This window comes from bacterium, from assembly GCA_035419245.1.
Lineage (GTDB): Bacteria > Zhuqueibacterota > Zhuqueibacteria > Residuimicrobiales > Residuimicrobiaceae > JAKPUX01.
The window spans coordinates 115,344-173,014 of sequence record DAOLSP010000001.1 but is presented as its reverse complement, the minus strand read 5'-3'; the positions used below and the strand labels follow the sequence as shown (position 1 = coordinate 173,014).

The 57,671-nt window shown below is 59.8% G+C and carries 41 protein-coding genes (2 of these 41 cut by a window edge); 19 read left to right on the top strand and 22 right to left on the bottom strand.

Going from position 1 to position 57,671, the window contains the following annotated elements; translation table 11 throughout:
• The 3 genes from katG to PLH32_00685 all read right to left on the bottom strand — a co-directional run.
• On the bottom strand, positions 1-868 hold the 5' portion of the coding sequence (gene katG / locus PLH32_00695) for a catalase/peroxidase HPI (GenBank protein ID HQJ63105.1). 1,343 nt of this gene lie to the left of the window's left edge; the window shows 868 of its 2,211 coding nt (coding positions 1-868); the start codon lies at positions 866-868; the stop codon falls past the left edge of the window.
• A 97-nt stretch (positions 869-965) separates the two neighbouring features.
• Positions 966-1,385 (bottom strand): transcriptional repressor, encoded by a 420-nt coding sequence (locus PLH32_00690; GenBank protein ID HQJ63104.1) that lies wholly within the window; start codon positions 1,383-1,385, stop codon positions 966-968.
• A 147-nt stretch (positions 1,386-1,532) separates the two neighbouring features.
• Entirely contained in the window at positions 1,533-5,168 is a 3,636-nt protein-coding gene (locus PLH32_00685) for a CotH kinase family protein (GenBank protein HQJ63103.1), read from the bottom strand.
• A 117-nt stretch (positions 5,169-5,285) separates the two neighbouring features.
• Here PLH32_00685 and PLH32_00680 point away from each other — a divergent pair, with 117 nt between their 5' ends.
• On the top strand, positions 5,286-7,073 hold the full coding sequence (locus PLH32_00680) for a class A beta-lactamase-related serine hydrolase (protein ID HQJ63102.1): 1,788 nt from the start codon (positions 5,286-5,288) through the stop codon (positions 7,071-7,073).
• Positions 7,074-7,108: 35 nt separating this feature from the next.
• On the opposite strand, the gene PLH32_00675 is transcribed toward PLH32_00680, so the two are convergent.
• The gene (locus PLH32_00675) at positions 7,109-8,746 is read right to left on the bottom strand and encodes a C69 family dipeptidase (protein ID HQJ63101.1); all 1,638 of its coding nucleotides are present in this window, start codon (positions 8,744-8,746) and stop codon (positions 7,109-7,111) included.
• Entirely contained in the window at positions 8,743-9,975 is a 1,233-nt protein-coding gene (locus PLH32_00670) for a glycosyltransferase family 4 protein (GenBank protein HQJ63100.1), read from the bottom strand. The genes PLH32_00675 and PLH32_00670 overlap by 4 nt, the downstream gene beginning before the upstream one ends.
• Positions 9,976-10,216: 241 nt before the next feature.
• On the opposite strand from PLH32_00670, the gene PLH32_00665 reads away from it, so the two are divergent.
• The 3 genes from PLH32_00665 to PLH32_00655 are packed head-to-tail and all read left to right on the top strand — an operon-like array spanning position 10,217 to position 14,107.
• Positions 10,217-11,254, top strand: coding sequence for a glycosyl hydrolase (locus tag PLH32_00665; GenBank protein HQJ63099.1), 1,038 nt, complete (start codon positions 10,217-10,219; stop codon positions 11,252-11,254).
• A 38-nt stretch (positions 11,255-11,292) separates the two neighbouring features.
• Positions 11,293-12,429: an o-succinylbenzoate synthase gene (gene menC / locus PLH32_00660; protein ID HQJ63098.1), complete on the top strand. Its 1,137-nt coding sequence runs from the start codon at positions 11,293-11,295 to the stop codon at positions 12,427-12,429.
• A gap of 7 nt (positions 12,430-12,436) precedes the next feature.
• On the top strand, positions 12,437-14,107 hold the full coding sequence (locus PLH32_00655; GenBank protein ID HQJ63097.1) for a DUF2817 domain-containing protein: 1,671 nt from the start codon (positions 12,437-12,439) through the stop codon (positions 14,105-14,107).
• Between the two features lie 60 nt (positions 14,108-14,167).
• Here PLH32_00655 and PLH32_00650 read toward each other — a convergent pair whose 3' ends face one another.
• From PLH32_00650 to PLH32_00600, 11 genes are all read right to left on the bottom strand, one after another.
• On the bottom strand, positions 14,168-15,166 hold the full coding sequence (locus tag PLH32_00650; GenBank protein ID HQJ63096.1) for a PorV/PorQ family protein: 999 nt from the start codon (positions 15,164-15,166) through the stop codon (positions 14,168-14,170).
• A 10-nt stretch (positions 15,167-15,176) separates the two neighbouring features.
• A complete protein-coding gene (locus tag PLH32_00645) occupies positions 15,177-17,975 on the bottom strand; it encodes a hypothetical protein (GenBank protein ID HQJ63095.1) in 2,799 nt (932 codons plus the stop codon).
• Positions 17,976-18,020: 45 nt separating this feature from the next.
• Positions 18,021-20,486, bottom strand: coding sequence for a TonB-dependent receptor (locus PLH32_00640; protein ID HQJ63094.1), 2,466 nt, complete (start codon positions 20,484-20,486; stop codon positions 18,021-18,023).
• A 96-nt stretch (positions 20,487-20,582) separates the two neighbouring features.
• Complete coding sequence (locus PLH32_00635; GenBank protein ID HQJ63093.1) at positions 20,583-22,565, bottom strand: FlgD immunoglobulin-like domain containing protein; 1,983 nt, start codon at positions 22,563-22,565, stop codon at positions 20,583-20,585.
• Between the two features lie 85 nt (positions 22,566-22,650).
• Positions 22,651-24,045, bottom strand: coding sequence for a TIGR00366 family protein (locus PLH32_00630; protein ID HQJ63092.1), 1,395 nt, complete (start codon positions 24,043-24,045; stop codon positions 22,651-22,653).
• Between the two features lie 9 nt (positions 24,046-24,054).
• Entirely contained in the window at positions 24,055-24,897 is an 843-nt protein-coding gene (locus tag PLH32_00625; protein HQJ63091.1) for a cyanophycinase, read from the bottom strand.
• Positions 24,898-24,904: 7 nt separating this feature from the next.
• Entirely contained in the window at positions 24,905-26,014 is a 1,110-nt protein-coding gene (locus PLH32_00620; protein ID HQJ63090.1) for a M20/M25/M40 family metallo-hydrolase, read from the bottom strand.
• Between the two features lie 47 nt (positions 26,015-26,061).
• Positions 26,062-26,919, bottom strand: a complete 858-nt coding sequence (locus tag PLH32_00615; protein ID HQJ63089.1) for a MurR/RpiR family transcriptional regulator — start codon at positions 26,917-26,919, stop codon at positions 26,062-26,064.
• Positions 26,920-27,066: 147 nt separating this feature from the next.
• Entirely contained in the window at positions 27,067-28,497 is a 1,431-nt protein-coding gene (locus PLH32_00610; protein ID HQJ63088.1) for a FlgD immunoglobulin-like domain containing protein, read from the bottom strand.
• 140 nt (positions 28,498-28,637) lie between these two features.
• Positions 28,638-28,946 carry a hypothetical protein gene (locus PLH32_00605; GenBank protein ID HQJ63087.1) on the bottom strand — a complete coding sequence of 103 codons (309 nt, stop codon included), beginning with the start codon at positions 28,944-28,946 and terminating at the stop codon, positions 28,638-28,640.
• Between the two features lie 15 nt (positions 28,947-28,961).
• Positions 28,962-30,071, bottom strand: coding sequence for a glycoside hydrolase family 88 protein (locus tag PLH32_00600; GenBank protein HQJ63086.1), 1,110 nt, complete (start codon positions 30,069-30,071; stop codon positions 28,962-28,964).
• A 262-nt stretch (positions 30,072-30,333) separates the two neighbouring features.
• On the opposite strand from PLH32_00600, the gene PLH32_00595 reads away from it, so the two are divergent.
• On the top strand, positions 30,334-31,776 hold the full coding sequence (locus tag PLH32_00595; protein HQJ63085.1) for a tetratricopeptide repeat protein: 1,443 nt from the start codon (positions 30,334-30,336) through the stop codon (positions 31,774-31,776).
• Positions 31,777-31,965: 189 nt separating this feature from the next.
• Here PLH32_00595 and PLH32_00590 read toward each other — a convergent pair whose 3' ends face one another.
• Positions 31,966-32,838, bottom strand: coding sequence for a thymidylate synthase (locus PLH32_00590; GenBank protein ID HQJ63084.1), 873 nt, complete (start codon positions 32,836-32,838; stop codon positions 31,966-31,968).
• 148 nt (positions 32,839-32,986) lie between these two features.
• Here PLH32_00590 and PLH32_00585 point away from each other — a divergent pair, with 148 nt between their 5' ends.
• Positions 32,987-33,754, top strand: coding sequence for an alpha/beta fold hydrolase (locus PLH32_00585; protein ID HQJ63083.1), 768 nt, complete (start codon positions 32,987-32,989; stop codon positions 33,752-33,754).
• A gap of 51 nt (positions 33,755-33,805) precedes the next feature.
• Positions 33,806-35,251, top strand: a complete 1,446-nt coding sequence (locus PLH32_00580) for a transglutaminase domain-containing protein (GenBank protein ID HQJ63082.1) — start codon at positions 33,806-33,808, stop codon at positions 35,249-35,251.
• A gap of 30 nt (positions 35,252-35,281) precedes the next feature.
• Here PLH32_00580 and PLH32_00575 read toward each other — a convergent pair whose 3' ends face one another.
• The gene (locus PLH32_00575) at positions 35,282-35,770 is read right to left on the bottom strand and encodes a PaaI family thioesterase (protein ID HQJ63081.1); all 489 of its coding nucleotides are present in this window, start codon (positions 35,768-35,770) and stop codon (positions 35,282-35,284) included.
• Positions 35,771-35,844: 74 nt separating this feature from the next.
• Here PLH32_00575 and PLH32_00570 point away from each other — a divergent pair, with 74 nt between their 5' ends.
• A complete protein-coding gene (locus PLH32_00570) occupies positions 35,845-36,957 on the top strand; it encodes a DUF5009 domain-containing protein (protein ID HQJ63080.1) in 1,113 nt (370 codons plus the stop codon).
• 130 nt (positions 36,958-37,087) lie between these two features.
• Positions 37,088-37,516 (top strand): two-component regulator propeller domain-containing protein, encoded by a 429-nt coding sequence (locus PLH32_00565; GenBank protein HQJ63079.1) that lies wholly within the window; start codon positions 37,088-37,090, stop codon positions 37,514-37,516.
• On the opposite strand, the gene PLH32_00560 is transcribed toward PLH32_00565, so the two are convergent.
• Complete coding sequence (locus tag PLH32_00560; protein ID HQJ63078.1) at positions 37,458-37,826, bottom strand: alpha/beta fold hydrolase; 369 nt, start codon at positions 37,824-37,826, stop codon at positions 37,458-37,460. The genes PLH32_00565 and PLH32_00560 overlap by 59 nt on opposite strands.
• A gap of 436 nt (positions 37,827-38,262) precedes the next feature.
• Here PLH32_00560 and PLH32_00555 point away from each other — a divergent pair, with 436 nt between their 5' ends.
• The 10 genes from PLH32_00555 (at position 38,263) to PLH32_00510 (ending at position 53,044) form a co-directional block, all read left to right on the top strand.
• On the top strand, positions 38,263-40,242 hold the full coding sequence (locus tag PLH32_00555) for a SpoIIE family protein phosphatase (protein ID HQJ63077.1): 1,980 nt from the start codon (positions 38,263-38,265) through the stop codon (positions 40,240-40,242).
• Positions 40,243-40,281: 39 nt separating this feature from the next.
• Positions 40,282-42,843: a tetratricopeptide repeat protein gene (locus PLH32_00550; GenBank protein ID HQJ63076.1), complete on the top strand. Its 2,562-nt coding sequence runs from the start codon at positions 40,282-40,284 to the stop codon at positions 42,841-42,843.
• A 118-nt stretch (positions 42,844-42,961) separates the two neighbouring features.
• Positions 42,962-43,165 carry a dodecin family protein gene (locus PLH32_00545; protein HQJ63075.1) on the top strand — a complete coding sequence of 68 codons (204 nt, stop codon included), beginning with the start codon at positions 42,962-42,964 and terminating at the stop codon, positions 43,163-43,165.
• A gap of 40 nt (positions 43,166-43,205) precedes the next feature.
• Positions 43,206-44,438 carry a hypothetical protein gene (locus PLH32_00540; GenBank protein ID HQJ63074.1) on the top strand — a complete coding sequence of 411 codons (1,233 nt, stop codon included), beginning with the start codon at positions 43,206-43,208 and terminating at the stop codon, positions 44,436-44,438.
• 1 nt (position 44,439) lies between these two features.
• Complete coding sequence (locus PLH32_00535; protein ID HQJ63073.1) at positions 44,440-45,348, top strand: patatin-like phospholipase family protein; 909 nt, start codon at positions 44,440-44,442, stop codon at positions 45,346-45,348.
• A gap of 341 nt (positions 45,349-45,689) precedes the next feature.
• The gene (locus tag PLH32_00530; protein ID HQJ63072.1) at positions 45,690-46,742 is read left to right on the top strand and encodes a substrate-binding domain-containing protein; all 1,053 of its coding nucleotides are present in this window, start codon (positions 45,690-45,692) and stop codon (positions 46,740-46,742) included.
• A gap of 121 nt (positions 46,743-46,863) precedes the next feature.
• Positions 46,864-48,618, top strand: coding sequence for a sodium:solute symporter (locus PLH32_00525; GenBank protein HQJ63071.1), 1,755 nt, complete (start codon positions 46,864-46,866; stop codon positions 48,616-48,618).
• A gap of 15 nt (positions 48,619-48,633) precedes the next feature.
• Positions 48,634-50,316, top strand: coding sequence for a ribulokinase (locus tag PLH32_00520; protein ID HQJ63070.1), 1,683 nt, complete (start codon positions 48,634-48,636; stop codon positions 50,314-50,316).
• Positions 50,317-50,386: 70 nt separating this feature from the next.
• Positions 50,387-51,868 carry a fucose isomerase gene (locus PLH32_00515; GenBank protein HQJ63069.1) on the top strand — a complete coding sequence of 494 codons (1,482 nt, stop codon included), beginning with the start codon at positions 50,387-50,389 and terminating at the stop codon, positions 51,866-51,868.
• Positions 51,869-51,994: 126 nt separating this feature from the next.
• Positions 51,995-53,044 (top strand): aldose epimerase family protein, encoded by a 1,050-nt coding sequence (locus tag PLH32_00510; protein HQJ63068.1) that lies wholly within the window; start codon positions 51,995-51,997, stop codon positions 53,042-53,044.
• On the opposite strand, the gene PLH32_00505 is transcribed toward PLH32_00510, so the two are convergent.
• The 3 genes in view from PLH32_00505 to PLH32_00495 are tightly spaced (at most 2 nt apart) and all read right to left on the bottom strand, a layout consistent with a single transcriptional unit that may run on beyond the window.
• Complete coding sequence (locus tag PLH32_00505) at positions 53,033-56,140, bottom strand: CusA/CzcA family heavy metal efflux RND transporter (protein HQJ63067.1); 3,108 nt, start codon at positions 56,138-56,140, stop codon at positions 53,033-53,035. The genes PLH32_00510 and PLH32_00505 overlap by 12 nt on opposite strands.
• A gap of 2 nt (positions 56,141-56,142) precedes the next feature.
• Complete coding sequence (locus PLH32_00500; GenBank protein ID HQJ63066.1) at positions 56,143-57,345, bottom strand: efflux RND transporter periplasmic adaptor subunit; 1,203 nt, start codon at positions 57,343-57,345, stop codon at positions 56,143-56,145.
• Between the two features lies 1 nt (position 57,346).
• Positions 57,347-57,671, bottom strand: the end of a protein-coding gene (locus PLH32_00495) for a TolC family protein (protein HQJ63065.1). It continues 926 nt past the right edge of the window; the window shows 325 of its 1,251 coding nt (coding positions 927-1,251); the start codon falls outside the window, past its right edge; the stop codon is at positions 57,347-57,349.

Sequence of the window (57,671 nt, the reverse complement as noted above, 5' to 3'; positions counted from 1 at the left end):
TTTCCAGGGGGGCGGCTTCCGGTTCCGGCCCGACCAGTTTCGGATCGCCGGCGCCGTGGGCCTTGCCGAAGGTGTGGCCGCCGGCGACGAGAGCGACGGTCTCCTCATCATTCATGGCCATGCGCGCAAAGGTTTCACGAACATCCCGTCCCGAGGCGACGGGATCGGGATTGCCGTCCGGCCCCTCCGGGTTGACATAGATCAATCCCATCTGTACGGCCGCCAAAGGGTTTTCCAGTTCGCGATTGCCGCTGTAGCGGCTCCCGGGTTTGTCACTGGTGGCCAGCCATTCCCTTTCCGAACCCCAGTAGGTCTCTTCTTCAGGCTGCCAGATATCCTCGCGTCCGCCGCCAAAGCCGAAAGTCTTGAAGCCCATCGATTCCAGGGCGCAGTTTCCGGCCAGAATAAAGAGATCCGCCCAGGATATCCTGTTGCCGTATTTTTGCTTGATCGGCCAGAGCAGGCGCCGCGCCTTGTCGAGGTTGGCGTTATCGGGCCAGCTGTTGAGCGGAGCGAAGCGTTGGTTGCCGGTGCCACCACCGCCGCGGCCGTCCGAGATGCGGTAGGTGCCGGCGCTGTGCCAGGCCATGCGAATGAAGAGGCCACCGTAGTGGCCCCAGTCTGCCGGCCACCACTCCTGGGAGTCGGTCATCAGGGCGTAGAGGTCCTTCTTGAGCGCGGCCAGATCGAGTTTTTTGAACTCCTGGGCATAAAAAAAGTCCGAGCCGAGGGGATTGGCGGCCGGCGCACGCTGGTGGAGGATGCTCAGGTTGAGCTGATTGGGCCACCAGTCACGATTGGAGGTGCCTTTGCCGGCAGGGGGCATGGCCGAATGGCCCGTCACCGGGCACTTGGATTGTTCGCTCATTAGGGATCTCCTTATCGGTTTGGGTGCATACGAATGAATGATGCATCGATTTTATTTAGTAATAAGATCGATTATTATTATAAAAGGAAAAAATATATCAGCGCACGGGTTTCTGTCTCCGGCAGCTGCTGCAGAGGCCGTAGAAATCGATCTGGTGTTCCTGGATCTGAAAATTGGTTATCCGGCCGGCGCGCTCGTTGATCTCTTTGAGGATCGGCATCTCCAGATCCTGGATGGTGTCGCACCGCCTGCAGATGAGGTGGTAGTGCGGCATCACGCGCGCCTCAAAGCGGTCGAAGGTGCTGCCGGAGTGGATCTTTTTCACCAGCCCCTGTTCAGTGAGAATAGTCAGATTGCGGTAAACCGTCCCCAGGCTGAGGTGGGGGAATTCGGGCTTGAGCCGGGCGTAGAGCCAGTCGGCCGTGGGGTGGATCTCGGTTTCCTGCAGCAGGGCGAGCAGGCGTTCACGCTGCCGGCTGCTGCGGAGAGCAGGTTTCGGGTTGGTCTTCTTGTTCATATTCTCATTATAGTAATCGTTCCGAATATCAATTTAACAAAATCCCCGGCGATTGTCAAGTGAAAAGGCCAAAATAGTTGCGGCGGACCGAGGAATCCGGGTGGGAGCCAGATTCTTGGGGCGCCAAGCTCTGCGGCCGCGGACGACTCAGCGCAGAAGCAGCATGCGCCGCACCTGCCTGAAATCTCCGCTCTGCAAGCGGCAGAAATAGAGACCGCTCGCGGCCAATGAACCGGTGTCATCGCGGCCATCCCATACCAGTTGATGCCGCCCGACGTCAAATCGCCCGGTCGCCAGGTTACGAATGCAGCGCCCCTGGATCGAATAGATCTCCAGCCGGACCTCGGCGGGCGCAGGCAGGGTGAAGGCGATGGAAGTGCCGGCGTTGAAGGGATTCGGGTAGTTCTGCGCCAGCTCGATCTCCGTGGGCAGGGGGCCGTTGTGCGGCGTTTCGACTGCATTGTAGCCCGAGTTCTGCGCGCCGGGTGTGCCATGGCCGGTCGAGGCGACCCAGCTGGCAGCGAGGCTATTGTCCATGGCCGGACTGCGGAGTTCGAGAGTCGGCCCCTGTCCTGCGGGCGCCGCGGGCCAGGGGGCGGTGATACCGAAAGCCACCGAATCGACCAGAACGCCGTCGGCATCGAAAAGGCACACTTGGTCGCCGCCGCTGCTCAGGCCATAGGAGAGGTTGCCGAAAAGACGGATGGACGGCTGCGGATAAAAGCGGCGGAATTTGGTAGTGTCCCGACTGGCCACCAGGAAGCCGCCGCCCGGGATCCGGGTATCCGCTGGAAAGACGAAATCGTGATCGTCGGTATCGTCCTTGAGATGCCAGCCGCCGATCGCCGCTTCACGGAGTCCATAGTTGTAGAGTTCCACCCAGTCCTCGGTGTCGTAGGAGTCGGCCGACTTGAAGTTGATCTCGTTGATGACCACATGGGCGGTGCTGTCCTGGCGGGCGACGAAGCGGGCCTTCAGGGTCATCGATTGCGCCATGGCCACCTGAATCGTGGATTCGGCGGAGACCCTATCGCCCTCCCAGCCGGCGAAGCTGTAACCGAAACCCGGTCTGGCGGTCAGCTTGACCGGGATGCCGGAGAAATAGGTGCCGCTCCAGGGCGTGGCGCGAACCGGAAGGAACTCGTTGAGCACCACCTCGCCGACGCCGGCGGGCGCGCATTCGAGCTTCAAGGTGACGGTCTTCTGGATGCCGAACTTTTGCATGAGATGGGTGCGCATGTATCCCGGACGGTTGAGGGCGAAGCTGCGCAACACCCGGACATACTCGTGCCATTGATCGAAGGAATTCCACCACAGATAAGAGGAGATCCAGGGGACGGGCTGTCGCCACTTCTCGTAGTGGCGCTGCATGTCGGCAGCGAGCAGCTTTTCCAGGGAATCGATATGGGCGGCGGTCGGGGCCTCGCGATAGGCGCCGTTCATAAGGTCGGCGAAGCGGTTGATGAAGGCGGCCTTGAAGTCTGGATTCAGTAAAAGCCGGCGCAGCAGCAGGGTCGACCAGGGGGGATTGCCGTGCAGGCCGGGCGTCTGGGTCGGGCTGGTGGCGAAGGCGAGGGTGTTGTAGGCATAGGCATTGCCGGAAGCATAGGCATTGATGCCGAAGCCCCACTCGGTATCGTAAAGGATCCAGCGCCAGCGTCCCTCGTCCGTCTGGGGCCGCCAGTACTTGATGTTGTTGCCGGGCCAGTCGCGGTTGTCGACATAGATTTGCACCGCCTCGTAGGTAATGAAATTGTCGACCTCCATCTGGCTTTGCACCCAGGCGTAATTCTGGGGGTTGGCGAGATCCTTGCTGGCGATGAAATCTCGCAGAACGATATAATGGTCGTTGGTTCCCTCGATGACCGAACCATCCATTTCCAGTTCATCGATCTTTTCTGGATCGACGTTGTGATGTTGGGCCAGGTAGTCCTCATTGATTTTTTCGCGCATGTTGAGAATGCCCCAATAGTCGCCGTTGAGGTAGACGGTGCAGGGGCGGTAGGCCTGGCGCTCGAGGTCGATCCCCTTTAGCCGGGAATGAATGAGCGCGTCGGCGAAGAAGGTGCGGTCCCAGTCGTTGCCGGCATTGCGCAGGATGAAGGAGTGATAGTTCTCGAAGGGCAGATCAGGGAAGAGGCGGTAGTGGAATTCTTTATTGCCATAGCTCTGCCGGGCGAAAAGGGCCAGGGATTTTTGCGGCCGGGCGCGGCTCCAGGCGCCGAAAATTTTAACCCCGGCGTCCTGGCTGAAGCCGAGAGCGCCGCCCGGTTCGAAAAATTCGATATGGACCGGCCGTTCCCAATCCTCCCAGAAATTAGCGCCGAAATAGGGATCTTCGTTGGTATAGCTGGTGCCGAGGACGTAGATGCCATACTCCTGGTCCCAGAGATTATAAGGGTCGGTGGTGAGCGAGATCACCGGCAGCGGCGCCGGCGGCTGGCCGAGGATGTAAGTCGCCGTCGTGATCGGGCTGGGGTCAAGGCCGGGAGCGAAGGCGCGCGCCCGGATGACCGTGGTGCGGCCGATCCCGAGGCTGCCGCTGCAGATCAGTGATAGAGAATCGGGCTCGGAGCCGTCCCGTGAATAGCGGATCGTCGCACCCGGGGTGGCGCATGTCAGGGTTATCGTGAAGGGCTGCGGGTAAAAACCGGCCGGCTTGGAGAACATGACGGCGGCGGCTTTCTCGGCCACCACCGCAGCAGAATTTTGCCCCTCCGGCGTGGGCTGGCTGCAAAAGATCCAGCGTGCGCCGCCGTCGGGAATCCGGGCCCAGGAAATGTCCGGCGCCAGCGAGGGGATGGTAATGCTGTCGACCACGGCGCCGCTGGGATCGCTGAGCAGTACACTCTCACCCGAGGCGGAGATCGCGAAATTGGAGTGGAGGTGCGTCGGCGTCAGGACCAGCCTTGGATCGCTGCCGACGCTGCCGGCCGGCGCGGTAGCGTATCCCAGGGACAAAAAAGGGATCATCGAGAGATCGGTGGAGGAAGTTGATGAATTGTGCACCTCCACGGCCAGGATGTTACGGCCGGAGCGGAGCAGGCGGCTGAAGTTGGCGATCGGGAACCGCTCTGGCGGGAGATTACGATACATCCCTGCCTCATGGTCGGCGGCGACGAGATTCCAGGCGGGCTGGGTTCCGGCCGGGCCAAGGCCGGCGCGGGCGATCTCCACCCCATTGAGCCAGGCGACAAAACCGTCATCATAATCCATGTCGAGCACCATGGCGAGGACAGCCGCCGAGTCGGCGATCGAAAAGGCGATGCGCCCATACACCGAGTAGGCGCTGGCAGTGAGGGTCGTGGCGTCGTCGCCATCGCCAAAGCCGATGCCGCTGGCGCCCTGCGGCCAGCCGCTGTCGTCAAATCCCGGCTGAATCCAGGCGGCCGGCACGGAAGCAGCGCCGAGGTGGTAGCGCCAGATCTGCCCCTTGCGGACAACGGTTTCCCAATGCGGAACCGCCGCCTTGCGGTCCTTGCTGTCGGCGAAAATCAGCATCCAGCTTTTAGGTTGGATGGCGAGATCGGGAAAGCGCCATTTGCCGGGATTGCTGACCTTGTCGCTCAGGCCCCAATCGGCCAGCCGGACAGCGGTTTCGCCGGGGTTGTATAGTTCCAGCCAGTCCGAGAACTCGCCATCCTCGTCAGCGAGGAAGGCGCTGTTGGAGGACATGACCTCGTTGATGCGCAGAGATTGGGGAAGGGCGGCGCCGGAAAGCGATACCAGCAGCACGAGAAGGAAGCGCCGGGCGGCGGCGCAGCGACAATAATCGGGATTCATGAGAGAGATATCCTTTTAAATATCCGACCTTACAATATATGCTTTTCTTTTTTCGATTACTATAGTAATTTAGCGGGGAAGAAGGGGATGGAAGGCTCACTTGTGGAGAATACAGCCATGCGAAAGATTGTGATGATCGGGATGCTTTTTCTGCTCGCCTCCTTCGGCACTCTGCGCGCGCAAGAGGCTGTGGTGGCAGGCGCCCAAACGGAGGAAGTAACACAATCGCTGCGCGCTCTGGAGAAATCCTTTTCTGGGCGTTTCGGCTTTATGGCGAAGAACCTGCGCACCGGCGAGGTGATCGCCTGGAAGGCAGAGGACAAGTTTCCCACCGCCAGCGTGATCAAGCTGCCGGTAATGGTGGAGTATTTTTATCAGGTTGCGGCCGGACGCATCGACCCCCTGCAAAAGGTCATGCTGGCTCCGGAGGAGCGCCGGGGGGGATCGGGGTTGCTGCAATTTTTCGCCCCGGGCGCGGAGGTGCGCCTCTGCGATGCCATGCTGCTGATGATCGTAGTCTCGGACAACAGCGCCACCAATCTGGTGATCGATGCCCTGGGCCGGTCGCATGCGGAAAAACTGGCGACGGTCAACGACCGCATGGCCGCGCTTGGCCTCAAAAACACCCGCCTGATGAACCGGCTGATGGCTTATGCGACCAAGACCGACTCCTCCGAATCGATCCGTTACGGCGTCGGAGTCTCAACGCCGGCCGACATGGTACTCCTGCTGGAGAAACTCTACCATGGAGAGCTAGCCGATTCCCTCTCGAGCCGGCAGATGATCGGGATCCTGCAGGAGCAGTTCTACGATTCCGCCATCCCGCGCTTACTGCCCTTCGAAACAGCGCACAACCTGGTAGTGGCGCACAAGACCGGCGGGGTCACCGGCGTCTCCAATGATGTCGGCCTGGTGCTCTCGGACGAGGCCGATTTCGCTATCGCCGCCTTCACCGAACAGGCGCTCGACCGCCGCGACAGCGCCGACAACCAGGCTAACCTGGCCGTCGCCCGGGCGGCGCGGCTGGCCTGGAACCACTTCACCGGCGATCAGGGGATGGAGCGCCCCTTTGCCACCAGCGTCGACTGGAACGCCTTTCCCGGAGGCGAGTGGGCGCGGGTTTTTCTGCGCAACGCGCCCTATCCCCATCCCTCGCGCCAGGAAGGCTGGCATTACCAGGAGAACTTTTTCCCGCGCGATCCCCATTACGTCGACAGCAGTGCGGTGATCGTCATCCCCGAAGGCTTTGAGCCGCACCAGGGAGCCGTGGATCTGATTGTCCATTTTCATGGCTGGAACAACGATGACCTCGGCGTGCTCGAACAGTTCCGCTTGCCGCAGCAGCTGGCCGCCTCGCACAAGAACGCCATCCTGGTGCTCGCGCAGGGACCGTGGCATGCGCAGGACTCCGGCGGCGGCAAGATGGAGGACGAAGGAGGATTCAAGCGGATGGTGGAGGAGATCCTCTCGGTATTGCGCGCCGAGAGACGCATTCCGGGAGAGGCGCGGTTGGGGAGGGTGATCGTCAGCGCACACAGCGGTGGCTACCGGCCGGCCATCTATGCCGTCAGCCGTGGCGGGCTGCAAAAGGAGATCAGCGAGGTCTATCTCTTCGATGCCTTTTATGCCCTGACCGAAGAGCTGATCCCCTGGCTCAAGGCGGATAAGCATCACCTTCTGCGCTCGGTCTATACCGATCATCTCGCCGGAGAGCATGCGGCCTTCAAGGCGCTGCTTAAAGAGAATCACCTCGCGTGGCAGGAAGCGCCTAACGGCAGCATACGAGCACAGCCGGCGAAGGGCAAGCGGGTGATCCTAGAACCAGCGACGGAGTGCCACAGTTGCGTCATTTTTCACCGCTTTCAGCGCTGGCTCGAGTCGAGTTCGCTCGCCTCGCATCCATGAGCCTTTAGCCGCGTTGCAGTGGCCACGGATGAGTCCTATTCCCGGTCATTGGTGTATTGGCTGATCAGGGTGTTGCGCAAGTTGATATACATCGCCGGGATCTGCTCCTGCAGATCAACGCAGTAACGCGTCAAAAACTCGGCCGCTTTTTTCGGGCTTTTAGCGTACAGCTGAATCGCAGCGGTCTCGATCGAATCCTGCCGTGCAAAGTTCGCTGCCTCCCAGGGATCCCGCACGGCGCGTACATCCTCAATGGCTCGCTGAAAACAGAGACCCGCGAGATTGTCGACCATATCGATGGTCCAACGCGCCGAGGCGTCGCTGTACTTCTGCGGATCGTAGAGCTGGTAGCAGCCGGCCGTGGCCGTGACTCCGGCATAGATCGGCACATAAGGGCTGAAGTAGGGGTTGTCGAGATAGACCCAGTAGAGTCCGCCGACCGGATCCGGAAGCCAGCTGCGCAGTTGCAGGACCATGCCATAATGGCCGCGGTGGCGGGCCACCGGACGGCGGTTGGTCAGCCGGAGAAGGGCGCGCAGCTCTCGGCCTGGGAAAGGCGTGGCCAGTGGGCTCTTGTTATAACCGCCCTTGCCGTCGGGCACCAGCCAGTTGGGATCGTTGGTCATGTCGTAGATGGTCCCCTCGAAGACCGAGCGCTGGAAGGCGATGACGTTGCGGACGGAGATCTTGTGCTCAGGCTTGGCGGAGAAGGGATAAATAGAGAGTGGTTCGACGTATTGCATGTAGGGATTGATGTTCTTGAAGGGATCGCTTCCCATGGAACGGTCCGGCCAGGGGTAAAGGTGGGGCATGAAGGTGCTGTAGAAGAGCCAGAAGCGGCCGGTGGCGTACTCCTGGGGCAGCGGGGCGTAGGCCTCCTGCCAGATGAAGGGTCGTCCGGCGGCGGGGTCGTACCAGCCATGCTCGATCGCGGCGCTCAAGTAATTGCTGGACATCATAAAGCGCTGCGGATCGTCCGGATCGATCTCCTTGATGATGCTCCAGTTAGGGACCATGGTGGCCTGGTCATCGCCGAGGCGCTCGGCCGCCCAGATGGCGCCGGGCTTGCCGCTTGCTTTGGTCCATGCCGGCCCGACGCCGAAGACTTCGAAAATCCAGACTTCAGCGGTGTCGCCGATGGCAAGGGTCTCGCTGCCGTCGCCTGAGGAGCAGAGAAAGCCCCAGGTCGTCATCAGGTCGCCGATGAGACGGACCGCCTCGCGGGCGCTGCGGCAGCGTTCGAGGGCGAAGATCTGCGCCATTTCGATGGTCATGATCTGTTCGCATTTGCCCTTTTCGTTGGCCAGCTCCGGCCGTTGGCTGGTCGTGCTTTCGGCGATGCCGACCTGATGCGTATTGATGTGCGAATAGGCGGAGCGTACGTAGCCGAAGGTCTGGCGGACCTGGGGGATGTAGCCGAGGATCTCGGCGGGATGATCCAGCGGCTGTGCGGGATCCTGGATACCCCAATAGACGGGGGCGAGAGCGCCGGCCGGGTAGCTCATCGTGGGAACGACGCGGATCCGCGAATCGGGGCCGGCATCGGTGTGGCTGAGAAGGACCGAGCCGTCCGCCGTGGCCTTTCTGCCAGCAGCGATGATGGTGCAGGGACGGGAGGGAAGTGCGGTGCCGAGGAGCAGGGCGGCACAAAGCAGCCATGGGCTGATTTTCATGCGGATCTCCTTGATTCGTTCATCACCGCCTGGAGCACCTTTTCCAGCTCCAGGGCCGCCTGGCGGCGGGAGAAGTTATGTTCGACGAAACTCCGGCCGGCTGCCCCCATCCTCCTGCCCAGGGCGGGATCGGCCTTGAGGGTCAGGATGGCCTGGCGCAATGCGGCGTCATTTTCCGGCTCGACATACAAGCCGGCGCCGATCTTCTCCACCAGCGCGCGCGCCTCGCCGTCGACGCTGAGGAGGAGAGGACGGCTGCAGGCCATGATGTCGAACATTTTGGAAGGGAGCGCTCCGAGAAAGGTCTCGCGCTTCTTGAGAGGCACCAGACAGCAATCGGCGGCCGAAAGCCAGGCGGCGATCTCCTCGCGCGGCACCTCGCCCAGCAAGATCAGGTTGGTCAAGCCGCGGCGCTCCTGCAGGTTGTGGAGCCGGTGCTTCAGAGGGCCTTCGCCGACAAAGACAAAGAGAAGCCCGGGATCCCCCTTGAAATCCTCGATCACCCGGCAGATCTCCTCCAGTCCCTGCGCGATGCCGAGAACCCCGGCATACATCACCACGAACTTGTCCTCCCATCCCCGTTCCCGGCGTTTACCGTCGCCGCAGTCGTAGAGCTGTTCGCAATTGGTGCCGTTATAGATCAGGTGCAGTTTGGCGGCAAGGCCCCGGGCGGCCAGGTCGTCATAGATACCGCGGGTGACGGCGATGATGCGCCGCGCTTTGCGGTAGTAGAGCTGGTCGAGCCAACCTGCCATTTTCAGCACGCGTGGGTTGCTGACCTCGCCGAGTTCGGCAGCGGACTTGACCCAGAGATCGCGCACCTCGAAGACGAAGCGTGCCCGCTTCACCAGGCTGAGCCACAGTCCAGTGACGCCTACGAAATAGGGGGGTGAGGTGGCATAGACCAGATCATAGGGTCCGCGCACCAGGGTGCCGACCAGAGCAGCATTCATCATGAAAGTCAGATAAAAAGCCATGCGGGTGAAGAAGGTCTTGACCGGCCGGGCAAAGACCCAGACGCGGATCACCCGGATGCCCTCGAGCTCGTCCTTGACATACCAGCGGCGATGGTACTCGGGCGGAATGATGCCGCGAGGGTGGTTGGGGAATTCGGTCAGGATAGTGACCTGGTGGCCGAGGCGGACCAGGTTGGTGGCCATTTCAAAGGCGCGGTTCTGGGTGGCGCCGACCTCGGGCGGAAAATACTGGGTGATATAGAGAATATTCATGCGATCAGGACGTGGACTCCGCGTGATTAGTTTAGACAAGTTAGCGAAGCGAGGCCAATTTTTCAACTGAATTCTCCTTGATTTTAAGCCTCTCAAGATGCTATATTGGTGAAACAAGCAGAAAGGTCCCATCATGCGTTACAGTCGATTTCAATTTACCCTGGTGATACTCCTGGCTTTTACTCTCACCTCGGCCTGCGGCAGCAAGAAATCCCCGGCCGGGCCGGAGGAGAAACCGGTTGTGAAAAATACGATCCTGGTGGACTCTATGGCCACTGCCGAGACCGTCGCCCTCTTCAAGAATCTCAAGACGCTGGCCCAGACTAACCTGCTCTTCGGCCACCAGGATGATCTCGCCTACGGCGTCGGCTGGTGGGCGGAGTACGGCCGCTCCGATGTCAAGGAGGTCTGCGGCGATTATCCTGCCGTGTATGGCTGGGATCTTGGCGATATCCAGAACGTGAAAAACCTCGACGGCGTCTATTTTGATGCCATGAAGATCTGGATCAAGCAGGTCTATGACCGCGGTGGTATCAATACCCTCAGCATGCACCTCGACAATCCGGTGAGCGGCGGCAATGCCTGGGACAATTCACCGGCCGTGAAATTTATTCTGCCGGGCCAGTCTCATCATGCGGCCTACCTGAAAACCCTCGACCAGATCGCCGCCTTTCTCGGAGACCTCAAGGGGTCGGATGGCGCCTCCATCCCTTTGATCCTGCGCCCCTATCACGAGCATAATCACTCCTGGCCCTGGTGGGGCTCCTCCGCCTGCACACCTGCCGAGTATGGCGCCTTGTGGAAAATGACGGTGCAATACCTGCGCGATAGCAAGGGGCTGCATAACCTGCTCTACTGTATTTCGCCGCAGGAGATCGGCAGCGAATCCGATTATCTGGCGCGCTACCCCGGCGATGACTGGGTCGATATCTTCGGCATGGACTATTATCTGCTGACCGACAAATCCCATGTCAGCCATCTCGGCAAAGCTTTGGCCACGGTCGCATCGCTGGCGGAGGCGCGCGGCAAGATCGCCGCCCTCACCGAGGTTGGCATCCAGAATGTTCCGATCAGCGACTGGTGGACCCAGTATCTTCTTGCGGCGGTCCAGTATAACGACCAGGCGAAAAAGACCGCATGGGCCCTGGTCTGGCGCAATGCCGGCACCTCACAATATTGGGCGCCCTACAAGGGACAGGTCAGCGCGGCGGATTTCGTCCTCTTTTATCAGAATCCCTTCACCCTTTTTGAAAAGGATTTGCCGGCGATGTATCGATAACCGGCCGGCCCGCAGCGAACCTGACATCCGGGGCATTTATGAACTTTCTCCAGACCTCCATTGGGCCCATCGACCGCATCGACCTGCTGACGGTGCGGCTGCCCTTCATCCAGCCCTTCGCCATCAGCTCGTACGCCTGGTCCTGCAAGGAGGCGCTGGTGCTCAAAGTGGAGGCCGGCGATTTCACCGGCTGGGGGGAATGCGTCGCCGATCCCGATCCCTTTTACGCCCCGGAGACCACCGCCTCCTGCCGCTACATCATCCAGACCTTTCTGCTGCCCCTGCTCGAGCCGGGCATGACCCTTGGCGATCTTAGCGTAAAGCTGCACAAGATTCGCGGTAACGAGATGGCCAAAGCCACCCTCGAAAACGCGGTGATCGACCTGCTCGCCAAGCAGCAGGGTCTGCCGCTGCGCGCCTTCCTCGGGTTGCCGGCGCAAAAAATTCACTCAGGCATCAGTCTCGGGCTGCAGGAGAGCCATGCGCAGCTGCTGCAGGCGGTTGAGGAGGCGGTGGCCAAAAACTATCACCGCATCAAAATGAAAATACAAAAGGGCCAGGATATCGAATGGGTCGCGGCCGTGCGCAAGCGCTTTCCAGAGATCCAACTCATGGCCGACGCCAACGGGGATTACACCCTGGCGGACGCGGCGCGGCTGCGCGAGCTCGATGCCTTCGGACTGATGATGATCGAGCAGCCCCTCTCCTATTCGGATATCTATCAGCACGCCCTGCTGCAGCGGCAGCTCGAGACTCCCCTCTGCCTCGATGAATCGATCCACAGTGTCGCGGATGCGGAAACCGCCATCGAGCTCGGGGCCTGCCGGATCATCAATATCAAACAGGGGCGGGTTGGCGGCTTGATCGAGTCGTTGCGCATGGCGGAGCTGGCTGCCAGTCGCTCTATTCCGGTCTGGTCGGGGGGTATGGACGAGACCGGCATCGGCCGCGCGGTCAATATCCACCTCCAGACCGCCCCGGGTTTCGTCCTGCCGGGCGACACCTCGGAGACCAGCCGCTATTTTCATGAGGACATCGCCGATCCACCGGTGGTGCTCGACGCCGAGGGCTATATCGCGATTCCCCCAGGCGCCGGCATCGGTGTGGAGATCCCGGCCGGGCGACTCGCCCGTTATACCATCCATCAGGAAAGGCTTTACGAACGCAAGGGATGACGCCATGATGAAACGGATTTTACTCACCGCCGCCCTGCTCATCTCGACTGCAGCGGGATTTTCGCAGAAATTGCTCACTCCGGGGGAGGCGAACGGCTACTCCCGTTACTCCCAGCATGGTGACATCCTGGAATTTCTCAGCACCTTGACCGCCCGGACCAGGATGGTGCAGGTGCAGGAGATCGGCAAGACCCGGCCGGCGGAATCGTATCCGGCGCAAAGCCTGCTGCTGTGTGTCGTCACCGCCACGGGGGTCAGCCGGCCGGAGCAGCTCGACCGCTCCCGGATCACGATTCTGATCACCGCCTCGCAGCATGGCAGCGAGCAGTCGGGCAAGGAGGCGGTGCTGGCGCTTCTCCGCGATCTGACGCTGGGCAGCCTGCAGCCGCTGCTGCAAAAGGCCAACGTGCTCATCGTGCCGCAGGCCAATCCCTGGGGCAACCACCAGGACCGCCGCGTCAATGAGCTCGGCCTGGATCTGAACCGTGACCATATCAAGATGGAGAGCGAGAGCGTTCAGGCGATTCACCGCGTCTTCCGCGCCTGGATGCCCGAGGTGACCCTCGATGTGCACGAGCGCGGCGACGATTACTACCAGGTCACCATGGGCTGCGTCTCCAATGTCAACATCGATCCCGCCATCGAGTCCTATTCGCGCCAGGTCATCCTCGCGGGTGTAGAGGAGGCGCTGGTTCGTGAGAAAATTCCTTTCCATGAGTATCTGGTCACTTCGGAGAACATGCCGAGCGACGCCTCCGGGGCTGATTTCACCCGGGAGGAGCTGGCGCGCTGGCCGCAGATCACACGCCGCAGCACCTCGGATCTCAACGACGGCCGCAACAGCCTGGGGATCTATCAGACTTTCTCATTCATTCAGGAGGGGGCTTCGCGGCATGATCTAGCCACCCTAGCCGCACGCACCCGCTACCAGGGCCGCGCCATCGAGGCCTTCATCAAAACGATCGCGGACCATGGGCCTGAGATGGCTGCCAAGGTACGCACCCTGCGCCAGCAGCTGCTGGCGGGGGATGGCACCTTCGGCAAGGTTCATTTAAAGATGGCGTACCAGCGCGATCCGGCCCAGCCCGAGCTGCGGTTGCTCGAGTATCGCGAGGCGAAACGGAACGAGCGGGTGCTCAAGGTGGACAAAAAGGCAGGGGAGAGGGTGTCGGAGAGCGATTTGGAATCCGGGGAGAACACCGGCGTACAGCCGGTGGGGGAACGGGTCGAGAAGGAGTGGTATCCCCTGGTGGTGCCGACGCTGAGCGTCGCCGCGCCGCTCGGCTATGTGGTCCCGGCTGAATGCGAAGAGGTGATCGCCACGCTGTGCCTGCATGACATCGCGATACAAATTTTCACACACGACGCCGAGATGAATGTCGAAGCCTATCGGGTGCTCGAGGTGACCCCCTCCCGGTTTGATTATGTCGCGCCGGAAAGCCTCGAGGTGGAGGCTCGTTCCTTGCCGATTCTCTGCAAAAAAGGGGATTTTTACATCTCCTGCCGCCAGCCCGCGGCGCAGCTGCTGCCCTGTCTGCTCGAGCCGCAGTCGGATTACGGCCTGATCCGCTACTGGAAGTATCACCTGACCCCGGAAGCCGGCAGTTTTTACGCGATCTATCGCGTAGTCACCGGACAGGAGCTGCCGCTGGTGCCCTGGTGCAGCTGGCCGCGCTAGCATTCGGGCGGATGTTGGAAAGAAAAAGGGTGGGCTGAAGAGCCCACCCTTTTTTTATGGTTAAAAGGAGAGTCCGAATGAGAAGCGATGGACGTCGGGGAGGAGATCATAGGCGGAGTAGCTGTAGTCGAGGCTCAGCGGGATGCCGAGGGAGAAAGCGTTCACACCGAAACCGACGTTCCAGAGTTCCTCATTCATGTTGATCTTGTAGCCGCCGCGCAGGGCGAGGCGGTCAAAGAAGGTGATTTCGGCGCCGAGGTGGATGCGTTCCTTGTTGTCGTTGGGGTGGACGGCATCCAGGGCGACGATGCCCCTGGTGTAGCGGCTGTGGAAAAGGTCCATACTGATGCCGAAGGCGAAGTTGAGGGGCAGGGCGAAGGTTTCGGTCTCGAGTTGGGTGGGCACCAGCCGGTTGGGAAGATGATCATCCCCGTCCCATTTGACACCGAGGTCGGCCCCGCTGTACTTCATATCTCCGCCGAAATTGCTCATACACATGGCGAGGGTGAGGTTGCGGAAGGGCAGCTGGTACTGAGTGCCGACATCGAAGGCCAGTCCTTTTGCGCTTTCGTTCCAGATGCGCTGCTGAATGAACCGTCCGGTCAGGCCGATGCGGAAACGGTCGGTCAGCTCGCGGCCATAGCTCAAGGCCACGGCGACATCTTGGGCATCGAAGAATTCGCCTGTACCGTTGGGTTCGGCCTCATTGGTGATCTCCATCTGGTCGACGCCGAGCATGGTGACGCTGGCGGCCAGGGATCCGAAGGCGCCGCCGTGATATACATACGATGCAGCGTTGAAATCGAAGGTATCGAGCCAGCGGGTATGAGAAAAATGGGCGGCATGGGTTTTCACGCGGGTGATGCCCGCCGGATTCCAGAAAGTCGAGGTGGCGTCGTTGCAGATGGCAACGTAGGCGCTGCCCATCGCCGCAGCGCGGGCGCTAACTGGAATCTTGAGGAACTGCGCCCCGCTGGTGCCAAGGTTGGGATTCTGCCCCCAAGCCGACGTTTGCACCGCCAGGAGGGCCACCGGGATCCATCGTTTGATCGTCTTCATTCTGCCCTCCCTACTTGATCACGGCAAAGGTGTTCTTGTATTGCGCCCCGGCAGTCTTGACGATATAGAGATAGATACCGGGAGCGATTTCGCGTCCGCCCTCCGCGCGCAAATCCCAGACCTCGGTGCCATTCGGCGCCTGGTGCTCGATGGTCTTGACGCGGTCGCCCGCCACGCTGTAAATATAGATGCTGCACTGCCCGGGCAGGTTGATGAACTGGATCTGGCGCAGCGGCTCCTTGCGCAGCTCGCCGTATTCGGGTTCGTAAAGCGAAGCCACGAGATAGGGATTGGGCACGACGCGGATCCGCTCGAGATCGCTGCGGACCGGTGCGGTAGTGAGGCTCGCCCCCTTGATTCGGAAGGCATAGTTGTCCTTGAGTGAGGGCAGAAGGGGGACGACCGTTTCGAGGGCGAAGAGGTTGCCCGGGCCGGGAGGGTTCTTCGCTGGGAAAGAGACTTTGCCGGTGAGGCCGTCAAAATCGAAGGTATCACCATTCTGCAAAGAGTCCACGGTGACCTCTTTGCCGCTCCGGGTGATCAGCAGGGAGATGAATCCCGTTCCATCGGGATTCATACCCTTGACAGTGGTGGCAATCTGATAGCTTGCCGTCACTACGGCGGCGGCGTCATTCACTGAGAAGGTGATATCGAGCGGATCGGTGCCGCCGATTCGGGAGACGCTCTGGATATGCTCAGGGGGAGCGAGGCTGAAGATGACTCCATCCCTGGTGGCGTAAGCCTTTGCGTAGTAGAGCGGCTGCGGTGGGGTGACCACCTTGCCGTCGTTGCGAATGGCTTGAACGCAGAAGAAGAGGGAGAGATAATCACCCGCCTTGGGGAGATACTGGGCCGCTGCGGCCGGATCGGGATCCTCGATCTTGAGCTTCAAACCCTTGTTGATCGAATAGGTAATACCGGAGCGGTAACTGCGCGGATCAGAACCGATATAATCTCCGGTCGCGAGATCGATCAGATGCAGCGAATTGGGCGCGGCGAACTCGACACCGATGTGGGTTCCGCTGGCGTAGTTGGAGTCGCTGATGATCGGGGTGATTTTGGTCTTGAGGGTTCCGAAGGTGGTCTGCTGCTGGTAACTGAACTTGAGCTTGTAGGAGCGTTCTCCGAGCGAATCCGCATCCACCGGCATGACGTTGAGCCGATAGTTGGATTTGCCGCCGCTATGTTCGACGGGGTAGGCGGAGACCGGGGTGCGGTTCGAGGCCGCGGAGACGGGCGTGACCTCCACCGTATTGAGCGCATCCGGTGAATTTCCCTTGGGACTTTCCAGGCTCTCCACGGAGGCATCGCCGCGATCATAGGCGGTGATGGTATACCAGTAGGTGTAGCCGTTGGTCACCGTGGTGTCGGTAAAACTGTGCTGCAGCCCGAGATCCAGGCCGATGTTGTTGATCCGGTCATAGCTGGCGATGGGCACCGGATTGACGCCAACGCTGGGATCGACGTTGCGATTCAGTTGATCCCAATGGAGGCCCTTGTCGACGCTGCGGTAGATGCGATAGCCTTCAAAGTCGTATTCGCCGGAGTAATTATCGAGGGAGTGCTCGGCGGCGTCATCCCAATAGAGGGTCACATAGCCGTCGCCGGCGTGGGCGTTCAGGGTCGGCGTCGCCGGCGGTTTGGCAATATCGAAATTATAGGCAAGGATCTTTTGGGCCGACTTGAGGTAGGAGTAGAGCTCCTCCTTGTTGTTGCCTGCGATGATGGCCGTATAGAAGGTGAGGGTATCGCCGCGGCCGAGATGATAGGGACCGGAGGCCATATTACTGGTCAGATCGAGCCCTGAGGCCGGAATAGTGGCTGGATCGTCAAAATGCCGGGTCGGGTTGTTGCCTTGATGGAAATAGAAGGGCACGAGGGATTGGGGCCGGATGAGGCCAGGATTGCTCGAAAAGATGGCATACTGCAGGCTGTCGTCGTCGCGGTCATCGTTGTAGAGATTGTAATGCATGTCGGTGACACCCAACTCAACCCCGTTGACCTTCGGGGTGCGCAGGAAGGCCACCCCGAAATAGCCGGTGATGCCGCCGGGCCACTCGCCCGAAAAACCATCGTCGTAGAAGTAGATGAAATTGTTGGCCTTGTCGAAATCGAGTTTGTCGTCTTCATACTCCGGCAAGCCGCCGCTGACGTCGCCGATATCGATGTCGCAGTACATGTCGAAAAAGAGACTGTCGAGGTCCCGGGGTCCCTTGTTGAGTACTTCGAATTTGAAAAAAATCAGGTTCTGGGCGAACTTGACGCCGAAGGTGTAGCCGGTCTGGTGAACCTCGAGTCCCAGGGGGGCGACCGTGTTGTTCTTGTCATCATAGACGCAATAGCTGTCCTGGTCCGATTTGATAACAGGATTGCCGGCGGAGTCTTTAACCGGCCAGCCGAGAACCGGATTCCAGGAGAGCGGGTTGTCGCTGAAGGCGATCCTGGTGAATGCGGGGTTGTGGTAGCCGCCGACCGCCTCCCACTCCTCGTCGGTCGTATAGCGCCCCTGGACGATATTTCCGGGGATGCCGATCATCGGATTGATACGGTAGATATAGTTCTTTCCCGAGCCGATGGGAAACTCGCCCGAGGGGCCCTGAGTGAGGCGCCGGGGATAGAGCTTGCCGCGGTTTTCGAAGAAAAGGCCGATGTTGCTGGCGTTATGGGTGCCTCCCGCGCGGTCCACGACGCCCGCGGGTTTCTCCAGGCGGGTCTGTTCTTCCCGTTCTCTATCTTTGCCGGTATGCTGGCCCAGCGCCAGGCTGGAGAGGAATCCCAGCGCCAGGGCAAGGTAAACGATTCGTTTCATCATACTCCATCCGTTTTTGCCAGGCTGGTTCAACAGCCGTTCTTGTTAGCGCTTCAGGCCCAATCCCAGACGGATGCTTCGCGGCGGGCCATAATTGGAGGGATCGCGCATATACTCGGTCGAATGGCCGCCCACCAGGGTGAAATCGGGGCTGCCGGTATCGCCATAGACATAGAGGATGTTGCGATGGTTGGTGAGGTTCAGGCATTCAACGAACGCCCTCAGACCGAACCCGCGGCCGACCGTAAACTCCTTGCCCACCTCCAGATCGATGGTATAGGTGCCGGGCCGTCGCAGCGAATTCTTGTCGACAAAGCCGATATCACGGCCGCTCGGGGTGTAGGGAAATCCGGAGGCCGCGCGCAGGATCAGGCTGTAATCGGTCCTGGCGAACAAATGGCGGCTAAAAAATACCGGCCCCTCCTCGTTGGGAATCCGGAAATAGGCCTGCATGCTGAGATTATGTCGCTGATCCCAATCCAGATAATAGAGCTTGGTGCTTTCTTCGGTGCCGGGGTATTGCTCAGCCTCGGAGGAGGCACTGCCTTTGGCAATCGAATAGGTATAGCTCAGGCCGCCGCCAAAATATCGACCCTGGCGCATCTCGACATTGATCTCAAAGCCCTTGTCGTTGGCATAATCCTCGTTGACATAGACCGTGTAGCCGACAAAACGGCCGGTATTGCCGGCATAGGCCTCGTAGTACTTGGTGCCGATGTAATCGGTGATGTCCTTGTAATGGGCGGTGAGATGGGCCGCCAGGCGATCGGAAAACTGGTGCGAGATGCCGACCTCGTAGGCGACGGTCTTTTGGGCATCGAGGTTGGCCTGTCCGAAAAGGGGTTCGCGCACGTTCAAGTCATACTGGCGGTTCTCGAAGAGATACTGGTACTCCGGATTCTGGAAAAAGTGACCGTAGGCGAAATGGATCTTGGTGCGGTCGGAGACTGGATGGGCGATGCCAAGGCGGGGACTGATCTGGGTGCGCGCCTTGACCGTCACCAGCTTGTCCTGCGAGAGCGGGTTCTCCCGGAATGTGGCATTGGCGTTGAAGTAATCGTAGCGCAGCCCCAGGTTGATGATCAGGTAAGGAAATTCGATCTTGTCCTGGATATAGCCAGCCGCTTCGAAGGGCTTTATATTATAATCGTTGAGGTAAGGAAAATTGCGTTTGGGATCGTAGACGTAGAAGAGCTTGAGCCAGTGCTTGCGGTATTGTACCCCGAATTTGACCTCATTGATCTTGTTGGCCTGCCAGACCATATCGGTCTTGAAATCGGCCGTTTTGTTGTGGTTGTCGAACATTTCAGGATAATCAGACTTGGCGTAAAACTCGTAGCCATCTCCCGCCCAGGGAAGGTATTCGGCTTCGGTGGCGCTGAGATAGTTGGAGGTATCTTTATCGATGCCTGAATAATATTTTTCATTGAGGAAGGAGAGGCGCATGTCATAGAAGAGATTGGCCTTAAGGCTATGATTGACCATCAGCAGGGTCTGGTTGGTGCGGGTGCGGTAACGCAGATACTGCTCCGGGATATATTTATAGGAATGGCTGTAGCGCTGGTAACGCGAGCTGGTTGCGCGGTTGCTCAGAGTGAATTTCATTTTCGGCATCAGCTGGTAGGAGAGCTTGCCGAAAAGGGTTTTATCGAGATTGTACCCGAAGGGAAGGTAGCTGCCCTTGTGGCTCTGTTCGCCGGTAATAAAGTATTTGATTTTTTTGGAAAAAAGGGGGCCGCCGAGGCTGCCGTTAAAGCGGTTTTCCTCCAGTGCGTTGTAGCGGCCGATCCCGAACTGGCTGGAGCGGTATTCGAGGTTGCCCGAATAGTTATCCCCGCCGTCGCGGGTGACGATATTGACAATGCCGCTGAGGGCGTTGCCATATTCGGCGTTATAGGTGCCGCTGAGCAGGTTCAATTCCTGGATGGCGTCGTTGTTGATTTGGGTGATCATGCGGCCGAGCAGGGGGTCCTGCACATACATACCGTCGATCATAAAGCCCACCTCGTTGGAGCGGCCGCCGCGCAAGTGCAGCGAACCATCCAGGGAGGTGACGCCGGCCTGCAGGGAGAGGACGTCGGAGAACTGGTTGACCGGCAGGCTTTCGATCTCCTCGCGGCGCATCGTCGCTCCGGAGCTGGTGAGATCTTTCTGGATCATCGGTTTGTCGGCGACGATGACCACCTCCCTCATCTGCACGGCCGAGGGTTTCAGCTTGACGGAGAGGGCAGTGGTCAGATCAATCATAATGCGCACATTGGTGACGAGCTGGCTCTCATAACCGACATAACTGATCTTGACCGAGGCCACACCGGGGGGAACATTGAGGATGATGTATCGGCCCTGCATGTCCGAGACCGCGCCCAAGCTGGTGCCGGCGACCTGAATGTTGGCCCCGGGGAGGGGGTCACCGGTTTGCGCATCGGTGATAATCCCGGCCACCTTGCCGGTGACGCCGGCATAGAGCAGGGCGGGGACGAGCAGGAGAAGAGAGATCCAAATTTTGTTCATTGGGACAACCTCATCGGTTCGACTGAAGAAAAGGTTGCCGGGACTTCGCGATAGCCAAGTCCCGGTCTTTTCTGTGATTCTGTCCCCTGCCGAAGGTTACCGTACCAGGGTCATCTTTTTGGTCCAGGTCTGCTGGCCTGCTGTCAGCCGATAGAGATAGACGCCGGCCGCTGCGTTCGCTCCGGTGGCATCCCGTCCATCCCAGATCACCTGATGCGGACCGGCGGGATAGATCCCGGCGGCAACCGTGCGGACCACCTGGCCTTTGAGGTTATAGATCGCCAGGCGGACTTCGGCGCGCTCCAGCAGCTCGAAGCGGATCGCGGTGGCGGGATTGAATGGATTGGGCCAGTTCTGGCTCAGGGCGTAGCGCTCGGGGCGCTGTTCGCCGGGCTTGAGCTCTACTGCGGTGGTGAAAACGGCTTGATACTTGGCCTGCATCGCGTTGGACGCTGCTACCATATCCGCGAAAGAATTGCCATACACCACACCGTAGACGACCTTGACCGAGCCATGTGCGGGTATCGTAAAGGCACCGGCATTAAGACTGTAGATGGAGCCGTCGCCGCCGGCGAGAAGATCGGCGTCGAAACCGGGATCAGCGGTCTGATGGTAGCGGATCGAATCGGTGGAGGCGTCGGCATTGGGATCCTCCGGTGAGTAGACGCCCCAGTCCAGGGTCTTGTAGGAATAAGGGGTATGCGAGAGCAGACGGATGCCAGCGTATCCGGCTTCACCCTCACGATAACAATAGGCGGTCTGGCTGGCTGCGTCGTATTTGGTGCTCTCTCCGCCATAGTTGCCGTTGATACGCGGCACCACCACAGCACCGAGGTAGAAGGTTCCGGCCTCCGAGGAATCATTGGTAACCGTATACTCGACGATCATCCAGGGCTGGTCCATCCAGACATAGGAGTGGGCATCAAAGGACATGTTCGGCGGTAGCGGTTTGGCGACCGGATCGGATTCGTCGATATACCGGCTGTCAAAATGGACAAAGCCCTCCAGGTCCGATTTGGTAGGAACGGTCAAATGGACGGTGCCCGCGAGTGGATTGTGGTTTTCGTTATAATCGCACACCGCTTTTTCGTTGAGCGCGGCGATGATGTTGACCCGCTCTATCTGGCGCGTACCGGACATGTTTGGGACGATAAGCCGAATACTGCCGGCGTTGCTCAACCGGAAGCCGATTTTGCCCGTTTCAAAATTGGTTGTGGCCGTATTCGCGGCCAGTTTGATCGAATACTGGGCTTGCGCGGCATCGGCGGCTGCCAGCATCTCGCCATAGCTGGCACCGTAGAAAATGCCGTAATAGACCGTTACCGAATCGTGGGGTGCGAGGATGACCGGGCCGGCATTGAGGCTGAAGATCGAGCCATCCGCTCCAGCGGTTACATCGGGGCCAAAGCCGGGATCGGCGGTCTGATGGTAGCGGGTGGAATCAGTGGCGGCGTCGCTGTTGGGATCGGCTGGCGAGTAGACGTTCCAATCCAGGGCCTTGTACGAATAGGGCGTCTGGGAGAGCAGACGGAGGCCGGCGTAACCTGCTTCGGCGCCGCGAAAGCAGTAGGCGATATGATGATCGGCATCCCATTTGTCGGTCTCGCCGCCGTAGCTGCCATTGATGCGCGGCACCCCGACCACGCCCAGATAGAGCGAGGCCATCTCCGAGGAGTCATTGATCACGGTGTAGCGGGCGATCGCGTAGGGCTGATCTTTCCAGACATAGACATGCAGCCGAAAGTTGACGTTGGGCGGCAGATTGCTGGCGACATTGCCGTAAAAGGCGCCGCCCTCGAAATCCGCAATGGTGGCGGGGGAGACGGTATAGGCGGCGATCAGCTTGTCCTGATCCTCGTTGTAATCGCAGACCGCTTTTTCATTGAGAGCGGCGATGATGTTGATGCGATCGATCTGACGTGTGCCGGCAGTGCTCGGGACGACAAAACGGATGCTGCCGGCATCACTGATGCGGACGCCGACCTTGCCGCTTTCGAGATTGACCACGGCGTGGCTCGCTGCAGCAAAGCCCAGGAGCAGCACCGCGCACAGCAGGATTCGTAGCGAAGGGGATGACATGGCGACCTCCAATGTTGGATGAGTGAAAAGCGCGAATCCGTCGTCCAAATAGGCGGCGGAGAACGGGATCAGCCCGAGGCCGGGCTTACTGAAAATGTAAAAGGACGGGCGGTATCAGCAGCAGCAGCGCCAGAATGAAGAAGAAAATCTGGATAGGCAGCAGCCACCGGGCCCATTTTTCCCAGGGGATGCCAGCCAGCCCGAGCACGCCCATGGTCACCCCGGAGGTGGGCAGGATCGGATTGATCCAGCCCTCGCCGAAGACAAAGGCGAGCACCGAGGTCTGACGGGTGATGCCGATGACGTCCGCCAGGGGGGACATGATCGGCATCGTCAGGGCGGCTTGTCCCGAGCCGCTGTGAACGAAAAAGTTGATAAGGCCCTGGGTGACGAACATCATCTGGGCCGCCACCACGCGCGGCAGATGCGAGATAAGGCCGCCCAGCGCATAGAGCATGACATCGAGGATCTTGCCATCGTTGGCGACCACCAGGATAGCACGGGCGCAGGCGATGATCAGGGCGACGCCCATCATATCCCTGGCACCGGCCTTGAACCCCTCAGTAATCCCGCCGATGGAGAGCCGGCCGAGCACGCCGGCGACCAGGCCTAGACCGAAAAAGAGCCCGCTCATCTCGACGATGCCCCAACCGAAGCGGATCACCCCGAATACCAGCATCGCCAGCGCCAGGGCGAAGGCCAGCAGGACTAGGGTATGCCGGCGCTCCATCCGGATGTGCTGCGGTGCCGTCTCCGGGTGCAGCCCGCGCTGACGGTCGATCTCATATACCGGACTGATGGCGGGATCGGCCTTGACCTTCCGGGCATAGCGCATGACAAAGGCGATCATGAAGAAGGTGCTTAGGAACCAGATGAAGAGGCGGTATTCCCAACCGGAAAGGGGCGACAATTGCGCGATCTCCTGGGCGATGCCGAGGGTGAAGGGATTGATGACCGCCCCGGCGAATCCGGCCGCGGCGCCGAGAAAGGGAATCGCCGTCCCCACCAGGGAGTCATAGCCCAGCGAGATCGCCAGCATCATGAAGAGCGGAACAAAGAGCATCGTCTCCTCGCACATCCCGAAGGTGGTGCCCGCCACTGAAAAGAGGGTCATGGTGGCGGGGATAAAGAATTTCTGCATATGCGGCTTGTGGCTGAAATACCAGGCCATCCAGTTGACGCCGGCGGTGATCGCCCCGGTATTCTGGATGATGGTGAAGATGCCGCCGATGATGAAGCAAAAGCCGATGATCTTGGCGGCCTCGATGAAGCCCTTGAGCGGCGCGGTGAGCAGCGCCATCAGCCCTTGCGGGTGGCTCTCGACCCGGGTGAAGGTGTTGGCAATGACCAGGGTCTTGCCGCCCACCTCGTGGCGCTGGTACTCCCCGCCCGGGACGATCCAGGTCAGGGCTGCTACCGCCACAACCATGGCGAAAATCAGAAAGAGGGTATTGAAGGTGTATTTTGGTTGCGTTGCCATGGGCTCATCCTACCGGATCCGGTACACATCGCCCGGCAGGAGCAGGTCGACCTTGATATTCCGGCCCCCGAGCAAACCCTGGTCGCTGACCCGGATGTTTTTGGCCTTGCGGGCATCATAGACGATCACGGCATCCAGGCCGAAGACGCGGAAACGGCCATCGGGGTAAACCAGGATGGCACCCTCCTCATCGATACCGATCCCGGGCAGCTCGGGATGCTCGAGCACCACGCCGATGAGGCGGTTGTGACGTTTGCGCATCATAAAGTGCTGGTCGATGATCGCATTCTTAACAAAGCCGAAGCCGCGCTTGGTCTCGACATTTTTGGCTTGGATCGAGTGAAAGATGTTGGTCGAATCCTTGTTGACCAGCTCGTTGCCGGTGATCATCACCTCGCTCATTGCCGCCGCACCGGCGCTGGTGCCGCCGATGACCCCGCCGCGTTCGTAGTAGAGCCGGTCGAGGGCCTCCTCCGTGCGTGTATGACCGATGCGGTTCATCAGCCGGTCCTGGTCCCCGCCGGTGAAAAAGACCCCGCCGGCGGCACCGATGAGGGCGACGATCGAGTCCGAATTGGCGACCTCCGGCGCGACGATATGGCGGAGATCGACCCTCACCGCACCGCATTCCTTGAGCTGGCCGGCGGTGAACTGGCCATACTCGAGATCGCTGCTGGCCGAGGTGATGATCAGGATCGGCTTGCCATGACTGAGGTTGACGAATTCCTGCATGGCATCCATCGGTTTGTCACCCCCGCCAATGATCATCAAATACCCCTTGTGCTGCTTTTCTCCGCCAGGGGCTGTGCCGGCGAGCAGGACCAGGGCCAGCAGGGCTACGTGTCGTTTCATTGCGGTTTTACTCCGTTTCGATCAGGTGCATCAGGATTTCAAAGCCGGTCATCAGGTCCGCTAGACGGATATGCTCATCCCTGGAGTGGGGATTCTGGGCACCGATGCCGGCATTGATGATCTGGATTCCGTGCTGGTTGAAGACGTTGGCATCGCTGCCGCCGTAATAGATCATGGGCTCAGGGGCCACTCCGGCCTGACGGTAGGCGCGGTGAAGGCGCTGTACGAGCGGCATGCCGGTGCTGAACTGAAAGCCCTGGAAGCTGAAGAGAAATGAAGGTTCGCAGCGGCCGCCCCAGCGGATTTCGGCCTCCCGGCACAGGGCGGTCAGCCGCTCGCGCAAGGCGATGATTTCCTCATTGCGAAAGGAACGGAACTCACCGGTCAGTGCCACCTGGTCGGGCACGACGTTGTCCGCTGTGCCGCCATGAATGGTGCCAAAGTTAGCCACGGAGTGTTCATTCACCCGGCCCACCGGAAATCCGCTCATGATATGGGTCGCCATGGAAAGGGCGTTGATGCCAGTCTCCGGCGCGACGGCTGAATGGGCAGGTTTGCCGGTGATGGCAATTTTAAAATCATAGGCGGTGGGGGTGGAGGCGACATATCCCCCGGGCCGGGCGGTGCAGTCGAAGACAAAACCCTCGCGCGCCCTGAGCCGGGAAAAATCGAGGGCCATCGCCCCGAGCATTCCCAACTCCTCGGCAACCGTGAAAACGATCTCCAGACTGCGGTGGCGCGGCTTGTGCTCGAGTAGCTCCTCGATGAGGGCCAGGAGCAAGGTTAACCCGGCGCGGTTATCCACCCCGAGAATGGTCGTGCCATCCGACCAGAGGACCTCCTCTTTCAGGACCGGTTGGACCCCGGCGGTGGAATGGACCGTGTCCATATGGGCGAGCAGGAGCAAAGGCTCCGTGGCGGAGGGGGAGCCGGGCAGATGGATGATGAGGTTGCCGCAGGTGCCGTTGAGTTTTTGCGCCGCGTCATCCTCGAGCACCTCGACGCCCCGGGCGGCAAGCCGTTTCCGGAGGAATTCAGCGACCGGGCGCTCCTGGAGGGAGACGGCGTCGATCCGGACCAGTTCCAGAAAAAGATCCAGCAGATTTTGTTGGTTCATGGGCATCAGATTCCATGCAAAGGATTGAACCCGCACCGGGCCAATCGTCAGGGGTTTGTAACAAAGTAGCGATCGTCGCGGATGCTCTCCTCGATGATCCCGAGTGCCGTCAAGGTGCGCTCCTTGTCCCTGAAATTGAGTTCGGTGATGATGGCATTGATGACCGTCACCACCGCTCCCAGGGAATTGCTGAAGGTGATGTTGTCGGTCTGGATGGGGAGACAGTGGGTGGCCCAGCTCCGGGCGGGGGCGCTCTTTTTATCGGTGAAGAGGATGCTGGGAATCGCCCGCTGCCGGGCCTGGGCCAGCGCTTCAACCGTCTCCCGTGAATAGGGTGAGAAACTGAAGGCGATCAGCAGGTCGCCCGGGTCCATAAAGGCGACCTGTTCGATATAGCGAAAATAATCCAGAGAGAGGTGCTGGGCGTCGTAGCTGTACTGGCGCAGCAAATAGGTCATGAGCTGGGCCAGGTGGGCGGAGAGTTCGAGGCCGATGCAATAGATCCGCCGCGCGGCAATGATACGGTCGACGGTGCCTGCGAACGCCTGGGGATCGATCGACTTGATTGTCTCCTGGATGTTGGAGATCACATTTTGTGAGGCCAGTTTGAGCACATCCGGCGAGTCCCCCTTTTCGGCGATAGCCAGGCGATAGCGCGCGGTGGGGGAGAGGCGCTCTTTGAGATAGGCGGAGAGGGTTTCCTTGAGCTCCTTGTAGCCACGATAGCCGAGCAGCTGGGCGAAGCGGACGATGGTGGCCTCACTGACACCGGCGCGGCGGGCGACCTCCTGGATGGGAAGGAGGGCGACCAGATCCATGTGCTCGAGAAAGAAATCGGCCACTCTTTTCTGATGGGGCGCGAGATCGGGCAGGCTTTTACAGATCCGGTCTTCAATGTTTTTCATGTCCGGGGCTCTTGCTGTAAATTTTATTTCACAACAATGCGGCATGAAACTAAATTTTCATTTGAAGATAGGAGAATGCAGCTAAAAAGTCAAGAAGATTCTCGACTTTTTTGCAGGCCGGTACACCGGTACCTTCGCGGGCCGCGCTTATTTGATCAGGGCCAGGCGCTGGGTATGGTTTTGTCCTTGCGCCATCAGGCTGCAAAAAAAGATGCCCGATGGCAAGGCTCGGCCCGATTCGTCGGTGCCATCCCAGTGCAGTTGATGCCGGCCAGCGGAAAACTCGCCATAGCAAAGTACGCGCACCAGACGGCCCTGAATGTCCCAAATTCGTACGGTGAGCCGGCAGGAGCGCGGCAGTTCGAAGAGGATCCGGGTCTGCCCGTTAAAGGGGTTGGGATAAGCCGGTTGGAGGACGAAACGAGCGGGTGCGGCGAGATCCTTTGCTGAAGCGATTCCGGTCATCACACCATGCGGTCCGGCCCCCGCAGGCAGAACGCCATGGCAGACGCGGCAGTCGCGCAACACGCCCGGGTAACCCTGAAGGGCGGTGTTCTGCACGTTGTCATTGGGCTCAATGGTGGGGACGATGGCGTGCGGCGAACCGTGACAGGTTGAGCAGTACAGACCGCCGTGCCCGCGCGACTGGCGGAAAAGCTTGCCTCTTTCTTCAGCATGCTGGGCGCCGTGGCAGCTGGATGCCCCGCATTTCGGTTCGTCCAGCCAGGGCCGGCGGCCGGTTTTGATCGTGGAAGCGACGTTGCTGAGAGATCCGTGGCAACTCTGGCAGGTCATCCCCTTGCTGTACATGACATCGCGCAGACACCGCGTGGTCGCGCCGGGGTGGCATTTGTAGCAGTCATTGGTCAGATCTTTATGTTTGTCATGCAGGGCGAGGGAAAGGGAGGGCAGTCCGCTCCGGCCGGGCAGTCCCAGGGCATTCGAGGCGTGGCATTTGGCGCAGAGGATCGGCCGGGCGTTCGCGTCGTAGCCCCCCTCATTTTCATGCCTGCTGAGCAGGGCGGATTCAGTGGTGTGACAGCCGCGGCTGACACAGCCGATTTCGTTGCTGACCGGTATGACGCATTGTGTGGTAGCGATCAGGGTGTTGGCGGCGTCATACGCCTTGAGCAAGGCCAGTTGGTAGGGGGACTCGTTTTCGAGGTCGGCATCGGTATAGGGCGTGATCGGGATTCCGCTTGCTTCGTAATGGTCCCCCGTCACCGCCATACTCCCGGCGAGTCCATTGCCCGTCAGCCCGATGTTGTCCGCAAGAGAAATGCCGAAGAGTTTATCCTCGTAGCTCCAAAAGTTGGTCTTGCCCACCGAGTAGCTGTTGCCGGGGATGGCATAGGTCACGGTGAAGCCGGAGGTGACCAGTTGTGGCGCGTGGCTGGCATCGCCCTTGCGGATCAACGCGGCGGTGAGGTTGTTGTAGGGAGGCAGAATGGCAAAATTGGCAAAGTTAGTATTGGCGCAGTGCATGCCCAGGTCATTCCAGCCGATGAGAATGTGCTCCTGGCTGAGGAGCGAACCTGCCAGTCCACCTAGCAGGATAAAAACGGTGTTCATCTTCATGACATCCTCCACAGCATTCGTAAGGGAGCTTGATTACTGTAAAAACAGACGCTGCAATCTACATCTGTTTGCAGAGGAATTCAAGGTGAAAGCGGGGAGAAACCCGGAGCTGCCGTATTTTTTAACCGTCACCGGATATCTCAGAGCACCATCCGGATGGCGCTGCGTGCTTGTTCCGGCAGTGTGAATTTCCGGTTGGCGAGAAAGCGGTTGAGAGCGCTTTCGAGCCAGGGTCTGCTGCAGATGAATTTGGGGATGGTGATCGAATCCTGACCGAGGAGGTAGCCATGGGCTTCAATCCGGACCGGCTGGGACTCCCCAGTCAGGGTGATCAGGGCGAGGATCGATCGGGTCTCTTTGTTGAACTCGAGTTCCTCGATAACACCGATGCCCTCGAGGTAGGGATTGATGAATTTTTTAGCGGCCGCGGCTTTGAGCGATTGGAACATCCTCAGCTCCTCCCGTTAACGGTTGCGTTCCAGCAAGGCGCATGCGAACCAGAGTACCGGCGCCTGGCCGTGGAGATCTCCGGTGACCCGCGGCCGGGTGAGGTAGTGATTGATGTCGGCGCTCTTGCCGGTGCCGATACAGACCTCGGCGACCCGGCCGTCCACACCGATATAGGTGAGGAGCGCTTCCCAGGCTTTCTGGTAGACCGGCGTGTAAAGGGAACGGTCGAGAAGCCCTTTGTTGACCCCGACGGTGATGGCGTAGCCGAACATGGCCGTAGCGGAGCTCTCCTTCCAGGCAGCGGGATTATCGATCAGCTGCCGCCACATCCCGTCTTCAGCCTGGTAACGGCGCAGGGCTTCCATCATCCGGCGATACCCCGCGAGGATGGCTTGGTAATGTGGGTTATCCGACGGCAGCTCGGAAAGCAGCTCGGCCATCCCCGCGGCGGTCCAACCGTTGCCCCGGCCCCAGAAAAAGGGAGCGCCTTCGCCGTGATAAAACAGGCCATTGGGCTGCTGCAGTTTCTGCAGGTAGGCATCGATTTCAAGGGCGGCCCGTTCAAGATAGACCGGCTTGCCGGTGGTGCGCCAGGCCTGTACCTGCAGGGCGCCGATCATCCAAACATCGTCGATCCAGAAGCGGGTCTGATGGGTCAGGCCGTCGGGCTGGGGATCGGCCCATTGGGCATCCGCCAGCGCGATCCCCTGCTGGAAAAAACGCTCATCCCTGGTGAATCGATACACTTCGAGCGGTAGGATGCCGTAGACGTTGGCATCGACATGATCGGCCAGGTCGGTCAGGCTGTCCGTCTTCGCCCGGGCGTAGCGGCTGGCCAGGCGAGAGAGCAACTCCTGGTCATGCAGCAAACCGGCCAGATGTACGGCGCCGAAACCGGCGCAGGCCTCCGCGTAGTGTATCCCGGTCCAAAACGAGGCCTGATAGATCATGAATTCTGGCCGTGCCAGAAGATCTTCGGCAACCAGACGGCCGATCTTTTCCTGGCTTGACTCGCTGTGGCTCAAGCGATCTTGGAAGAGGGTGGTGAATATGGCACAGCCGGCGAGGCCGCTGCAAAGTAGAATAATAATCCCAATTCTAAAACAGGAGCATCTTGTCTTCATGGCGATCGCCCTCTGGATGGTCTTGATTTGCATGAATTTCGCGAATATTATCTTGTCAGTCAAGCCCTCTTTTCCATTTTGCCGCTTGACATCGTTCCCGGTTTCCGTTATATTGAGATAGGACCGAAATCTAGAGCATCCATCACCCTCTCTCCACCTCGGCCGAACTCCCCATCGATCCGGCATTCCTGACGCCATCCACGACCAGAAGCGCCTGCTTAATCTGCACCCGAGTGTTTGATCTATTATCCGGGAGGCTATCATGAAACTTGCGAGCCTGCTCTTCATTTCTATGGGACTGGCGGCTGGGGCCCTGGCACAGCCGGTTCTCGACCAGGTCATCCCGATCACCACCGCCTCCGAGGAGGCACGAACCCTCTTCCTGCAGGGACGCGACCAGCTGGAGAACATCGATTACGCCGCTGCGGCCAGGCACTTCGACCGCGCCATAGAGAAAGATCCGGGATTCGCCCTCGCTTTTCTCTACCGCAGCCTTGCAGGCGGCAGCGCCCAGACTGCGGAGGAAAATATGGAAAAGGCCCAGGCTCTGTCGGCCAATGCCTCCGAAGGAGAACGGCTGCTGGTCGCTTTCTACAAGGCGAGCAATGAGGCCAGAGGAGCGGCTGCCCTTCAGAGTATGGACAAGCTCCTGGCCCTATACCCGGATGACAAGCGGCTGAAAACCTACGCCGGCTTTTATTTCCAGACCCACTCCGATAATGCCAAAGCCATAGAACTCTATCAGCAGGCCCTGCAAATCGACAAGGAGTACGCTCCTGCCTATAATTACCTGGGATACGCCAATATGGCCGTCGGGGATTACCCCGCCGCTGAAAAAGCCTTCCTGGAGTACATCCGCCTCATGCCCCACCTGCCTAACCCCTACGATTCGTATGCCGAGTTTTTACTCAAGCGGGGCCGCTACGACGAATCGATCGTGCAATATCAAAAGGCCTATGATACCGACAACCAGTTCACCGGCAGTCTCTCCGGCATCGGCAATAATTATCTCTTCATGGGGGAGTATGACAAGGCCCGTAACTATTACGAACGCTACTTCAGTGAAAGCCCGCGGATCAGCGACAAACTGATCGCACTGCGGCTGCAGGCGCGATCGTATCTCTATCAGGACAAGGTGGATGAGGCGATGGCCGCCTATGCCCGGCATCAGGCCTTCGCCGAAAAGGAAAAAGAGTCCGCGATCCTGATCACGACCGCTTTCAACGAAGGATTTGTCCTCAGCGAGATGGGCCGGCCGGTGGAGGGACTCCGCCAGTGCACCGAGGCCGCTGCGATGATCGACCGGTCCGAACTCGCCATTCATGCCCGGGAAAACCTGCAGATCAACGGCACGTACTGGCTTACCCTCGTCAACGCGGCCAATCGTCTCTTCGACAAGGCGCAAGTGAGCCTTGCAGACTATGTCGCCGCAATCCGGCTGCGCAACAATCCGGATGAGTCCATATCGCTGCATGCCCTGCTGGGATACCTCGCCTTTCAGGACAAACGGTGGGATGGCGCCATCGCCCAACTACAACGCCTGGAGAACGATCCGTGGGCCCTCTTTTACCGCGCTCGCTGCCTGCAAAAAAAGGGGGACCAGCAGGGGGCACGCCTTCTCTTCGACAGGGTGGTCCACTGGAATCAGGAGAGCCTTAACCTCGCCGTGGTCTGGAGCCGCGCCCGTAAAGCCCTGGGCAATTAGGAGGGGTGTTGGCATAAAAGGGCAGCGCGCGAGCGCTACGAATCGGTTTTGCACGGCGGCCAGCGTGCCAGTCTCTTCGAGGAGCGGCGCGGGATTCGGAATAGCCGTCCCTTCCCCTTCGGCATCCGTTCTTCGGTCAACTGCGCCTTTATCACCAGCCTGGCGCAGCTGGGCCGCGGCGCCAGCTATTTACTGCACCGCAGGTGGAACTTCGCGGCCCATCGCCGCGGCCTTGGCGCGGATCGCGGGAATGGCTTCTTCCATGAGATCGCGAACGTCCGCATAACGAAAGGTGCGCTGCTCGAACGAGCGGTTCTGCAGGGCCTGGAGGAAGCGGGATTCGAATTCGCGCAGGTTAAAGCCGTAAATGTGGTAGCTGTCGGCCTGGTGCACATAGCGTCCGAGAAGGATGGTGCGGCCGGACTGCGCGGCGATGCGCCGGGCGATCTCCGCCTGCAGCTGTACCAGGGCGAACATGTTCATGAAAGCGGCCTTATAGGCGTCGTTGGAGCGAAAACGCACATTGGTATTGAGACGCCAGCCCCCCGCCTCGTCCGGGAGCATGCGGCACCAAAGGCTCTGCAGGCAGGGCGGATCAGCGCAGTAATTGTCCTCCCACACCTTCCAGGTGACCGCTTGGCAGCGGCGCGACCAGGGGGTCCGGGCCAGTTTCTCCGCGATCAGCTCGATCTGGTCATAGATTCGGGCGGAAGCGGACTCTTGCCAGGCGAAGAGGCGCTGGTGGTAGGTGTACTCCCAGCGCGTGTCCGCCTCTCCGGCGGTGACGTCGCGGATACAGTGGTCCTTGATCCCCTCGAGCACCTCGAGGACATACTCCTGGAGATCTTCGAGTCCGCCGGGAAAATCGCGGTGGATCATCGGTTCGGCGAGAGGGTCGTGGACGACGATGGTCATCGAGCAGTCCTTGCTCGGCGGATCCTCGGGCTTGTCGTATTCGGTCTTGATCTCGCAGCCGTAGCGGTGCAGGCTGATCAGGGATTGTTCCCAGGCCTCGGCCAGGCTGTTCCCCTCGGTGAAAAGAACCGGAATATCTCCCGTCATGCACATCCTCCTTCTCGTGAACCTCACCATGGCATCCCGCCCAATATAAAAATCCTATTACCCCAAAGCAAGCATCTTTCTGCGGTCGCCGCCGGTTTTCTCTTGCAAAAGGGGCCGTGAATGGTTAATTTCCCGGCCAGGAGGTCTCATGCAGCTCGCCTACAGAAAACTCGGCAGCGGCCCGCCCCTGATCATTCTCCACGGGCTTTTCGGGATGTCGGACAACTGGCTGACGATCGCGCGGCGCATCGCCGCGAAGCACACGGTCTTTCTCCCCGATCAGCGCAACCACGGCGATTCGCCGCACAGCGACGCCTTCAGCTACGAACTCCTGGCGGAGGATCTGGAGGAGTTCATTGTGCAGCAGGGTTTGGGCGTGGTCAGCGTCATCGGCCACTCCATGGGCGGCAAGGCGGCCATGTGCCACGCCCTGCGCTATCCGCAGCGGGTCGCCAAGCTGGTGGTCGTCGATATCGCTCCCAAGGCCTATGATCATCCCTTTTTCCGGCGGGTGCTGGATTTCATGGTGGCGCTGGACCTCAGCCGCTTCGAGCGGCGCGCGGAGATCGACGCGGTCTTCGCCGAGGTCGTCCCCAAGCCGAGCGTGCGGCAATTCATCCTCAAGAACCTGCAGCGCACCGAATCTGGCTACCGCTGGCAGATCCATGTCAAGAGCCTGTCGGAAAACCTCGACCGGATCTTCGCGGCCGTCGGTGAGGGGGGGCGGAGCTGGGACAAACCAGCCCTTTTCGTGCGCGGCGGCCGCTCTGATTACGTCCTGGATGAGGACGAGGCCCTCATCAAGACCCTGTTTCCGCAGGCTCGCCTGGTGACCATCCCCGGGGCCTCGCACTGGCTGCATGTCGATGCGGAAGAGATCCTTTGCAGCCACCTCCGCGCCTATTTGGGCTGCTGAGGCCGGCGGCGCTACCCCTTGATGCGGCATGACCAACTGGAGAGAAGAACGATGAAGATGCGGAAAGGAATGGCCCTCATGGCCCTCGCAGTGTTGACGGCCTGCGCGAAACCCGCACCGCCGCCGGCGGAGTCATGGCCGGCGCTGATCGCGGCGGGCGAATTCACCCGGGCGGAACAGGAGATCAGGGCCCTGCTGGCCCGGCCCGAGATCACCACGGAAAAACGCAGGGAGCTGGAGTTCGAAATCGAGCGGATGCAGCGCATCCGCCGGGATTTTCCTAAATCCGAGGCGGAGGTGCTCGAATTCATCCGTACTGTCATTCCGGACGCGGACAGCCTGAAACTGGCGGCATGGGAACAGGAGCGCTCCCTGGAGATGCTGCGGATTGACGGCGAGAAGCGCTATTTCCGGTATGCCGCCCGCAACCTCTTCCGCATCAATGCGGCATGCCGCAAGATCTGGCAGGCGGCGCATCCCGACGAGGAGGCCCCGGCTGGCGGGCCGGGCAGCTGGACGCTCGACGATCACATCAAGCGCATCATCGCCGGGGCGACGCCGGCGCAGCCGTGGGCCGAGCCGGTGCGCCTGCATATCGACTATACCCTCACTGTCAATGCGGATGCGGTCCCCGCCGGCGAGACGCTGCGCTGCTGGCTCCCCTTCCCGCGCGAAATCCCCGGCCGCCAGACCGATATCCGCCTGATCAGTACCTGGCCGGAGAAACATGTTCTTGCCGATACCGCGCGGCTGCAGCGCACCCTTTATCTCGAGCAGACCGCGGTCGCCGCAACACCAGCGCGCTTCAACGTAGTGTATGAGTATACCAGCTTCGGAAGTTTTCACCGCATCGATGCGGAGAAGGTGACCCCGGCCGATCCGCAGGGCCCGCTGCAGCCCTGGCTGCAGGAGGAGCCGCCGCATATTGTCTTCACCCCCGAGCTGCGCGCCCTGGCGCAGCAGCTCACCGGCGGCGAGACCAATCCCTACCGCATCGCACAAAAGATTTACGCCTGGGTGGAGGAGAACGTGCCCTGGGCCTCGGCGCGGGAGTATTCCACCATTCCCAACATTCCGATGTACGCCTATGAGAACCATCATGGCGACTGCGGCATCCAGCATCTGACCTTTATCACCCTGTGCCGTCTTTGCGGTATCCCGGCGCGCTGGCAGTCCGGCTGGGAGTTCAAGCCCCCCACCGACAGCATGCATGATTGGGGGATGCTCTGGTTCGCGCCGTACGGCTGGGTGCCGGTGGATGTCACCTATGGCGAACGCGAGGCCGAGGATCCGGCGCACCGCTGGTTCTATATCGGCGGAATGGACAGCTACCGCCTGATCTTCAATGATGCCATCAGCCAGCCTTTCGATCCGCCCAAGCAGCATTTCCGTTCTGAAACGGTGGACTCGCAGCGCGGCGAGGTGGAGTGGCGCGGCGGCAATCTCTATTTCGACCAGTGGGATTGGGAGATGAAATGGCGGGTGGTGGAGCCGTGAGTGAGGCGCTCGGCGTCCCGATGCCGGGCGTTATACGTTTTCACCCTCCTCGAAAAAGGCGCCCTTCTCGGGGAAGCGCAGATGTTCCGGAGCGTTTTCGCGCTCGAAGGTGAAGTAGTGTGCCAGGCCGCGCGTGCAAAGGTCGCCGGCAGCGTTGATAAGCTCGCTTTCTACGACGACGACGCGGCGTTTCTGCTCGCGGATGCGGCAGCGGATGGTCAGCCGGCCCTCGGTTATGGAGACCGGCTTGAGGAATTTCATTTCCATCTGCACCGTCACACCTGCCTTTTCGCAGGCGATCAGGATGATCCAGCCGCCGATCTCATCGAGGAGGGTCGTCTGGATGCCGCCGTGGAGGATGTTACCCCAGCCCTGGTACTCGCCGCGCGGCTGCCAGAAAGCGACCAGGTCGTCACCATCCTGCCAGAACTCCAGCTGAAGGCCGATGGGGTTGGTCGGACAGCAGCCGAAGCAATGGTAACCGGCGGTTGCAGTGAAGGGATTACGGATCTTGAGCATGGAGCCTCCTGTTTTCATAAAGTAGCGAGTTTGCAGTTTCGAAACAATATTTTTTAACATGGAAAGGAGCGCCGATGGCCGAGTCCCTGGTTGCAAACCCCCTGCAGCGTGATCGCCTGATGTCGCTGGATTTCTTTCGCGGTCTGACGATGTTTTTCCTGATCGGCGAGTCCACCCGGCTCTACGAGATCCTGCGCGGCACGGCATTCGATGGCACGTTGCTCGGTTTCATCGGCTGGCAGTTGGAGCATCACGAATGGAACGGCCTCCATTTCTGGGACCTGGTCCAGCCTTTTTTCATGTTCATCGTCGGCGTGGCCATCCCCTTTTCCGTCGCCAAGCGCCGTGCTGCCGGTGCGGAGTGGCCGCAGTTGTACCGTCATGCCTTGCGGCGTTCCCTGCTGCTGCTGATACTCGGTGTCGGCCTGTACTGCATCAGCGCCGGCCGGCTGACCTTTGAGCTGTGGAATGTCCTGGCGCAGCTCTCCTTCACCTATCTGGTGGCCTTTTTGCTGATGCGCTATCCCGCCGCCGTGCAGGTCGGCATCAGCCTGGGGATGATCCTTTTGAGCGAAGTCCTCTATCGCCTCTGGGCGGTGCCGGGATTCAACCAGCCCTTCGTGCCGGACCATAATTTCGGCTCCTGGGTCGACCTGCTGCTGATGGGCAAGTTTTCGCACGGACACTGGGTGGCGTTCAATGCCGTGCCGACCTCGGCCCATACCATTTGGGGTGTGGTCGCCGGGCAATGGCTGGCGGGCAAAAGCACCTCCTCGCGCAAGATTATTTATCTTCTGGCCCTGGGAGTCCTCGGCGTCGCGGCAGGCATGGCTCTGGATCCGGTCACGCCCATCATCAAGCGCATCTGCACCAGTTCCTTCGTCATTGTCAGTGGCGGCTGGTGCCTGATCGCCCTTGGGCTCAGTTACTGGCTGGTTGACGTGCAGGGCTGGCGGCGCGTCCCGCGTTTCTTCACCTACGTCGGCATGAACTCTTTGTTCATCTATCTCTTCTGTCACACCGGCGCGGCTGACTGGATCACCGGAATCTTCAAGCCCTTCACGGATTTCCTCTTTGCCTGGAGCGGCCCCGAGGGCGCCGCCGCATTCACCGCCCTCTTCGTCTGGCTGGCCTTGTGGGGCATCTGTTACTGGCTCTATCGCAACCGGATTTTTATCAAGATCTGACCAATCCAAAAAGTGCTTGCCTCCCTTGCATCGACGGCTTATATTAAATGACAGGAAGGCAGACCGGAAATACTTTCCCGCATTCGGCTCATACTGACGCGCTGCCTTTTCTCCCAGGGGGAGACTGAGCATGACAAACAACACTAAACACAGGCGCTTCGCTTTTGCACAAGTAAGCGATTCTTCCTGTTGTGTGGCCGTTGCAGTATTATCGGCGCTGCTCATCTGCAGTGTATCCGCCTTTGCACAGGATCGCGCCTTCCGCTTCGAGAGTTTGACCACCGCGGACGGCCTCTCCAGCAACCACATCACCTGCATCTATCAGGATCACCTCGGCTATCTCTGGATTGGCACCGTCGACGGTCTCAACCGCTACGATGGCGAGGAGGTTCTGAACTGGTATCACCATCCTCTCGATTCTTCCTCGATCTACTGCAATTCCATTACCTGCATATTTGAAGACCGCGAGCACCGTTTCTGGGTCGCCACCCAGCATGCCGTTAACCTGATGGACCGGTCAACATCGCCTTTTTCATCCAGGCCCCTTCGCCGTCGGTGAATTTTTTAAATCCGGCGGGGGAGACCAGCACCAGCTTGTCGACGCGCTCCGGGCAGAGCAGCGCGGTGACCATGGCGATCTGTCCGCCCATAGAACGACCGACAAAGGTCGCCTTCACGATCTTCAAGGCATCCAGCATCTCGGTCAGGACCTGGGCGTAAAAGGGCAGGGTGTAGGGATAAAACCCCTTATTCGATTTGCCATATCCCGGCAGATCGACGGCGATGACGCGATAGTGTTTGGCGAGCTCCGGAATGGTACGGCCCCAGCCCTTACCATAGGAACCAAGGCTGTGGATCAGCAGCAGCACCTGGCATCATCGAGGGCTGGAATAACAAAATCAAAGTTGCGATGAAACGTACATGGAACTCTAAAGCATCCAGATATTTGACCACTATAATTAATCGGGTAGCGGCAAGTTTGCGTCACCCACACAACACTGACTAAAACCTCAAGTTTAAGGATTGTTTTGCGAAGGGGAGACATTCTCAGTACGCGGCGGCTCGGGTGGGTGCGAGAGTTCGCGTTAGGCGCTAGGTCTGTGCCGGCGCGGCCGGATGGGAACGAAAGTCCTGCCTAATGCGGCCGGTGGGCGCGAGAAGTAGCGGTAAGAGCGTGCTCTTCGCTGGCACGGAAAGCGCTTGTAAATCGCGCTCGGTTTGGCTATTTTTAGGCAGTGCCGCCTGGGCTGAAACAAAACGCCCGTGCTCGTGCGTAAAAGAGGTGTCTATTCAAACGAGAAAGCCATGCTACTGCCGGCCAAAAGGTTCCGATTCAGCCTCCGCTTGAAGATCATTCTGCTCTTCCTGCTGCTGGTGGTCGTGATGATGACCACCGTCGGCTATATCTATACCGTCCGGGACCTGAATTTGCGCCGGGACCAGATGGCGCTTCGGATCGGCCGCCTGGCCAACAATATCGCCGCCGTGCGCTCGGTCGAGACCGGAGACTGGGACGGCTATCAAACCTACCTCGACAATCAGATCATCGTCAACCCGGATATCGTCTATATTGCTATTTTCGATGACCAGGGCCGGTTGAAGGTCCATGCCCTCAACCGCGCGTGGCTCGAACTGGAGGCCAGCCGTCCGCTGACGCGCCTGGAACAGGGCAGCCTGGTGATGCGCCTCGACCAGCGCCAGATTGCGCCGGAGAGCCAGCGCGATTTCGCGCGCCAGTCGGTCCAGATCCTGGTTGGCAGCAAGAGCCTGGGCACGGTGAACATCGGCTTCTCGCTGGTGGAACTCAACGACGAAATGAAAGCCAACCTGGTCCGCAACCTGTTGCTCGATCTGCTCTTCCTCCTCCTCGCCGTGGGAGTGGCCTACTTTGTGGGTTCACGGATTGTCAATCCTCTGGGAAAACTGACCAGCGCGATGGAGAGGATCAGCCACGGCCAGCTCGATCAGCGACTCGAAATCAACTCGCAGGACGAAATCGGCGAAATGGCGGCGACCTTTAATTATATGGCCCGGGGCCTGCAGGAGAGGGAGATCATCGAGACCTTCAGCCGGCAGCTCGGATTCACCATCGAGCTGGAGAAAATCGCCAGGCTCATCACCCGGCAGGTCAGCGCCGCTATCAAGGCTGGACGCTGCCTTCTGCTGCTGCAGCGCGGCGCCTCCGGCCGTTTCGTTCTCCTCAACGCAGTGCCCGCGCCGGCCGCATCCGAGGGGACCGCAGTCGTGCTGGACGATCAGACGGTCAGCCGCCTGCTCGCTCGGCGCGATCCCGTGCTGCTCCATGCCTCCGAAGTTGCGACAACAAGCGGTGCTGCGCTCCGGGATGCGATGGGGGTCAGTACGGAGGCTCTGATCGCGCCACTGGTGATTAAAGAAGGACTCCGGGGTCTCTTTATCCTCGATCGCGCACCGGACCGGGAGCCCCCCTCCGAGGAAGAGCTCCGCCTTCTGACCACCATGCTGTCGCAAGGCGCCATTGCCATCGAAAATGCCCTCCTTTATGAGGAACTGACCGAACAGGAGCGGCTCAAGAAGGAGTTTGAGATCGCCCGCCGGGTGCAGCTGAGCCTGCTGCCGCAACGCACCCCGGAGATGACCGGCCTGGAGATCGCTGGAATCTGCCTCCCCGCCGAGGAGATCGGCGGCGATTATTACGACTATTTCGCGCTTGACGGGGAGACCCTCGGCATCGCCATCGCCGATGTAACCGGCAAGGGGAGTTCAGCGGCGTTTTATATGGCCGTCATCAAGGGGATCATGCTCTCCCTAACGCCCCGCCATCGATCGCCGCGAGAACTCCTGCGCGAATTGAACAGGCGCGTTCTCCAGACCATGGATCGACGGATCTTTGCGACCATGATCTATGCGACCCTGGATACCCGGCTCAAGGTATTGACCTTTGCCCGGGCGGGCCACAATGCCCTGATCCGGCGCAGAGCCAGGGATGGCGGGGTCGAATTTCTGACGCCCCGGGGCATCGGTCTAGGTCTGGCGCAAGACGGTCATTTTGAGCAGCATATCTCGGAGGTCCGGGTCCGGTATGACGTCGGGGACCTTTTTATTTTTTACACCGATGGCATCTCCGAGGCGATGAACCTGGAGCGGCAGGAATTTGGCGAGGACAAGCTGATGGCGTATGTCGCCTCGCTGGATGCGTGCACGGCCCGCGAGGTGAATGCGGGGATCATCGACCGGATTTTTGAGCACATGCGGCAGGGTGCGCCGCATGATGACATCACGCTGGTGACGGTGAAAGCCATGTGAAGGGCTGCCCGCCGTGACCTGCCATGAAAGGATGTGAACTTGGATAATCGAATGGTCGGCGTGAGCCGACGGCTGCTCCTGATTCTGCCGATCCTGATCCTGCCGCTCCTGGCATGCGACCGTTCGCCGGAGACCAGGCGCAAGATCCGGCTCGCGGATCCAGGGGCAACCAGCATGAAGGGGGAGCGGTTCACCTCAACCATCCATCTGGAACCGGGTGCGCGCCGGGCCATTGCCGTTCTCTTTTTTGAAAACCGCACCGGGGATCAGAGCTTTGAATGGCTGCAGCGGGGTCTGACCGAGATGCTGATCCGCTCCCTCTCCCAGTCCCCTTCCTTGGCGGTGCTCAGCGCCGAACGGGTTTTTGAAATCCTGCAGCAGGCCGGGCAAGCCGCGTCCAGCCAGCAGCTGGATATGAATATGGCCGCCCTTGTCGCCCGGGAGGCCAATGTCGAGGCGGTCCTGAGCGGCAGCATTTCCAGACACGGGGACTCGCTCCAGGTCCATGTGCAGGTGCATGAGCCCAGCCAGGGCAGGATCGTTCGGGAGGAGAGCGTTGAGGGCGAGAACCTGAATGCCCTCTTTTCCATGGTGGATCAACTCAGCCGCCAGGTCAAGGACGACCTCGACCTTTCCCGCGAGAAGAAGGAATTGGGGCGAGGTATCGCCGATCTCTCGACCAACTCGCTCGGGGCCTGGCGGGCCTACGCCGCCGGGCTCGAGTTCGAACAGAAGGCGATGATCCAGGAGGCTCTGGCGCAGTATGAAAAGGCCGTCGTGGCGGATCCCGCTTTCATTTCGGCCTATTACAAACTTGTGCTCTTTCTCTACAATCAGAGTGACCGGCAGCAAGGAGACCGCTATTTCGAAAAGTTGAAATCGCTGCGGTATAAGGCCACGCGCAAGGAGCAGTATCAGATCGATCGTCTCGAGGCCGGAGTCCAGGGCAATCTCCGCAAATTGATCGATATTTCGAAGGAGTGGGCGGAGCAGAACCCGGAGGATATCGACGCTAACTTTAATCTCGGAGACCTCTATTTCAGTCTGCAGCGGTACCCGGAGGCGCTTCGCTCCTACCAGGCAATCCTCAAGATTGATCCCCTGTATAAAATCGCCTACAACCAGATCGGCTATTGCTACGCGCGCATGGGTCATCTCGACAGTGCAGCCGCCATTATGAGGCAATACCAAGAACTGGCACCCACCGAGCCCAATCCCTTCGACAGCATGGGCGAGATCTATTACAACCAGGGCCAATACCGGCTGTCGGAGAAAAATCTCCGCCGTTCGCTGCACAATAATTCCACTTTTGCGGCTTCGCTGTTGACGCTAAGCCAGGTCTATCTCGATCAGGGGGCTTATGCGCGCGCGATGGAGGTCATCGACCAATATCTCGCCAGGGCCGGGGATCCGCGGTCTCAGGCCATAGGCTATTCCCAAAAGGGGCTGATCCTCTGGCGCATGCACCGGATGGAGGAGGCCATCGCCTGCATGCAAAAGCTCTCCCGGAGCCCCGACCTAGCCCTGCGCAGCGCCATGTGGGTGTACGAGCTTTTCCTCGAGAAGGGCGACACCCTCGGCGCAAGGAATTCGCTGATGAGCAACTATGCCTTTATCCGTGATACCTTGAGCGTCCGCGAGCCGAGATATGCCTTTTTTCTCGCCCAACTTGCCTTGTGGCAGGAGATCCATCCCGTCGAGACCATTACGCTCTTCAGGAAGCTGCTATCGCGGGATAGCAATCCGCAACTGCAGGCGCGCGGACGGTTCTATCTGGAGCTGCTCGAACGCATGTACGGCCAGCAGGGTGATGCTCGCCGCTATCGGCCTGATCCGGCAACCGGTTTCATCGCCCTGCTTCAGGATGTGCGCGAGCTGCCTTTGGTCCGTGAGAGCTGGAAGCACTTTCTGATTTTCAACCGGTTTGCCCGGCTTAAAGCCGGTGAGGGCGCCGCGATTTACGATCGGCTCATCCGCTTTTGCCAAGATCAGGAATGGACGGGTCCGGAGATGCTTTTTCACCTCTTTCTCGCGGATCTGCACGCTTGCGAGAAGGATACCAGCCAGGCGGCTACTGAACTGGCGATCGCCGGCGTCCCGGATGAAGGGCAATGGCTGGTGAATGCACCCTACGATAACACCAACGGCTTCGCGAAGGTTTTTCCGCCGGAGCGCCGCATCAATTTGAATCCAGCCAGCACCACCCAGGAGGACCAGCCGGCGTGGCAACATCCCCGGGACGGCTGTTGGGACGGTTACATCGATCTGAAAAAGATCTATACCAGATACAACTGGTCGGTGGGCTATGCCTTCATTATGGTGCAATCCCCTGACCGGCGACGGGTGCAGTTTCGCATCGGCACCAACGAGGCAGCGAAACTGTGGCTTAATGGCCGCGAGGTGTGGCGCATGAATTTGGGGCGGGATGCCATCTTTGATAACGATATCGTCGAGGTCGAACTGGAGCCCGGCAACAATCCGGTACTCCTCAAAATCTGCAATCGCATCAATGAATGGGGGTTCTATTTCAGGGTCACCGATGCCGAAGGACGGGGCCTCCCCGATCTCCGTTTTGTTGCTGCCGATCAGCGTTCCGCATAGGAATAAGCGCGCGCCGATCGTCGTTGTTGATACTGAACCCGGATGACCTGAGATCGTTGACCCGGCCCGGCCGTAACTTCGGGGCCGCAGCAATTTTTCCAACGAAAGGAGTGTTTCCATGAGCATCGCCAAAGTCACCGAAATCATTTCCGCCTCGCCAAAGAGCTTCGAGGATGCCATCGAGAAAGGCATTACGCGGGCCAACAAAACCCTGGAAAATGTCACGGGCGCCTGGATCAAGGATCAGAAGATCGATGTCGCGGAGGGAAAGATCGTTCAGTATCGCGTCACCATGCGCATCACCTTTGTGCTGAAGGACTAAGTTGCCGGATGGGCACCATAACCAGGTCGGGATGGACCGCATGAAAAGCTGGCTGCTTTTGGTAGTGGCGTGGGTTATCCCGCTGGCGGCGCAGGAGAGCCGGATTGAAATCCAGGTTGCCTTGGACAGTTCCGGAACTATCCTGGAGATCTCACCCGAGCTGCGTGACCGGGCAGGGCTTTTCCTGGAGGTCGAAAATTTCACGGCCGCACGGCTCTTCCGGAGGGAGGATTCTCTCTTTATCCTGGAGATCGCCTTTCGCCAAGGGGGTGCGCCGGCGCGGCAGCGAACCCTCATGGATGCCACCGCTTTGAAGGCCTTCCGGAGGGAGTTGAGTTCGCGCCTTGCGCAGGTGAGTCAGACTCCGGCATTGAACCAGGAGGGGCGGCCTGGCCTCATCGTCAAGCAGACCCTGATGGGTCTGGGCTTCTATGGCTGGTCGGTGCCGCGGATCCTGCAGATCGAGGGCGAGCGGGAGACGGTCGCCACCTATATGCTCGTCGGCTCCGCCGGCTTCGCCTTGCCCTACTATCTCACCCGAAACCGGCCCGTCACCAAAGCCCAGTCGATGTTAGCCTTCCATGGCGCCACCCGCGGCATTTTTTACGGCGCATTTCTCCATAACCTGCTTGCGCCCGATGCCGAATCGGATGAGAGCCGTTTATTCCTGCCACTGCTCGGAAGCATAGCCGGTTCGAGTCTGGGATTCGTGCTGGCCGGCAAGGGGATGGAGCTGGGCCGGGCGGAACTGCTGGGGGTGATGGGGGATTTCGGCGCGGGGCTGGGGCTGGCGAGCGCCCATATCGCCGGATTATGGGATGATGAGCGGCACAAACCGGCCGCCTCGGCCGTAACCCTGGGGATGAGCGGACTGGGCCTTGCCGCGGGCGCGTGGCTGTCGCAGCGCGAGCACTACACCCGCGGCGACGCCTATGTACTGAGGATGCAGGGGGTACTTGGTGCCCAGATCGGGATGACGGTCGCTGCCGCCCTCGCCGACAAAAAGGAAAAATCCTATTCCGCCGGGGCTATGACCGGCGGCGTGCTGGGGGCCGGAGTGGGCAACTGGCTGCTGCACTATCAGGATTTTGACGAGAATGCAGGCATTTTTATCAGTTGCGCCCAGATTGCCGGCGGGCTGCTGGCAGGGGGTATCACCTATCTGCTGGACAGCCAGGATCATTTCGATCCACTGGTGTACCATTCCACCATTGCACTGGGCAGCCTCGCCGGTCACACCCTGCTCTACCACACCTTCAAATTACGGAAATGAGATGAATAATTCAATCAAATGGCTGGGATGGGTCTCTGTTGTGCTGCTGACCGCCCTCCTGCTGCTGCAGGGCTGTGCCACCACCGGCGGTCCGGCTGCGCCGATCTCTGGGCGCATGCCCCGGGTCGCGCTCGTCCTCGGCGGCGGCGCTTCGCGCGGTTTCGCTCATGTCGGGGTGCTGCGGGTGTTCGAACAGGAAAAGATCCCGATCGACCTGATCGTCGGCACCTCGGTGGGCAGTCTGATCGGTGCGATCTACGCCGCCAACCCGAACAGCTTCGAGCTGGAGTGGCTGGCCTTCGAACTGGAGAAAGACGATATCTTTGACTTTTCCCTGTTCTCTTCCCGGACCGGCCCGGTCAAGGGCGACAAGCTGGCAAAATTCGTTGCCAGCCATGTCAAGGTCAAGACAATCGAGGAAATGCAAATCCCCTTTTATGCGGTGGCCTGCGATCTCAATACCGGTGAACCGGTGGTCTTCGAACGGGGTCCTGCGGAACTGGCGGTCCGCGCCTCCAGCTCGATACCCGGGATCTTTACGCCGTTGAGTTACAACAACCGCTTGCTGGTGGACGGCGGGGTGCTTGGAAGTATTGCGCCGGAGACCGCACGGGCCAAGGGCGCTGATCTCGTCATTGCCGTGAATATCGGCAAGGCGATCACCAACTATGACACCGGAAATGTTGTGTCGATCACGCTCCAGGCCATCGACATCATGGGCAACCGGATCGATCGCTACAAAAACAAGGAAGCCGACATTGTGATCGAGCCGGAGGTGGGCAATGTCGGCACCATGGACTTTTCGAAAAAAAAGGAACTGATGCTGGCCGGCATTGAGGCGGCGCAAAAGGCCGTTCCGGTGATCCGGCAAGCGATCGACAGCTTCCGCGCAACACACCCCCCCCGCTGAGGGTGTGCTCGAACTCCTCTGAAAATCCACCCGAGCCGCTACGAGCCAGGAACAATCTCAACCCACTCAGACGCGGGAATCCCCCGACTTGGATGAATTTTTACAAAGATTCCTTGACAGTTTTCTTGTTTTTGACTATACTTATCTAGACTTGTGTACGTACACAATTGCTTGAGCCTCGTGGTGCAGGATGGCCGTGGAATTCGAGGTTGGCTTAGCTTCTGTGCTGGTCCGCAAGAAAACCGAGCCTCGGTCGGAACGTGACGCATGGCTCCGCAAGGATGCAGTGCCCCAATCGCCTTGCACCGTTGTAGGATGACTCCATTCGAAAGCACGCCTGCATGGCTACCATAAGAGATATCGCCAAGTTGGCCAATGTTTCAATCGGCACGGTAGACCGGGTCCTCCACAAGCGCGGTTTTGTCTCCCCCGAGACTCAGCTTCGCATCGAGGCTGCGATTGATCAGCTTCATTATATCCCCAACATCTACGCCCGCCAGCTCAAATTATCCCGGCACTATCAATTTGGCATTCTAATGCCGGAGTTGCATCAGGACGCTGGTTACTGGGGACAGGCCGCCGCAGGCATGCAGCAGGCGGGTCAAGATCTGGCGGCTTATAAAATCCAACTTAAGTATTTCTTCTTCAGCCGGCTTTCCGAAGATTCGTTTCGCGACGCTTTTTCCCGGTTGCTCGATGATAATCTCGACGGTTTCATGATCGCTCCCGTCTGTCTGAAATACTGCGGTGAAATGATCGCGCACATCCCGCCGGCTATCCCCTATATTTTTTTCGATTCGGATCTCCCTGATACCCGCCGCTTGACCTTCATTGGCCAGGATCCCTTGAAAAGCGGCATTCTCGCCGGCCGGTTGATGAGGATGCTGATTGGCGATAAGGCTGAGATCGCCATCCTGCGCGTCCTGCCCGAGGATTATCACATTAATATGCGAACCGAAGGATTTTGCTGCTATTACACCGGAAACCGGTTCTCCAATCCCATTCACGTTTACGATTGGTACGAAACCGAGGAAGTGGATGAAAGCGCTGTGCTGGTCAACAGGATCCTGCGGGAGCATCCCGTCGAAGGCCTTTTCGTCACCAATGCGATGACCTATCTGCCGGCGCGGCACATCTGTGAGGCCGCAAGGGGCAAAAAGATCCATATCATCGGCTATGACTTGGTCGAGGCAAACCTGGCCGGCCTCAATGATTCGGTCATCGATTTCCTGATCGACCAGTCTCCCTTCCAACAAGGTTATCAGGGCATCCAGATTCTATATCGCAAGGTGGTCTTGAGCGCCGATGTCCATGATAGGATCATGGTTCCTATCAATATTGTGGTTAAGGAGAACGCTGAATATTTCTGGCATGCGCAGGGCAGCGCGTTCTAACTCCGTCTGGGAAAAGTTTGCACGATTACTAATTAATTCCTATATTTCCGTCAGTCGATTGACGGTGGTCGTGGGACGAGCTGAAAAAGAAGAACAGTAACAACACGGAGAGGAGTACATTATGTCCGTTTTACAAGGATTGGACTGGTTCATCATTTTCGCCTATTTTGCTCTGATTCTGGGCCTGGCATGGTGGGTGATGAAACGCCAGAAAAAAACCTCCGACAGCTATTTCCTCGCCGGGCGGTCGCTGGGGTGGTTCATTGTCGGCGCCTCGATTTTCGCCTCTAACATCGGCTCCGAACATCTAGTCGGCCTGGCCGGCTCCGGAGCGACCGACGGTGTGGCGATGGCGCATTACGAACTCCATGCCTGGTGCCTCTTGGTCCTAGGTTGGGTGATGGTGCCCTTTTACATGCGCTCCAAGGTTTACACCATGCCGGAATTTCTCGAGCGTCGGTTCTCGCCCTCGGCGCGGACGTTTCTCTCGGTCGTCTCGCTGGTGGCCTATGTTCTGACCAAAATCGCGGTCGGCATTTTCGCAGGCGGCGTGGTTTTCGGCGTCCTGCTTCCGGAAATGAATCTCTTCGGCCTGGACAGCTTCTGGATCGGCTCGATCCTGGTCGTATTGATCACCGGAATCTACACGGTTCTCGGCGGGATGATGGCAGTGGCCTATACCGAAGCCCTGCAGACGATTATCCTGATCGTCGGCTCGGCGCTCGTAACTGTTTTTGGCTTGCATGCCCTGGGCGGCTGGGAGCAGCTACGGGCGATCGTCGGCGGCGAAATGTTCAACCTCTGGAAGCCGCTGGTGCCGCACGGCATGCAGGGGACCTGGGCGCCGGTGATGGAGACAGGCCGGATGGCCTGGTACTTCAACAACAATTATCCCTGGATCGGCATGCTTTTCTGCGCGCCCATCGTCGGTCTGTGGTACTGGTGCACCGATCAATATATTGTCCAGCGCACCCTGAGCGCACCGAACGAAACCGAGGCGCGCCGTGGTTCGATAGCAGCCTCTTTTTTCAAACTCCTGCCGGTCTTCATTTTCATCATCCCCGGCATCATCGCCTTTGCCTTGGCCAAGAGCGGCATGAATGCCACCCTGCAGTCGGCCATGATGGATGCCAATGGCAACCTGATCCGCGATAACGCCCAGAGTGCCTTTCCTTTGCTGGTAGCGCATATCCTGCCGGTGGGTATCCGCGGAATCGTAGTGGCCGGCCTGCTGGCGGCGCTGATGAGCTCGCTGGCGGGCGCCTTCAACGCCTGCTCGACCCTTTTCACCATGGATTTCTATTCCCGGCTTCGCCCCAATGTCACCCAGGAACGGCTGGTCTGGATCGGTCGTGTAGCGACCGGTGTCATGGTGCTGATCGGTCTGCTCTGGATCCCGGTGATCCGCGGCGGCCGTGGCCTCTATGACTACCTGCAGGGCGTCCAGGGCTATCTGGCGCCGCCGATCTTTGTCGTCTTTTTCCTCGGCGTCTTCAACAAACGGATGAACGCCAAGGGCGCTATGGCGGCCCTGATCACCGGCTTTGCGCTCGGCATCATTCGCCTCGCCGTGGATACCCCGGCCAAACTGATGCACGGTTTTTCTTATGCCAAGGGTTCGTTCCTCTGGATCTTCAACAATATCTATTTTCAGTATTACAGCATCCTGATCGCGATCGTCTGTGCCATCGTGATGTTCAGCGTCAGTTATGCCACAAGCGAGCCTGATTATGCGCGAATCAGCGGCTTGACCTATGGGACGACGACCGTCGACCATCGCAAGGCCTCGCGTTCGAGCTGGGGATGGGGAGATGTGGCAGCCTCCGCCCTGGTGCTTTCCCTGATTCTCTGTGCCTATCTCTATTTCACCGGCTGATCCGGGAGGATACGCATGAATACGGCAAAGGACTGCGTCATCGGGCTGGATTACGGCACAGACTCGGTTCGGGCTCTGGTGGTCCGGGCTTCGGACGGCGCCGAAGTGGCGAGCGAAGTCTTTTATTACCCGCGCTGGAAAAAAGGGCTTTACTGCGATCCTGCGGCAAACCGCTTTCGCCAGCATCCTCTCGATTATATCGAAGGACTCGAAGCGACGGTACGCGGGGCGCTGGCCAAAGCTCCGGAGGGGACAGCGGCGCAAGTGAAGGGTATCTCCGTTGATACCACGGGATCCACGCCCTGCGCGGTTGATCGCCGGGGCGTACCTCTGGCGCTTGATCCGGGCTTTGCAGAAAATCCCAATGCCATGTTCATCCTCTGGAAGGACCACACCGGCATCCGTGAAGCCGAAGAGATCAACCGTCTCGCCAAAAGCTGGGGCGGCGTCGATTATACGCGGTTCGAGGGCGGAATCTATTCCTCGGAATGGTTCTGGTCCAAGATCCTGCATGTGCTGCGCGAAGATGCAGCTGTGCGGGAAGCCGCCTGGTCGTGGGTCGAACACTGTGACTGGATTCCGGCGCTGCTGACCGGGATGACCGATCCGCTGACCTGGAGACGCAGCCGCTGCGCCGCCGGACACAAAGCGATGTGGCATGAATCGTGGGGTGGCTTGCCTTCCGAGGACTTTTTAGTCCGTCTTGATCCCCTGCTCTCCGGCTTGCGCGATCGGCTTTATCGTGATACCTGGACCGGCGATCAGGCCGCGGGGACGCTGACGCCGGAATGGGCGCAACGCCTCGGCTTGCCCGTCGGGGTGACCGTCGGCATCGGGGCCTTTGATGCCCATTTTGGTGCCGTCGGCGCACAGATCGAGCCGCACATGCTGGTAAAGGTGATGGGCACTTCCACCTGTGATATGATCACCACGCCCGAAACTGCGGGTGAGGAACACCTCGTTGCCGGAATTTGCGGGCAGGTTGATGGTTCAATCCTGCCCGGGCAGCTGGGACTCGAAGCCGGTCAGTCCGCTTTTGGGGATATCTACGCCTGGTTCAAACAGGTGTTGATGTGGCCGCTGGAGAACCTCGGTGCGGCGTTTTTTCCCGGAGAGGTCGCAGTGCGCGACACCCTGATCGGCCAGGCGGCTGAGGCCCTGATTCCGGCTCTTTCGGATGCCGCGGCGGCGGTTCCCATCGAAGAATCGGGGGTCATCGCCGTGGACTGGATGAACGGGCGACGGACGCCGGATGCCAATCAGGCCCTCAAGGGGGCTATCGCCGGGCTCAACCTCGGCTCGGATGCACCGCGTATTTTCCGGGCGCTGGTTGAGGCGACCGCCTTCGGCGCCAAGGCCATCGTCGACCGTTTTGTCGAGGAGGGCGTCGCGATCCATGGCGTCATTGGCATCGGCGGCGTGGCCAAGAAATCGCCCTTTATCATGCAAGTCATGGCCGATGTGCTGGATATGCCGATCAAGGTTGCGGCGTCGGAGCAGGCCTGCGCCTTGGGCTCGGCGATGGCGGCGGCGGCCGCGGCTGGGCTCTATCCGGACCTGGAACGGGCGCAAAGGGCGATGGGAAGCGGTTTTGAGACCATCTACACCCCCAACCCTGAAAATGCCGTGAAATACCGGCGGATCTATCAGCGCTATCAAAAGATCTGCCGGTTTATTGAACACGATTTTACTGAATGATCCCTGCCAAGGCTCCCGACCCGGAGCCTTGGCAGAATGCACAATACGCCAGGCAAAAGGAGTACGATAGATGAGAAATGTCCCGAAAATAAAACTGGGTCTTGTTGCGGTGAGTCGTGATTGCTTTCCCATCGAACTCTCGCGTTTACGGCGCGCCAAATTGATCGAGGCTTGCACCGCGTTGAATCTGCCGGTGCTGGAGATACCGACGATCATCGAGAACGAAATCCATGCCCTCCAGGCTCTTGAGGAGCTGCGCAAGAGCGAATGCAACGCCCTGATGATCTACCTGGGCAACTTTGGCCCGGAGGGTCCAACCACCATCCTCGCCCAGCATTTTGACGGACCGGTGATGGTCGCCGCTGCGGCTGAAGAAACCGGCAAGGACCTGTTCGACGGCCGCGGCGATGCCTATTGCGGTATGCTCAACAACTCGTACAATATGGGGCTGCGCAAGCTCCGCCCCTATGTCCCCGAATATCCTGTAGGTACCCCAGATGAAGTGGCGGCAATGATCCAGGAGTTCCTGCCGGTCGCGCGGATTCTCGTCGGCCTGAAGCACCTCAAGATCTTCTCCTTTGGTCCGCGGCCACAGGATTTTCTCGCCTGCAACGCCCCGATCAAGCCGCTCTATGACATCGGCGTCGAGATTATGGAGAACAGTGAACTCGATCTCTATGACATCTGCCAGGCCGCCAAGGACGATCCGATGGTGCCGGAGATCAGCCGCGCCATGGCCGAGGAACTGGGCGAAGGCAATACCTACCCCGGCATGCTCAACAAACTGGCGCAGTACGAAGTGGCCATGCGCCGCTTCATGGACGCCAACCTGGGCGCCAGCCGCTACGGCATCTTTGCCAACAAGTGCTGGCCGGCCTTTGAGAAGTATTTCGGTCATGTGCCCTGCTACATCAATTCCCGCCTCGCCGCCGAGGGCGTGCCCATCGCTTGCGAGGTCGACATTTACGGAGCCCTGAGCGAGTACATCGCCGCCTGCGCGACGCTGCTGCCACCGGTCGTCCTCGACATCAACAACACCGTCCCGAAGGACATGTACGAGGCCCACCGGACCCTCATCGGTGACTATGCCCAGACCGACCTCTTTATGGGGTTCCACTGCGGCAACACCCCCTCCGCCTGTCTGGTCAAGCCCAAGATGAAATATCAGCTCATCATGCACCGTCTCCAGGAACCCGGCAAGGAGCCCGACATCACCCGCGGCACGATCGAAGGCCAGATCATCCCGGGCCATGTCACCATTTTCCGGCTCCAGTCCACGGCCGATACCCAGCTGAAATCCTACATCGCCCAAGGCGAGGTGCTCAACATCGATCCGCAGTCCTTTGGCAGCATCGGTGTCTTTGCGATCCGCGAAATGGGGCGGTTCTATCGCCATGTTCTGATCGAAAAGCGCTATCCGCATCACACGGCGGTGGCGTTCGCCCATGTGGGCAAGGCACTCTTCGCCGCTATGCGCATGCTGGGCGTCGCGGACATCGGCTTTAATCAGCCCCGGGGCAATTATTATCCAACGGAAAATCCCTTTGCCTGAGATGGCGGGATAGTCAAGGAAGGAATCAAGATGAAAAACGCGTTGAAATTCATTATCGTGCTGGCAGCGGCCCTGTTCGTGCTGCTCCCGGCCACCGGCTGCAAAAAAAATACCGAGGTAAAGGAAATGGCGATATCATCGGCTCCCTTTGGCAAGACGACGACTGGCGAAACGGTCGAACTCTATACCCTGAAAAATGCGCAGGGCACCACTGTCAAGATAACCCCCTATGGCGGCATCATCACCTCGATCCTCGTGCCCGACCGCAACGGCAAGATGGGCGACGTGGTGCATGGCTTTGACACCCTGGCCGGCTATACCGACAAGGTGCCCTTCTTCGGCGCATTGATCGGCCGTTATGGCAACCGCATTGCCAAGGGCCGTTTCACCCTCGATGGCCAAACCTACACCCTGGCCTGCAATAACGGCGTCAACCATCTCCACGGCGGGATCAAGGGCTTCGACAAGGTGCTCTGGACTGCCGCTCCCATCAAACCGGGCGTGCCCAGCCTAACCTTGACCTATCTGAGCAAGGATGGTGAGGAAGGCTATCCTGGCAACCTCTCCGTGACGGTGACCTATACCCTGACCGACGACAATCAGCTGGTGATCGACTATCGGGCCAGCACCGATAAAAAGACCATCGTCAATCTCACCAACCACACCTATTTCAACCTCGCCGGCACGGGCACCATCCTCGATCACGAGGTCCGGATCGATGCCGACCTCTATACGCCGGTGGATGCCGGTCTGATTCCCACCGGGGAGCTGGCGCCTGTCGCCGGCACCCCTTTCGATTTCCGCACCCCCACGGCCATCGGCGCCCGCATTAACGCCGACAACGAGCAGCTCAAGCTGGGCGGCGGCTACGATCACAACTGGGTCCTCAACGGCGCCATGGGCACACTGCGCAAGGTGGCTGAGGTCTATGAACGTACCACGGGCCGGGTTCTCGAGGTCCTTACCGTTGAGCCGGGCATGCAATTTTACACCGGCAATTTTCTCGACGGCACCCTGACCGGCAAGGGCGGCCAGGTCTACGCCTATCGGAGTGGATTCTGTATGGAGACCCAGCATTATCCGGATTCGCCCAATCACCCGGACTTTCCGACTACGGTGCTGAATCCCGGCGAAACCTACCAGACGCAGACCATCTACAAGTTCTCAGTGCGTTGAGGAAGGCCTTTTCTCAGCAAACCAGGGATAGACGGCCGGCAGGACGATCAAGGTCAGTAGGGTCGAGGTGATCAACCCGCCTACGACCACGATGGCCAGAGGTTTCTGGATCTCACTGCCGGTCCCTGTTGCAAAAAGCATCGGAATCAGGCTGAAAATGGCGATGGAGGCGGTCATGAGCACCGGGCGCAGCCGGTCACGGGCGCCCTGCCGGATCGCCTCCGCCAGCGCCATTCCCTCCCCATACAGCTGGTCGATGTGGGAGACCAGCACCAGACCATTCAGCACCGCCACCCCGAAAAGCACAATGAATCCGATCGAGGCCGGGACGGAGAGATACTGCCCCGAAAGAAAGAGCGCTACAACGCCGCCGATGAGCGCGAAAGGAAGAATGGCCATGATCAGCAGCACCAGCCGGAACGAGCGCAGGCTGATGAAGAGCAGGAGAAAGATCGCGCCCGTGGCCAGGGGCCAGATCAGCAGCAACCGGTTCATCGCCCGCCGCTGATTCGCGAACTGTCCACCCCATTGGAGATAATAGCCGGGTGGCAGCGCGACTTTCTTTTTGATCACCCGCGCCGCCTCATCGACAAATCCGCCCATATCTCTTCCCGTCACATTCATTTCGATACCGATGCGACGCAGGCCGTTCTCGCGGCTGATCTGTGCTGGACCCTCGGTCAGGGTGATCTCCGCCAGCTGCGCCAGCGGGATGTCCGCGCCCTCCGGCGAACGGACGAGGATATTGCCGATCAGATCCGGCGTGTCCCGCCGTCCCTCGGGGAGGCGCACGACAATATCGAAACTCCGGCTCTCTTCATACAGGGTTGAGGCGGATTTTCCTGCAATCGCGGTCTCGATGACATCCTGCACCTCGCTGATGTTGATCCCGTAGCGCGCGATGCGCGCGCGATCGATGGCGATCGTCAGGTATGGCTGACCGGAGATCTTTTCGACCTGAAGGTCGGTCGTGCCTTGCAGCGACGCTACTGCCCGGGCGATCTCATCCGCCTTGCTCTTGAGGAGCTCCAGATCCTCGCCGAACAGTTTGATGATCAGCTGCGCCCGGGTGCCGGCCACGATCTCGTCGATGCGGCACTGGATCGGTTGGCTGAAGCCGAAGGCGATGCCGGGGATGGTCTCGATCGCCGCGCGCATTTCCGCGGTCAGCTCTTCGCGGCTGACATCCCGCGGCCACTCGCGTTTAGGCTTGAGGATGCCGACGTAACCGGTCTTGTCCACCCCGCGCGCGTCGAGGGCCACGCCAGTCTGGCCGATCCGGCCGACTACCGTTCCTAGTTCGGGGAACGCTTTCAGTTTCTCACCGACCATGCGGTTGACCTCGATCGCCTTGTCAAGCGAGACACCCGGCAGCAGGGCCACATCCATGTCAAAGGCCCCTTCATCCATGATCGGGATGAACTCGGTCCCGAGCAAAGGAATGAGCAGCAGCGAGGCCGTCAGCAGCGCCACCGCTGTGCCAGCAACAAGTCTGGGCTTGCTTGTGCTCCAGGCGAGGAGGCGGCGGTAGAAGCGGTTGGCTTGCGCCATCACGGGGCTCTCCTTCTCCGGCCGCACCCGGAGCAAGAGCCCGCACAGGACCGGGATGACAAAGATCGAGAGCAGCAGCGAGGCCAGCAGCGCAATCACCACCGTGAGCGCCAGCGGCGTGAACATCTTGCCCTCGATCCCCTCCAGAGCCAGGATCGGCACAAAGGTGATGGTGATGATCAGTTCGCCAAAGATGCTGGGCTTGCGCACCTCCAGTACCGATTGTAGGACGACCGCGAACCTGGACTGAGTGTCGACGCCCGGGCGGCTGAGATGACGCTGAACGTTCTCGACCTGGATGATGGTCGCGTCGATGATCATGCCGATCGAAATGGCCAGTCCGCCCAGGGACATCAGATTGGCATCCAGCCCGATGTATTTCATTGCGATGAAGGTCAAGAGCAGCGAGAGCGGCAGGGCGAGCAGCACGACCAGTGAACCGCGCAGGCTGCGCAACAGGAGAAAGAGGATGACCATGACCAGCACGGCCCCTTCGACTAGGGCGCGGGTGACGGTGCCGACGCTGGCCGTGACGATGTCGGAGCGGTCGTAATAGGGGACGATGCGGATGCCCTTGGGCAAAATGCCGCCGCTGTTGATCTCGGCCACCTTGGCCTTAACGCGGCGCACCACCTCGCGGCTGTTCTCGCCGCGCAGCATCATGACGATTCCGCCCACGGTCTCCTGCCCGCCGTTGATCAGAGCGGCTCCCTGGCGGGTCGCGACGCCGATCCGTACCTCCGCGACTTCACGCAGATATATAGGCGTCCCCATCCGCGCCTTCAGGACGATATCGCCGATATCGGCGGTCGTTCCAATCAGTCCGACACTGCGGACGATGTATTGTGTGGCATACTTCTCGATGATGCTGCCGCCCGCGTTCTGATTGTTGTTTTCTATGGCTGCAAAAACATCGGCGATGGTGAGACCATACTTGACCAGCAATTCCGGCTGGACGATCACCTGGTACTGCTTGAAGTATCCGCCATAGGAGTTGATCTCGTTGACCCCGGGCACGCTCTTGAGCAGGGGGTTGATCACCCACTCCTCCAGCGTCCTCAGCTCGGTCAGATACGCCTTTTGCGCCGCCGGCTCCTGCGGTATCGGTCCCTCCAGAGTGAACTGATAGATCTCGCCCATCACCGTAGCGATCGGGCCCATGGAAATCTCGACACCGGGCGGCACGGCCTCCCGCGCCTCGGTGAGCCGTTCGAAAACCAACTGCCTGGCGAAATAGATATCGACATCATCCTCAAAAATGATGGTGACGATCGAGAGCCCGAATTTGGTCACCGAGCGCAGTTCCTTGACCTTGGGGATGCCGCGCATCGCCATCTCCACCGGGAAGGTGACTGATCGCTCGATCTCGACCGCGGAGAGGCCATCGGCGTGGCTGACGACTTCGACCTGGTTGTTGGTGACATCGGGGAAAGCATCGATCGGCAGGGTTATGGCGGCGTAGAGGCCGAACCCGGTGATCAGCAGGGCAAGGAGGATCGCCATCCCCCGCCGCTGCAGCGCCAGCGTGATGATGCGCTCAAGCATGGTTACTCTTCCTCCGCGAATTCACCTTTTTTCCATTCCGATTTCAGATAAAAGCTGCCCTTGCCGGCCACTCGTTCGCCGGCCTGCAAGCCGCGGAGGATCTCGACGGCCTCACCGCTGCTGATGCCGGGTTCGACCTGCAGCAACTCGAAGGTGGTGTCATCGCGGGCGACGAAGAGAAACGTGGCCCCCTGTTCGCGCAGCAGGGATTCGGCCGGGACTACCAGACCCTTATGGGCGGTGTGCACCGGGATGGTCATTTCGGCGAACATCCCGCTTTTCAACCGCAGGTCCGGATTGCGGATTTCCGCCCGGATCTGCACGCTGCGCGTTTGTGGATCGACGACCGCGCCGATGTAGGTGATCCGTCCGGTGAAGCGTTCACCAGGGTAGGCGGTCGTGGTGATGGTCACCTCCGGCTTGCCGGCAAGGCCGGCGATGTCTTTCTCGAAGAGATGGCCATCGGCCCAGAGCACGGCATTGTTGAGCACGCGGAAGGCAGTGGCCGCTTCGTCGACCGGCTGGCCGATGACTACATTGCGCTCGACGATGGTGCCGTCGATCGGGGAGCGAATGACGAGGGTGCCGGCGGTGTGGTCGGTGCCGGGGTTATTCTCGCTGCTGCCGAGCACCTCGGCATCGCTCAATCCTGCCGAGTGAATGCGCCGGTCTTCCGCCTCGAATCCGGCGAGGGCCTGATCATAGGCGGCCTGCGCCTCCTGGAGCGATTTTCGGCTGCCAATATTCTCGCCGGCCAGGATTTTTTGCCGTTCGAGATTTGCGGCGGCAAAATCATGCTGCGCTTTGGCCTGGATATAGCGGGCCTTGATCTCGCCGATCTCAAGTCCCTCGATCTCCATCAGCGGCTCGCCCTTGCGGACATGATCGCCGAGGCGGACGAAGACCCGGCTAACGCGCCCGGGCACGAGGGTCCCGACCAGGGCTTCGAAATCCTGGCTGGCGGTCAGCACCGCGGGTGCGGTGACGCTCCCGGCGATGAGGCTTTCCCGCACCTCCACCACCTCCAGGCCGATCTCACGGATCGATGCCGGATGCAGGATGACGCGGTTGGCAGGCGTAGACTGCTCCACCGCTTTGGCCGGGTTCACCGCTTCCCCCTGCTCCGCGCCGCCCTTGTTTTCACTATCGCAGCCGGCGAGGAAGAGCAGCCCGAGAGCTGCGATGCTCAAAATACCTGTTCTCATTCTAGTCCTCGAAGAGTTGGATGCCTGCCGGAACGGTGCCGGTGAGTTCATTGAGTGCGATGGCCGCCCGGTGATAGCCGAGCAGGGCATCGATATAGCCGGCCTTGACCCCGGCCAACGTCTGTCGGGACTGCAGCAGCTCAAGGTAGCCGATCTCGCCGGCGTCATAACTGACCACCGCTGTGCGGCAAATTTCCTCGGCCTGAGGCAGTAGTTCAGCCTGGTAGAGCCTGACCTGCCGCTCCTGATTGGCCAGTTCGAGCCAGGCAGTACGCAGCCGGGTGATCAAGGCATTCCGCGTCGCGGCTTGCGCGAATTCTCCGCTG

What these genes read in the sequence shown, in the direction of transcription:
- PLH32_00690 (HQJ63104.1), bottom strand. Translation starts at nt 1,385, where the DNA reads ATGAACAAGAAGACCAACCCGAAACCTGCTCTCCGCAGCAGCCGGCAG.
- PLH32_00685 (HQJ63103.1), bottom strand. Translation starts at nt 5,168, where the DNA reads ATGAATCCCGATTATTGTCGCTGCGCCGCCGCCCGGCGCTTCCTTCTC.
- PLH32_00680 (HQJ63102.1), top strand. Translation starts at nt 5,286, where the DNA reads ATGCGAAAGATTGTGATGATCGGGATGCTTTTTCTGCTCGCCTCCTTC.
- PLH32_00675 (HQJ63101.1), bottom strand. Translation starts at nt 8,746, where the DNA reads ATGAAAATCAGCCCATGGCTGCTTTGTGCCGCCCTGCTCCTCGGCACC.
- PLH32_00670 (HQJ63100.1), bottom strand. Translation starts at nt 9,975, where the DNA reads ATGAATATTCTCTATATCACCCAGTATTTTCCGCCCGAGGTCGGCGCC.
- menC (HQJ63098.1), top strand. Translation starts at nt 11,293, where the DNA reads ATGAACTTTCTCCAGACCTCCATTGGGCCCATCGACCGCATCGACCTG.
- PLH32_00655 (HQJ63097.1), top strand. Translation starts at nt 12,437, where the DNA reads ATGAAACGGATTTTACTCACCGCCGCCCTGCTCATCTCGACTGCAGCG.
- PLH32_00650 (HQJ63096.1), bottom strand. Translation starts at nt 15,166, where the DNA reads ATGAAGACGATCAAACGATGGATCCCGGTGGCCCTCCTGGCGGTGCAA.
- PLH32_00645 (HQJ63095.1), bottom strand. Translation starts at nt 17,975, where the DNA reads ATGAAACGAATCGTTTACCTTGCCCTGGCGCTGGGATTCCTCTCCAGC.
- PLH32_00640 (HQJ63094.1), bottom strand. Translation starts at nt 20,486, where the DNA reads ATGAACAAAATTTGGATCTCTCTTCTCCTGCTCGTCCCCGCCCTGCTC.
- PLH32_00635 (HQJ63093.1), bottom strand. Translation starts at nt 22,565, where the DNA reads ATGTCATCCCCTTCGCTACGAATCCTGCTGTGCGCGGTGCTGCTCCTG.
- PLH32_00630 (HQJ63092.1), bottom strand. Translation starts at nt 24,045, where the DNA reads ATGGCAACGCAACCAAAATACACCTTCAATACCCTCTTTCTGATTTTC.
- PLH32_00625 (HQJ63091.1), bottom strand. Translation starts at nt 24,897, where the DNA reads ATGAAACGACACGTAGCCCTGCTGGCCCTGGTCCTGCTCGCCGGCACA.
- PLH32_00620 (HQJ63090.1), bottom strand. Translation starts at nt 26,014, where the DNA reads ATGAACCAACAAAATCTGCTGGATCTTTTTCTGGAACTGGTCCGGATC.
- PLH32_00615 (HQJ63089.1), bottom strand. Translation starts at nt 26,919, where the DNA reads ATGAAAAACATTGAAGACCGGATCTGTAAAAGCCTGCCCGATCTCGCG.
- PLH32_00610 (HQJ63088.1), bottom strand. Translation starts at nt 28,497, where the DNA reads ATGAAGATGAACACCGTTTTTATCCTGCTAGGTGGACTGGCAGGTTCG.
- PLH32_00605 (HQJ63087.1), bottom strand. Translation starts at nt 28,946, where the DNA reads ATGTTCCAATCGCTCAAAGCCGCGGCCGCTAAAAAATTCATCAATCCC.
- PLH32_00600 (HQJ63086.1), bottom strand. Translation starts at nt 30,071, where the DNA reads ATGAAGACAAGATGCTCCTGTTTTAGAATTGGGATTATTATTCTACTT.
- PLH32_00595 (HQJ63085.1), top strand. Translation starts at nt 30,334, where the DNA reads ATGAAACTTGCGAGCCTGCTCTTCATTTCTATGGGACTGGCGGCTGGG.
- PLH32_00590 (HQJ63084.1), bottom strand. Translation starts at nt 32,838, where the DNA reads ATGACGGGAGATATTCCGGTTCTTTTCACCGAGGGGAACAGCCTGGCC.
- PLH32_00585 (HQJ63083.1), top strand. Translation starts at nt 32,987, where the DNA reads ATGCAGCTCGCCTACAGAAAACTCGGCAGCGGCCCGCCCCTGATCATT.
- PLH32_00580 (HQJ63082.1), top strand. Translation starts at nt 33,806, where the DNA reads ATGAAGATGCGGAAAGGAATGGCCCTCATGGCCCTCGCAGTGTTGACG.
- PLH32_00575 (HQJ63081.1), bottom strand. Translation starts at nt 35,770, where the DNA reads ATGCTCAAGATCCGTAATCCCTTCACTGCAACCGCCGGTTACCATTGC.
- PLH32_00570 (HQJ63080.1), top strand. Translation starts at nt 35,845, where the DNA reads ATGGCCGAGTCCCTGGTTGCAAACCCCCTGCAGCGTGATCGCCTGATG.
- PLH32_00565 (HQJ63079.1), top strand. Translation starts at nt 37,088, where the DNA reads ATGACAAACAACACTAAACACAGGCGCTTCGCTTTTGCACAAGTAAGC.
- PLH32_00555 (HQJ63077.1), top strand. Translation starts at nt 38,263, where the DNA reads ATGCTACTGCCGGCCAAAAGGTTCCGATTCAGCCTCCGCTTGAAGATC.
- PLH32_00545 (HQJ63075.1), top strand. Translation starts at nt 42,962, where the DNA reads ATGAGCATCGCCAAAGTCACCGAAATCATTTCCGCCTCGCCAAAGAGC.
- PLH32_00540 (HQJ63074.1), top strand. Translation starts at nt 43,206, where the DNA reads ATGAAAAGCTGGCTGCTTTTGGTAGTGGCGTGGGTTATCCCGCTGGCG.
- PLH32_00535 (HQJ63073.1), top strand. Translation starts at nt 44,440, where the DNA reads ATGAATAATTCAATCAAATGGCTGGGATGGGTCTCTGTTGTGCTGCTG.
- PLH32_00530 (HQJ63072.1), top strand. Translation starts at nt 45,690, where the DNA reads ATGGCTACCATAAGAGATATCGCCAAGTTGGCCAATGTTTCAATCGGC.
- PLH32_00525 (HQJ63071.1), top strand. Translation starts at nt 46,864, where the DNA reads ATGTCCGTTTTACAAGGATTGGACTGGTTCATCATTTTCGCCTATTTT.
- PLH32_00520 (HQJ63070.1), top strand. Translation starts at nt 48,634, where the DNA reads ATGAATACGGCAAAGGACTGCGTCATCGGGCTGGATTACGGCACAGAC.
- PLH32_00515 (HQJ63069.1), top strand. Translation starts at nt 50,387, where the DNA reads ATGAGAAATGTCCCGAAAATAAAACTGGGTCTTGTTGCGGTGAGTCGT.
- PLH32_00510 (HQJ63068.1), top strand. Translation starts at nt 51,995, where the DNA reads ATGGCGATATCATCGGCTCCCTTTGGCAAGACGACGACTGGCGAAACG.
- PLH32_00505 (HQJ63067.1), bottom strand. Translation starts at nt 56,140, where the DNA reads ATGCTTGAGCGCATCATCACGCTGGCGCTGCAGCGGCGGGGGATGGCG.
- PLH32_00500 (HQJ63066.1), bottom strand. Translation starts at nt 57,345, where the DNA reads ATGAGAACAGGTATTTTGAGCATCGCAGCTCTCGGGCTGCTCTTCCTC.